Annotated in this window: 54 protein-coding genes (2 of these 54 running past the window's edge); 27 read left to right on the top strand and 27 right to left on the bottom strand. The window is 65.3% G+C overall.

Annotated features, from left to right (window positions below):
• From IF803_RS08695 to IF803_RS08675, 5 genes are all read left to right on the top strand, one after another.
• A protein-coding gene (locus IF803_RS08695) for a nuclear transport factor 2 family protein (protein WP_461191887.1) crosses the window boundary here: on the top strand, positions 1–250 show its 3' portion. The gene continues 152 nt to the left of window position 1, outside the view; only the last 250 of its 402 coding nucleotides appear in the window; its start codon lies beyond the left edge, outside the window; the stop codon is at positions 248–250.
• Between the two features lie 98 nt (positions 251–348).
• Positions 349–1,404 (top strand): alpha/beta fold hydrolase, encoded by a 1,056-nt coding sequence (locus IF803_RS08690; protein ID WP_461191886.1) that lies wholly within the window; start codon positions 349–351, stop codon positions 1,402–1,404.
• Between the two features lie 17 nt (positions 1,405–1,421).
• On the top strand, positions 1,422–1,769 hold the full coding sequence (locus IF803_RS08685; protein WP_304496871.1) for an MmcQ/YjbR family DNA-binding protein: 348 nt from the start codon (positions 1,422–1,424) through the stop codon (positions 1,767–1,769).
• A 154-nt stretch (positions 1,770–1,923) separates the two neighbouring features.
• A complete protein-coding gene (locus IF803_RS08680) occupies positions 1,924–2,277 on the top strand; it encodes a hypothetical protein (RefSeq protein WP_304496872.1) in 354 nt (117 codons plus the stop codon).
• 187 nt (positions 2,278–2,464) lie between these two features.
• Positions 2,465–2,887, top strand: a complete 423-nt coding sequence (locus IF803_RS08675; RefSeq protein ID WP_304496873.1) for a hypothetical protein — start codon at positions 2,465–2,467, stop codon at positions 2,885–2,887.
• 97 nt (positions 2,888–2,984) lie between these two features.
• Here IF803_RS08675 and bfr read toward each other — a convergent pair whose 3' ends face one another.
• Entirely contained in the window at positions 2,985–3,473 is a 489-nt protein-coding gene (gene bfr / locus IF803_RS08670; protein WP_026193251.1) for a bacterioferritin, read from the bottom strand.
• Positions 3,474–3,605: 132 nt separating this feature from the next.
• Entirely contained in the window at positions 3,606–3,878 is a 273-nt protein-coding gene (locus IF803_RS08665) for a (2Fe-2S)-binding protein (RefSeq protein ID WP_016843730.1), read from the bottom strand.
• A gap of 380 nt (positions 3,879–4,258) precedes the next feature.
• Between IF803_RS08665 and IF803_RS08660 the strand changes: the two genes are divergently transcribed.
• Positions 4,259–4,564, top strand: a complete 306-nt coding sequence (locus IF803_RS08660; RefSeq protein ID WP_016843729.1) for a hypothetical protein — start codon at positions 4,259–4,261, stop codon at positions 4,562–4,564.
• Positions 4,565–4,800: 236 nt separating this feature from the next.
• Positions 4,801–5,085 carry a hypothetical protein gene (locus IF803_RS08655; protein WP_016843728.1) on the top strand — a complete coding sequence of 95 codons (285 nt, stop codon included), beginning with the start codon at positions 4,801–4,803 and terminating at the stop codon, positions 5,083–5,085.
• Between the two features lie 94 nt (positions 5,086–5,179).
• Here IF803_RS08655 and IF803_RS08650 read toward each other — a convergent pair whose 3' ends face one another.
• Positions 5,180–6,412 (bottom strand): lytic murein transglycosylase, encoded by a 1,233-nt coding sequence (locus IF803_RS08650; RefSeq protein ID WP_411782362.1) that lies wholly within the window; start codon positions 6,410–6,412, stop codon positions 5,180–5,182.
• 83 nt (positions 6,413–6,495) lie between these two features.
• Between IF803_RS08650 and IF803_RS08645 the strand changes: the two genes are divergently transcribed.
• Complete coding sequence (locus IF803_RS08645) at positions 6,496–7,587, top strand: toll/interleukin-1 receptor domain-containing protein (protein WP_411782363.1); 1,092 nt, start codon at positions 6,496–6,498, stop codon at positions 7,585–7,587.
• A gap of 20 nt (positions 7,588–7,607) precedes the next feature.
• On the opposite strand, the gene IF803_RS08640 is transcribed toward IF803_RS08645, so the two are convergent.
• Entirely contained in the window at positions 7,608–8,192 is a 585-nt protein-coding gene (locus IF803_RS08640) for a TIGR00645 family protein (protein ID WP_028342988.1), read from the bottom strand.
• Between the two features lie 165 nt (positions 8,193–8,357).
• Positions 8,358–10,007, bottom strand: coding sequence for an energy-dependent translational throttle protein EttA (ettA, locus tag IF803_RS08635; RefSeq protein ID WP_194459149.1), 1,650 nt, complete (start codon positions 10,005–10,007; stop codon positions 8,358–8,360).
• 272 nt (positions 10,008–10,279) lie between these two features.
• On the opposite strand from ettA, the gene IF803_RS08630 reads away from it, so the two are divergent.
• Positions 10,280–10,525: a hypothetical protein gene (locus IF803_RS08630; protein ID WP_461191885.1), complete on the top strand. Its 246-nt coding sequence runs from the start codon at positions 10,280–10,282 to the stop codon at positions 10,523–10,525.
• A gap of 118 nt (positions 10,526–10,643) precedes the next feature.
• Positions 10,644–11,606: a D-2-hydroxyacid dehydrogenase family protein gene (locus IF803_RS08625; RefSeq protein ID WP_461191884.1), complete on the top strand. Its 963-nt coding sequence runs from the start codon at positions 10,644–10,646 to the stop codon at positions 11,604–11,606.
• Positions 11,607–11,624: 18 nt separating this feature from the next.
• Here the strand turns inward: IF803_RS08625 and IF803_RS08620 are convergent, their stop codons facing one another.
• Together IF803_RS08620 and IF803_RS08615 are read right to left on the bottom strand one after the other, a co-directional pair.
• Positions 11,625–12,368 (bottom strand): DUF4336 domain-containing protein, encoded by a 744-nt coding sequence (locus IF803_RS08620; protein WP_461191883.1) that lies wholly within the window; start codon positions 12,366–12,368, stop codon positions 11,625–11,627.
• Between the two features lie 93 nt (positions 12,369–12,461).
• Positions 12,462–13,706, bottom strand: coding sequence for a L,D-transpeptidase (locus tag IF803_RS08615; RefSeq protein WP_461191882.1), 1,245 nt, complete (start codon positions 13,704–13,706; stop codon positions 12,462–12,464).
• A 329-nt stretch (positions 13,707–14,035) separates the two neighbouring features.
• Here IF803_RS08615 and IF803_RS08610 point away from each other — a divergent pair, with 329 nt between their 5' ends.
• Positions 14,036–14,869 carry a hypothetical protein gene (locus IF803_RS08610; protein WP_461191881.1) on the top strand — a complete coding sequence of 278 codons (834 nt, stop codon included), beginning with the start codon at positions 14,036–14,038 and terminating at the stop codon, positions 14,867–14,869.
• Positions 14,870–14,887: 18 nt separating this feature from the next.
• Here the strand turns inward: IF803_RS08610 and sseA are convergent, their stop codons facing one another.
• From sseA to IF803_RS08595, 3 genes are all read right to left on the bottom strand, one after another.
• Positions 14,888–15,745 (bottom strand): 3-mercaptopyruvate sulfurtransferase, encoded by an 858-nt coding sequence (sseA, locus tag IF803_RS08605; protein ID WP_461191880.1) that lies wholly within the window; start codon positions 15,743–15,745, stop codon positions 14,888–14,890.
• 134 nt (positions 15,746–15,879) lie between these two features.
• The gene (locus IF803_RS08600) at positions 15,880–16,293 is read right to left on the bottom strand and encodes a rhodanese-like domain-containing protein (protein WP_016847778.1); all 414 of its coding nucleotides are present in this window, start codon (positions 16,291–16,293) and stop codon (positions 15,880–15,882) included.
• A 132-nt stretch (positions 16,294–16,425) separates the two neighbouring features.
• On the bottom strand, positions 16,426–17,601 hold the full coding sequence (locus IF803_RS08595; RefSeq protein ID WP_016847779.1) for a vWA domain-containing protein: 1,176 nt from the start codon (positions 17,599–17,601) through the stop codon (positions 16,426–16,428).
• A gap of 365 nt (positions 17,602–17,966) precedes the next feature.
• Here IF803_RS08595 and IF803_RS08590 point away from each other — a divergent pair, with 365 nt between their 5' ends.
• Positions 17,967–18,809 (top strand): AAA family ATPase, encoded by an 843-nt coding sequence (locus IF803_RS08590; RefSeq protein ID WP_028342982.1) that lies wholly within the window; start codon positions 17,967–17,969, stop codon positions 18,807–18,809.
• Positions 18,810–18,899: 90 nt separating this feature from the next.
• Positions 18,900–20,402 (top strand): flavin-containing monooxygenase, encoded by a 1,503-nt coding sequence (locus IF803_RS08585; protein ID WP_461191879.1) that lies wholly within the window; start codon positions 18,900–18,902, stop codon positions 20,400–20,402.
• Positions 20,403–20,611: 209 nt separating this feature from the next.
• On the opposite strand, the gene IF803_RS08580 is transcribed toward IF803_RS08585, so the two are convergent.
• The 6 genes from IF803_RS08580 to IF803_RS08555 form a co-directional block, all read right to left on the bottom strand.
• A complete protein-coding gene (locus tag IF803_RS08580) occupies positions 20,612–22,255 on the bottom strand; it encodes a GMC family oxidoreductase (protein ID WP_092087339.1) in 1,644 nt (547 codons plus the stop codon).
• A 28-nt stretch (positions 22,256–22,283) separates the two neighbouring features.
• Entirely contained in the window at positions 22,284–22,877 is a 594-nt protein-coding gene (locus tag IF803_RS08575) for a GNAT family N-acetyltransferase (protein WP_461191878.1), read from the bottom strand.
• A gap of 133 nt (positions 22,878–23,010) precedes the next feature.
• On the bottom strand, positions 23,011–23,937 hold the full coding sequence (locus tag IF803_RS08570) for an SMP-30/gluconolactonase/LRE family protein (protein WP_461191877.1): 927 nt from the start codon (positions 23,935–23,937) through the stop codon (positions 23,011–23,013).
• Between the two features lie 896 nt (positions 23,938–24,833).
• Complete coding sequence (locus IF803_RS08565; RefSeq protein WP_461191876.1) at positions 24,834–25,721, bottom strand: 4-(cytidine 5'-diphospho)-2-C-methyl-D-erythritol kinase; 888 nt, start codon at positions 25,719–25,721, stop codon at positions 24,834–24,836.
• A 209-nt stretch (positions 25,722–25,930) separates the two neighbouring features.
• A complete protein-coding gene (locus IF803_RS08560; protein WP_461191875.1) occupies positions 25,931–27,715 on the bottom strand; it encodes a tetratricopeptide repeat protein in 1,785 nt (594 codons plus the stop codon).
• A 538-nt stretch (positions 27,716–28,253) separates the two neighbouring features.
• Positions 28,254–29,912: an electron transfer flavoprotein-ubiquinone oxidoreductase gene (locus IF803_RS08555; protein ID WP_461191874.1), complete on the bottom strand. Its 1,659-nt coding sequence runs from the start codon at positions 29,910–29,912 to the stop codon at positions 28,254–28,256.
• Positions 29,913–30,106: 194 nt separating this feature from the next.
• Here IF803_RS08555 and IF803_RS08550 point away from each other — a divergent pair, with 194 nt between their 5' ends.
• Positions 30,107–30,919, top strand: a complete 813-nt coding sequence (locus tag IF803_RS08550; protein ID WP_304500375.1) for a uracil-DNA glycosylase — start codon at positions 30,107–30,109, stop codon at positions 30,917–30,919.
• Positions 30,920–31,011: 92 nt separating this feature from the next.
• Here the strand turns inward: IF803_RS08550 and IF803_RS08545 are convergent, their stop codons facing one another.
• The 4 genes from IF803_RS08545 to IF803_RS08530 form a co-directional block, all read right to left on the bottom strand.
• Positions 31,012–32,520, bottom strand: coding sequence for a glycosyltransferase family 39 protein (locus tag IF803_RS08545; RefSeq protein WP_461191873.1), 1,509 nt, complete (start codon positions 32,518–32,520; stop codon positions 31,012–31,014).
• A gap of 258 nt (positions 32,521–32,778) precedes the next feature.
• The gene (locus IF803_RS08540; RefSeq protein WP_461191872.1) at positions 32,779–33,555 is read right to left on the bottom strand and encodes a ribonuclease HII; all 777 of its coding nucleotides are present in this window, start codon (positions 33,553–33,555) and stop codon (positions 32,779–32,781) included.
• A gap of 95 nt (positions 33,556–33,650) precedes the next feature.
• On the bottom strand, positions 33,651–34,097 hold the full coding sequence (locus IF803_RS08535) for a VOC family protein (RefSeq protein WP_461191871.1): 447 nt from the start codon (positions 34,095–34,097) through the stop codon (positions 33,651–33,653).
• A gap of 122 nt (positions 34,098–34,219) precedes the next feature.
• Positions 34,220–35,386 (bottom strand): PA0069 family radical SAM protein, encoded by a 1,167-nt coding sequence (locus IF803_RS08530; RefSeq protein ID WP_461191870.1) that lies wholly within the window; start codon positions 35,384–35,386, stop codon positions 34,220–34,222.
• A 164-nt stretch (positions 35,387–35,550) separates the two neighbouring features.
• Between IF803_RS08530 and IF803_RS08525 the strand changes: the two genes are divergently transcribed.
• Both IF803_RS08525 and IF803_RS08520 read left to right on the top strand, forming a co-directional pair.
• A complete protein-coding gene (locus IF803_RS08525) occupies positions 35,551–36,120 on the top strand; it encodes a glycosyltransferase family protein (RefSeq protein WP_028342969.1) in 570 nt (189 codons plus the stop codon).
• 139 nt (positions 36,121–36,259) lie between these two features.
• Complete coding sequence (locus IF803_RS08520) at positions 36,260–37,201, top strand: bifunctional helix-turn-helix transcriptional regulator/GNAT family N-acetyltransferase (protein ID WP_411780227.1); 942 nt, start codon at positions 36,260–36,262, stop codon at positions 37,199–37,201.
• A gap of 188 nt (positions 37,202–37,389) precedes the next feature.
• Here IF803_RS08520 and moaB read toward each other — a convergent pair whose 3' ends face one another.
• The 3 genes from moaB to IF803_RS08505 form a co-directional block, all read right to left on the bottom strand.
• Positions 37,390–37,953, bottom strand: coding sequence for a molybdenum cofactor biosynthesis protein B (gene moaB / locus IF803_RS08515; protein WP_028342967.1), 564 nt, complete (start codon positions 37,951–37,953; stop codon positions 37,390–37,392).
• Between the two features lie 182 nt (positions 37,954–38,135).
• Entirely contained in the window at positions 38,136–39,074 is a 939-nt protein-coding gene (ypfJ, locus tag IF803_RS08510; protein WP_461191869.1) for a KPN_02809 family neutral zinc metallopeptidase, read from the bottom strand.
• Between the two features lie 96 nt (positions 39,075–39,170).
• Entirely contained in the window at positions 39,171–39,347 is a 177-nt protein-coding gene (locus IF803_RS08505) for a hypothetical protein (RefSeq protein ID WP_461191868.1), read from the bottom strand.
• 108 nt (positions 39,348–39,455) lie between these two features.
• Here IF803_RS08505 and IF803_RS08500 point away from each other — a divergent pair, with 108 nt between their 5' ends.
• From IF803_RS08500 to IF803_RS08490, 3 genes are all read left to right on the top strand, one after another.
• Positions 39,456–40,589: a site-specific DNA-methyltransferase gene (locus IF803_RS08500; RefSeq protein WP_411780225.1), complete on the top strand. Its 1,134-nt coding sequence runs from the start codon at positions 39,456–39,458 to the stop codon at positions 40,587–40,589.
• A 188-nt stretch (positions 40,590–40,777) separates the two neighbouring features.
• Positions 40,778–41,104: a hypothetical protein gene (locus tag IF803_RS08495; protein ID WP_461191867.1), complete on the top strand. Its 327-nt coding sequence runs from the start codon at positions 40,778–40,780 to the stop codon at positions 41,102–41,104.
• A 137-nt stretch (positions 41,105–41,241) separates the two neighbouring features.
• Positions 41,242–41,928 (top strand): glutathione S-transferase family protein, encoded by a 687-nt coding sequence (locus IF803_RS08490; protein WP_411780224.1) that lies wholly within the window; start codon positions 41,242–41,244, stop codon positions 41,926–41,928.
• 78 nt (positions 41,929–42,006) lie between these two features.
• Here the strand turns inward: IF803_RS08490 and IF803_RS08485 are convergent, their stop codons facing one another.
• A complete protein-coding gene (locus IF803_RS08485; protein ID WP_461191866.1) occupies positions 42,007–42,429 on the bottom strand; it encodes a nuclear transport factor 2 family protein in 423 nt (140 codons plus the stop codon).
• 150 nt (positions 42,430–42,579) lie between these two features.
• Here IF803_RS08485 and IF803_RS08480 point away from each other — a divergent pair, with 150 nt between their 5' ends.
• Positions 42,580–43,494 carry a LysR family transcriptional regulator gene (locus tag IF803_RS08480; RefSeq protein WP_461191865.1) on the top strand — a complete coding sequence of 305 codons (915 nt, stop codon included), beginning with the start codon at positions 42,580–42,582 and terminating at the stop codon, positions 43,492–43,494.
• A 165-nt stretch (positions 43,495–43,659) separates the two neighbouring features.
• Here IF803_RS08480 and IF803_RS08475 read toward each other — a convergent pair whose 3' ends face one another.
• Positions 43,660–44,277, bottom strand: a complete 618-nt coding sequence (locus tag IF803_RS08475; protein WP_461191864.1) for a glutathione S-transferase family protein — start codon at positions 44,275–44,277, stop codon at positions 43,660–43,662.
• A gap of 171 nt (positions 44,278–44,448) precedes the next feature.
• Between IF803_RS08475 and IF803_RS08470 the strand changes: the two genes are divergently transcribed.
• Positions 44,449–45,714, top strand: a complete 1,266-nt coding sequence (locus IF803_RS08470; RefSeq protein ID WP_461191863.1) for a flavin-dependent oxidoreductase — start codon at positions 44,449–44,451, stop codon at positions 45,712–45,714.
• Positions 45,715–46,016: 302 nt separating this feature from the next.
• Here the strand turns inward: IF803_RS08470 and IF803_RS08465 are convergent, their stop codons facing one another.
• Both IF803_RS08465 and mutY read right to left on the bottom strand, forming a co-directional pair.
• Complete coding sequence (locus IF803_RS08465; protein WP_461191862.1) at positions 46,017–46,436, bottom strand: PaaI family thioesterase; 420 nt, start codon at positions 46,434–46,436, stop codon at positions 46,017–46,019.
• A gap of 69 nt (positions 46,437–46,505) precedes the next feature.
• Positions 46,506–47,597 carry an A/G-specific adenine glycosylase gene (mutY, locus tag IF803_RS08460; protein ID WP_461191861.1) on the bottom strand — a complete coding sequence of 364 codons (1,092 nt, stop codon included), beginning with the start codon at positions 47,595–47,597 and terminating at the stop codon, positions 46,506–46,508.
• Between the two features lie 100 nt (positions 47,598–47,697).
• Here mutY and IF803_RS08455 point away from each other — a divergent pair, with 100 nt between their 5' ends.
• From IF803_RS08455 to IF803_RS08430, 6 genes are all read left to right on the top strand, one after another.
• Positions 47,698–48,177, top strand: coding sequence for a DUF721 domain-containing protein (locus IF803_RS08455; protein ID WP_461191860.1), 480 nt, complete (start codon positions 47,698–47,700; stop codon positions 48,175–48,177).
• A 123-nt stretch (positions 48,178–48,300) separates the two neighbouring features.
• Complete coding sequence (locus IF803_RS08450; RefSeq protein ID WP_461191859.1) at positions 48,301–48,957, top strand: DsbA family protein; 657 nt, start codon at positions 48,301–48,303, stop codon at positions 48,955–48,957.
• A gap of 335 nt (positions 48,958–49,292) precedes the next feature.
• Positions 49,293–52,757, top strand: a complete 3,465-nt coding sequence (smc, locus tag IF803_RS08445; RefSeq protein WP_461191858.1) for a chromosome segregation protein SMC — start codon at positions 49,293–49,295, stop codon at positions 52,755–52,757.
• 151 nt (positions 52,758–52,908) lie between these two features.
• On the top strand, positions 52,909–53,904 hold the full coding sequence (locus tag IF803_RS08440; RefSeq protein ID WP_461191857.1) for a small ribosomal subunit Rsm22 family protein: 996 nt from the start codon (positions 52,909–52,911) through the stop codon (positions 53,902–53,904).
• 215 nt (positions 53,905–54,119) lie between these two features.
• Entirely contained in the window at positions 54,120–54,680 is a 561-nt protein-coding gene (locus tag IF803_RS08435; protein WP_016839704.1) for a LemA family protein, read from the top strand.
• A gap of 34 nt (positions 54,681–54,714) precedes the next feature.
• Positions 54,715–55,447, top strand: the 5' portion of a protein-coding gene (locus IF803_RS08430) for a M48 family metallopeptidase (protein WP_461191856.1). 482 nt of this gene lie beyond the right edge of the window; the window shows 733 of its 1,215 coding nt (coding positions 1–733); the start codon lies at positions 54,715–54,717; the stop codon falls past the right edge of the window.

The following is a 55,447-nucleotide window of genomic DNA, read 5'->3' as shown; positions in this document are numbered from 1 at the left end:
GATCGTCCGCGGCCGCGACGCGCTACGCGAGTTCATCACGCGCGTGTTCCGTACCAACCCGCCGCAACGGCGGCGCTTCAAGCAGGGCTTCTTCAGCGACGACCGCGTCCTTACCTGGGAATATCCGCGGCAGTCTCCGGACGGCGACCAGATGGATCTCGTCGAGGTCATGGAGATCGAGCACGGCCTGATCCAGCGTCACCGCGTCTATTGGGGCTGGTACGCACTCAACGTGCTGAAGGCGAGTTAACGGACACTTCTGCGTCAGGCGCGTGGACGACGCTTTCCGTCATGCTAGGCTTGCACCGACGCGGCTGGACAAATGCGCCGCGCGTGGGGAGAAGCACCATGATCCGTTTGTGCGTGGCGCTTGCAGCCGCTCTCGTCTCGATGTCGGTACCGGCCATGGCTGCAGATTACCCCACACCGCAGGATGGCGAGTGGACCGCGAAGGACTTCAAGTTTCACAGCGGCGAGGTGATGCCGGAACTGCGGCTGCACTACACCACGGTCGGCGCACCGACCGGACAGCCGGTGCTGGTGCTGCACGGCTCCGGCGGCTCGGCCGCCAGCATGCTGACGCCGACCTTTGCCGGCCAGTTGTTCGGCCCCGGCCAGCCGCTCGACGCGGCGAAATACTACATCATCATCCCCGACGGCATCGGGCACGGCAAATCGTCGAAGCCGTCGGACGCGATGCGGACGAGCTTTCCGAAATACGACTACAACGACATGGTCGACGCGCAGTATAGGCTCGTCACCGAGGGGCTCGGCATCAAGCATCTGCGGCTCGTGATCGGCAACTCGATGGGCGGCATGCACACCTGGATCTGGGGCGTGCGCTATCCGCGGATGATGGACGTGCTGGTGCCGATGGCCTCGCAGCCGACCGCGATGGCGGCACGCAACTGGATGCTGCGGCGGACGATGCTGGAAACGATCCGCAACGATCCCGACTACAACGGCGGCAACTACACCAGCCAGCCGCGGATGATGAAATACGCCATCGCCGCCTATCGCTTCGCCAGCGCCGGTGGCACGCTCAATTACCAGGCGCTGGTGCCGACCGCAGCGCAGGCCGACAAGATGGTCGACGACCAGCTGGCGTTGCCGGTCACCGCGGATGCCAATGACTACATCTATCAATGGGAGGCCTCGCACGACTACGATCCCTCCGCCGGACTGGAGAAGATCGAGGCAACCCTGCTTGCCATCAATGCCGCCGACGACGAACGCAATCCGCCGGAGACCGGCGTCACCGAAGCTGCCGTGAAGCGGATCAAGAACGGCAAGATTGATCTGATCCCGGCAAGCAGCGAGACACGCGGCCATCTCACCACCGGCGATGCGAAGTTCTATGCCAGGCAATTGCAGGAAGTGTTGCAGACGGCGCCGACGATGTAGCCATCGAGGTCAGGGCGATGTCCGCTGATCGCTTCCGCCGCATTGCGCTCAGCCTGCCCGAGGTCGTTGAAGGCGCGCATCACGGCACAACCGATTTCCGCGTCGGCAAGCGCATCTTCGCGACACTCGGCTATCCCGACCAGGATTGGGGCATGGTGAAGCTGACACCCGAGCAGCAGGCCATGGTGGTCGAGGCCGAGCCGGAGATTTTCCGGCCGGTGCCGGGCGGCTGGGGCAAGAGCGGCAGCACCAATGTCCGCCTCGCGAAGGTCGATCAGGTCACGCTGCGCAGCGCGCTGAAAATGGCACGGGACAATATCGCGGTGAAACCGGCGAAGAAGGCGCGCGCGAAGCAACCATCCTGAGCGCATCGATCCCGCACTGCATCACGCCTGACTGCGCGGTTTCGCTGATTCTTTGAGCATGCATCCCGCGCGCGGTTCGTGCCTAATCGCGCAAACACCGGATTCGTGCGGCGCTACGCGCGGGTCACGTAGAAGTTTTCGCCGGAGGAAGGCAATGCGAAGGCTCGCGCATGTTGCGGTGCTTGCGTGGCTCGTCCTGATGGCGGGCGCTGCACTGGCGTTCGACAACGGCCAATACGACAACGTGCCACCCGATATCCGCGCCTGGTTCAAGAGCGTGATCGCGCCGAATGGCGTGCCGTGCTGCGACATCTCCGACGGCCATCGCACCAGCTACGACGTTCGTGGCGGCGCCTATTGGGTGCCGATCGAGGGCGAGTGGATGATGGTGCCGGAGCGCGCCGTGATCCGCGATCGCGGCAACCCGGTCGGCGAGGCCGTGGTGTGGTACGTGCACCACCGCGGCAGCATCATCATCAGCTGCTTCGTTCCGGCGGATGCTGTCTGAACGGCGCCCGCCGTCTTCGCGGAAGCTCCGCGCGCGAGATCGCGTCAATTTGAAACAGTTACTCTCTGTTAACCTTACTTTTTAACCAATAATTAAGAATGAGTTTGCGGGCGCCATGAGGCGCGGCCTAGCGTCTGCAGAAATGCTCCGTAACCGCGAGTTGGTGCGTGCCATGGCTCTTCGAAGAATGGCGTATCGAACATATGGGGCGCTGATGGCGTCCCTGATGGCTTCCCTTGGCGTTGCAGCGCTGCTGCTTGCTTCTCCGACCGAAACCTATGCGAGATCCGGATCCGCGGCGCGCGGCACGTTCTCCTCGCATCATCCAGCCTTCCGCCATCATGTGCGGGTGCCCGGCATCGTGTTGCCGGACGCGGGCGGATATTATGACGGTGCGGCGAGCACACCCTTCGCTGCCGAGGTCCCGGCGCCGGTCTCCAACGACGTCCGCTACACCTACACCCAGGACGTGCCGTGGGATTGGGCGCATCGCTATCCGCCGGCCGTGGTGCCGTCGGACCGTCCCTATGTGTCGAGCTGTCCCACCGAGAGCGTCACAGTGCCCGGACGCGGCGGCGACCGCACCGTCAACATCACGCGGTGCTACTGACGAATAGCTCTGTCCCGTTCGCAAAAACAAAAGAGGCCGCCCGCAAGGACGGCCTCTCGTATTTTGGCAGACGCTCGGCGCGCCGGCAGACAGCCGGTCAGGAATCCTCGCCCTTCAGATGACCGACGTGCTTCTGGGTGTAGAGCTCAAGGCCGATGCGCTTGATCAGGTCGAGCTGGGTCTCGAGGAAGTCGATGTGGTCTTCCTCATCCTTCATCAGCTGCTCGAACAGGTCACGGCTGACATAGTCCTTGACGCCATGGCAGTAGGTCGCCGCCTCCTGGTAGAGCGTGCGGGCGCCGATCTCGGCGGCGAGGTCACACTCGATGATCTCCTTGACGTCCTGGCCGATCTTCAGGGGATCGAGCACCTGCAGGTTCGGGAAGCCGTCGAGAAAGAGGATGCGATCGACGAACTTGTCGGCGTGCTCCATCTCCTCGATGGACTCCTTGCGCCAGACCTTGGCCATCTCCAGGAGGCCCCAATTGTTGAGCATCCGGTAGTGCAGCCAGTACTGATTGATGGCGGTCAGTTCGCTGCGCAGCCCCTTGTTCAGATAATCGATGACCTTCGGGTCGCCTTGCATGATCCACTCCACCTGTCGCGGCCAACCTTGGCCGACGCTGAATTTAGAATGTTTCTAAATCAGATTACCGGCAAGAGCAACCCTTCGTAGAAGCGGCGCCTGGATAACCGGATTCGGAGGGATTTGGTGAAATCAGCAGGCTGCGAGCGCGAATTCGGCCGGCTCGGCGTCCTCGTTGGCGGCGTGCGGATGGCCGCTGTGGGGGCAACCGGAGCAGCAGGCCTTGGCGCAGGGACCGAGCGCCTCGTCGATGATCGCCTTGATGGTGCGCGCGCAGCGGCCGCATTCGGCACTGCAGCCGAGGCAGCCGTACACCTGCTTGGCGTTTCGTGTCACGGACCCACCGCCATTGACGGCATTGCGGACATCGTGGTCGCTGAGGACGTTACAGGAACAGACAATCATCGGAGCAAGGCGGGGTCCAACGGTGATGCTTCCCAGTATGGATATTGTCGGCTCCCGCGCGATGCAAAAGGAAAAAGCGGTTTTTGTAGCAATTCCAAACTGATGCGGGATTCATATTGGAATGAGTCTAAATCGGTCGGAGTTCGAACCCGCGGGGTGGCTACGGGCCAATAAGCGATTCCTTCGCCGCCGACCGCCATGAGCACGCGCCTCGCTGGGCGCTATCGGGCTTGTGCGTTGCAAGATATTCCAAAAGCTGCAAGCATTTGGTCGCGAATACGGCAGCGTCGTTCATTGAACATTCAAGCTGAGTATGGAACCCTCCGGCGAGACGGATCGCCAATGCACGCTGTCCCTGCTGCCGTGAGAAAGGTCAGGCCATGAAGAAGACATTGCTGGCGCTTTGCGCCGTTGCCGCTGTGGCGGCTTCGACTGTGGCGGTGCCCGCCCCCGCCCAGGCACAACGCGGTGTCGCCGCCGGCGTCGCTGCGGGATTGATCGGTGGCGCCATCGTCGGTGGCGCGATCGCATCGCAGAACCGCTATTACGGTCCGGGATACGGCTACTATGCGCCCGGCCCGGCCTATGTCGCCGAACCCGGCTACGGCCCCGATTGCTTCTGGCAGCGCCAGCGGTTCTGGGACGGCTACACCTGGCGCGTTCGCAGCGTCCGCGTTTGCGATTGATCGCCGTTCATCTCGATTAAATCGAACCAGATGTCCCGGAAAACCGACTGTTTCTCCGGGACAACTGCTGTAGATGGCCAGAAAAAACCGCTTTTCTGCGCGATCAGCCTGCGGACGTTTACTTTCGGTTGACTGTTCTGCGCTGTTTAGCAAGACAGCAGTTCGAGATCAGCGTGCGAGTCACCTCAACCCGGCGCCGGACCACGACGCCACCACCTTCCAGGAGAGCCAAAGACATGAAGAAGACTTTAGCTGCCCTTGTCGCCGTTACCACGATTGCCGGTTCGCTGGCCGTTGCTCCGGCTGCCAAGGCTGGTGACGGCGGCGCCGTCGCGGCCGGCGTTGCCGGCGGCCTGATCGGCGGCGCCCTGCTGGGCGGCGCGATCGCAGGCGCTCGCCCCGCCCCGGTCTATGTCGCACCGGCGCCGGTTTACGTCGAAGAGGCCCCGTGCCGCATGGTTCGCGAGCGCTTCTGGGACGGCTACGGCTGGCGCTTCCGTCGCATCCAGGTTTGCGACTGATCGACCGACACGTTTTCAGCATCACACTCGAAAACCCGGCCTCGCGGCCGGGTTTTTGCTTTGCGCCACCAGGCGGTCTTGCGAGCCAGCCCGGTCAGCGCTGCCCGTTCATCGCGCGCAGCACCGCCTCGCTCGGCCAGCAATCGACCTTCAGCCCGGCCTGCTTCTGATAGGCGCCGAGCGCCGCGCGGGTCTGCATCCCGGCCTTGCCATCGAGCTTGTCCTTGTAGAGACCGATCTTCGTCAGCTGCTGCTGCATCGCCTCGACATCGGCGGAACGCAGCTGCTTCGATGCCGACCATGGCGTCGCGAATGGCTGCGGGCTCGTCATGCGGTCGGCGAGGTGGCCGACGAACAGCACGTAGAGATCGGAGAAATTGTATTCCTTGATCACGAAGTAATTCGGCGTGGTCAGGAAGGCGGGACCATAGCTGCCTTCCGGCTGCAGCAGCGACGCCGATTGCGCCAGCTCGGCGGTGCTGAGCTTCTGCCCGCGCACCGGCACGAAGCCCGCGCGCAGCCACTGGGTGATCGGCTTCGTCACTTCAGGCACGCCCATCGTGCAGTCGGCATTGGCCGGCGCCTGCACCTCATAGGCCCAGCGCACGCCGGGCTGCCAGCCCTTGTTGACCAACTGCTGCGCGGCGGAGGCGAGCGCGTCCGGCACCGAATGCCAGATATCGACGCGGCCGTCGCCGTCGAGATCGACGCCGTGCTTGTAATATTCCGACGGCAGGAACTGGGTGTAGCCGGTCGCACCGGCCCAGGAGGAGCGCATCTCCTTGCGCGTCACCGCGCCCTCGCCGAGGATCTTCAGCGCGAGGATGAATTCGGTGCGGTACTGATCCTTGCGACGGCCGACATAGGCCTGCGTCGCCACCACGCGCAGCGTGTCGTAGGGCAGCGAATAGCGGCCGTAATCGGTCTCGCGGCCCCAGATCGCCAGCACGACGGTGGCCGGGACGCCGAACCGCTTCTCGATCGCATCGAGCGACGGCCGATACTTCTGCATCAGCCGCTGCCCCTCCGCGGCGAGCCGCGCGATCGAGGCTTCCTTGATGTAATCGGCCGGCACCTGCACGAACTCGGCCTGCGCCGGCGCGCCGGTCTTGGGACGTCCGGGCAGGATCAGGTCGGGCAGCTTGTAGTCGGGCTCGAGCGAGCGCGTCTCGCGATCGAAGGTCTCGCGCGACACGCCGGCGGCCTTGGCCTCCGGCCACAGCGAGGCGATGAACTGGGTGAACGCAGCATCGGCGGCGAATGCCGGCCGCTGCAGCGGCGCACAAAGCAGCAGCGCGAATGCGACAATGGTGGCTGGCCATTTCATGATCGATCTCACCCTGCGGAAACGGTCATTGCAACGCGGATTCGGCAATTGTCAGAATTCAATTCTGGGTGGTAAGTTTTGCCATGCGCATATTTCTGTCATTTCCCTCCGAACTGGAATCGCAGGCTGACAGCATCGCCCAGTCCCTGCGCAATTGCGACCATGACGTTTTCTTTTCGCACGACGATCTTCCGCCGGGCGACAGCTTCGATGCGCGCGTCGAAAAAGCCATCGAAAGCAGCGATTTTATGGTGTTCCTGATCAGTCCGGAATCGGTGACCAGGGGACGCTACACGCTGAGCGAGCTCGCCTTTGCCCGGAACAAATGGCCGAACCCCAGCAATCGCGTGCTGCCGGTGATGATGGCGCCGACCCCGCTCGACCAGGTTCCGACCTATCTCAAGGCGGTCACGATCCTCGAACCTCAGGGCAGCGCGGCCGCCGAGACACGGGCCGCCGTCGATCGCATGCTGGAAGCCAAAAGCGAGCAGTCGCGCGACCGATCGATTTTGCCCTTCGCCGTGCTGTCGCTTGCGTCGGCCATCCTGTGCAGCCTGGTCGCGACCTATGCGCTCAACGTCCTGCAATATTCGTTCGTCGTCTCCGACGCCGGCGGGATCACGATCCTGCCCGGCGTGATATTCGGCGCGGCGATCGCGACCTGCAATGTGATGTTTGGCGCCAGGGACCGGTTTCAGCTGGCGCTGGTGGTCGCGATCACGACGGCGGCGTGGATCGCGGCCTACGATGCCAGCGCCGTGACGCTTCAGGCGCTCGGCCAGTATGCGAGAACCGTGCCTATCGAGGGCAATGCCGCGAACCCGGCCCAGATCACCGAGACGCTCGGCAACAATCCCTACATGGGATTTTTGATCGGCGGCATCGGCGGCGCTGTCGGCGGAGCCATCACCATTCTCGGCGTGCTCCTGACCAACCCCGCGTTCAGGCGGATCGACAGCGTCGTCGTGACCTGGATCGCGGCCATCGCAGCCGGAACGGTTTACGGCGCGATCGTCAGGCTGCCGACCTTGCTGGGCTGGCTGGTGCTGTTCGGCGTCTGGCAGACCGCGTTCGTCCTCGCGATGGCGCGTGGATTTCCGCGCGGCGCGGCGCAGATCCCCGAATGGCTCGGCAGATCCGCGCCGGCACTGTTCGGCTCACGCGCGGCGCGGTGACGCCGCGCCGCCGTTCATCCCTAATGCCCAACCTGCTGCTTGGCGCCCTCGATCGAATCGTTCGACAGCTTGTCGACGATCGCGATGCCGATCGCCGACAGGATGAAGACGCAGTGGATGATGGTCTGCCACATCACGCCGGTCTCGGTGTAATTGCCCTTGCCTGACGACAGCGCGCCGGCCTCGATGAAGGTGCGCAGCAAATGGATCGAGGAAATGCCGATGATCGCCATCGCCAGCTTGATCTTCAGCACGCTGGCATTGACGTGGCTGAGCCATTCCGGCTCGTCCGGGTGGCCCTTCAGATTGAGGCGCGAGACGAAGGTCTCGTAGCCGCCGACGATCACCATCACGAGCAGGTTCGAGATCATGACGACGTCGATCAGGCCGAGGACGGCCAGCATGATCTGCTGCTCGCTGAAATCGAAGGCATGGGCGAACAGGTGCCACAATTCCTTCAGGAACAGCACGACATAGACGCCCTGGGCGATGATCAGGCCGACATAGAGCGGCAATTGCAGCCAGCGCGATCCGAAGATCAGCATGGGAACGGGACGCAGCGACCGGCCCTTTGCGGGGGCGCGCGCCTCGGAAAGTGCGGACATGGTGGAGCGCTCGCAGAATTTGATTTGCGGGAGCGCTCTATCTACGCAATCCCGCGCGCTTGAAAAGCGACAACTGGCCGCAGATTGCGCCGCGATGCCGTCACGATCCTGCCAACGAGCAACGCTCGAACGCGGCGCGATGGCCGCGTTCGAGCGTCAAATCGATCAGCGCGTCAGCTTCTTGTACTTCACGCGGTGCGGAATGATGCTGTCCTGGCCGAGCCGGCGCATCTTGTCCTTTTCGTAATCCTGGAAGTTGCCCTCGAACCATTCGACATGGCTGTCGCCCTCGAAGGCCAGGATGTGAGTCGCGATGCGGTCGAGGAACCAGCGGTCATGGCTGATGATGACGGCGCAACCGGCGAAATCCTCCAGCGCCTCTTCCAGCGCGCGCAGCGTGTCGACGTCGAGGTCGTTGGTCGGTTCGTCGAGCAGCAGCACGTTGGCGCCCGACTTCAGCATCTTGGCGAGATGCACGCGGTTGCGCTCACCGCCCGACAGCGCACCGACCTTCTTCTGCTGGTCGGCGCCCTTAAAGTTGAACGCCGAGCAGTAGCCGCGCGAATTGACTTCCTTCTTGCCGAGCAGGATCAGCTCGTTGCCGCCGGAGATCTCCTCCCACACCGTCTTGTTGCCCTCAAGCGCGTCGCGCGACTGGTCGACATAGCCGAGATGCACGGTCTCGCCGACCGTGATGGTGCCCTTGTCCGGCGTCTCCTGCTCGGTGATCATCTTGAACAGCGTGGTCTTGCCGGCGCCGTTGGCACCGATCACGCCGACGATGCCGCCGGGCGGCAGCTTGAAGGTGAGATCGTCGATCAGCAGGCGATCGCCAAACCCCTTGCTGAGGCCTTCGAAGTCGACGACATTGGCGCCGAGCCGCTCGGCGACCGGAATGATGATCTGCGCGGTCTGGGTCTGCTTCTCGCTCGCCTTCTTGAGCAGCTCCTCATAGCGCTGGTAGCGGGCCTTCGACTTGGCCTGGCGCGCCTTCGGCGAGGACGCCACCCATTCCTGCTCGCGGGCCAGCGTCTTCTGATGCGCGGCGTCCTCGCGGCCTTCCTGCTCGAGCCGCTTCTGCTTTTGCACCAGCCAGGACGAGTAATTGCCCTCGTAGGGGATGCCGCGACCGCGGTCGAGCTCGAGGATCCAGCCCGTGACGTTGTCGAGGAAGTAGCGGTCGTGGGTGACGATCAGGATCGCGCCGGGATAGTTGCGCAGATGGCCTTCCAGCCACGACACCGACTCGGCGTCGAGATGGTTGGTCGGCTCGTCGAGCAGCAGCAATTCCGGCTGGTCGAGCAGCAGGCGGCACAGCGCCACGCGGCGGCGTTCACCGCCGGACAGTTTTGTGACATCGGCATCGTCGGGCGGGCAGCGTAGCGCGTCCATCGCCTGGTCGACCTTGCTGTCGAGATCCCACAGGCCCTGGGCCTCGATCTCGTCCTGCAGCTTGGTCATTTCGTCAGCCGTCTCGTCCGAGTAATTGACGGCCAGCTCATTGTAGCGGTCGAGGATCGCCTTCTGCTTGGCGACGCCGAGCATGACGTTCTCACGAACGTTGAGTGCCGGATCGAGGTGCGGCTCCTGCTCGAGATAGCCGACGCGGGCGCCCTCGGCGACCCAGGCCTCGCCGTTATACTCCTTGTCGAGGCCGGCCATGATCTTGAGCAGCGTCGACTTGCCCGAGCCGTTGACGCCGAGCACGCCGATCTTGGCGTCCGGGTAGAAGCTCAGATGGATGTTATCGAGCACCTTGCGGGTCGGGTACGCCTTGGTCAGACCCTGCATGAAATAGATGAACTGGCGAGCCATCCGCTGTCCCTGGAATTGATCCGATTTGTGGAAATTTTGCTGCCGCCGATGTAACGGCCGGCCCCCGAAAGCGCAACCGCGGGACCTCTGTTTTCCGTCCGTTCACCACGTTTCGCGGCTTCACCACGGGTGATTACGGGTTCGACGCCATGTGTGCGCCGAATCACGACAATTGAAACCATCTTTTAATAAATCAGGCCAAAACTCGTTCTCAACGTCGAAAAACGGCGATTTTCGCGGCAGAACCGCGGCCAAACAGTTGAGGCCACGTCATGGCTACCATCATTTCAGCACCCCTTCCGCGCCCGACGACAAAAGGCGAGGCGACGCTGTTCGCCGAATTCCGCGCCTTTTGGCGCGCCTTCGTCGCCAAGGCTTTCAATCCCTACCGACCGGAACTGCATTATATGCGCGGCCCGGGTCCGGCTTGCCGCGCCAAGCAGATGGCGCTGTCGCCGGCGGTCCGCGCGATGCTCGCCGACATCCGCTCCACGAAGAAGCCGTCTCCGCGCGCGTGACAATCGCCGCTTTTTGAAACCGCGGCCGCTTGCGCGCCTGCCGATTGCGCGCGACCATGACGGGTATCCCGACGGTTGATCTCCCGCCGTCGCCCTCACCCTGAATGGACCATCCCCGATGACGCGGCTCCGCTGTGCAATCCTCGACGACTATTTTGACATCGCGCTTTCGGTGGCCGACTGGCCAAAGGTCAAGGACCGGGTCGACGTCACCGTGTTCGACAAGCCGTTCGCGAGCGAGGCGGAAGCGGCGACGAAGCTGAAGGATTTCGAGGTCATCTGCGCGATGCGCGAACGCACCCCGTTCCCGAAGAGCCTGCTCGACGCGCTGCCCAGGCTGCAGCTCCTGATCACCTCAGGCATGCGCAACGCGGCGATCGACATGGAGGCCGCCAAGGACCGCAAGGTGGTGTTGTGCGGCACCCAATATAGCCGCGATCCCACCGCGCCCCTGACCATGGGCCTGATCCTGGAACTGACCCGCGGCATCGGCCGCGAGAACGCGCGCATGCACGCCGGCGAGGCGTGGCAGACCTTTGCCGGTACCGAGATCGAGGGCAAGACGCTCGGCATCATCGGTCTCGGCAAGCTCGGCAACAAGGTCGCCGGCATGGCCAAGGTGTTCGGCATGAACGTCATCGCCTGGAGCCCTAATCTGACGCCGGAAAAGTGCAATGAGGCCGGCGTCGGCTATGCCAGCAAGGACGAGCTGTTCGCGACATCAGACATCATCACCATCCATGTCGTGCTGAGCCCGCGCTCGCGCGGACTGGTCGGCGCCGCCGATCTCGCCCGCATGAAGCCGTCGGCCTATCTCGTCAACACCGCGCGCGGGCCGATCGTCGACGAGGACGCCCTGTTCGCGGCGCTGCGCGACAAGACGATCGCCGGCGCCGGCATCGACGTGTTCTCGGTCGAGCCGCTGCCGTCGGATCATCCGCTGCGCAAGCTCGACAATGTCGTGATCACACCGCATCTCGGCTATGCGACGCGCGAGAGCCTGCAGGCGCACTATCAGCAGATGGTCGAGTGCATCGACGCCTTCAGCAAGGGCAGCGAGCCGCCGCGGCCCCTGGCCTGACAGCAGCATTCACTGCGGCTAGCCGAGCCAGCGGAACGCGCGTTCGAGCTCGGCGCGGCCGTTCCGGTCGTACCAGCGCCCGTGGGCGAGAATGATCCGCTCCGGATTCCATTCGATCATGCGGGCGACGACGGCCTTCAGCGCCGCGCGGTCCCGCGAGAAGGTCAATCGCATGTCGCGCGGCGTGCCGCCGTCAGGATCGCGCACGCCGCCGAGCCAGGTCAGGAACCGCATCAACGGCGAGCGGACTCGTCTGGCCTCAAAATTCTCGATCAGGTCGGTCAGCAGCAATGTCCGCGACGGCAGATGGAAGTACACGACCTCCGTCATGTAGCTGCCTGCCACCGGCAGCGTCGCGATCCACTCATCCCAGGGATAGCCGGATGATCGTTCCAGTGGCTCGCCTACGAATGTCAGCCGACTGCCCGCCTGCTGCTTGATCCCGGGCGCAAGAAAGATGCGCGCATCTGGATAGGCAGCATGCCATTCCGGAATCCACCAATAGTGCAGACGATTCGGAGCGATGATCCAGCGCGGTACGCCCAGCTCAGCGATTGCGGCCTTGAGCTCGGCCAGCAATGGTGTCGGCGAGTGAATGAACAGCCGCCCACCCGGCAGACGAACGATCGTCGCGCGCGTTGGAAACGGCATTTTGAACCAGCGCGGGCCGAACCGGATGATCGGACCATCGATGATCCATACGTCATCGGCGACAGGCTTTGGTGTATTCAGCGGCGGATAGGTCTCGCAGAGGTCCTGCATCGCATTGCCTCAACGTCGAGATGCGCGGCTTGTTGCAACAAAAAAAGGCGCGCTGTTCGCACGCCTTTTTCAATGATGAACTTGCCGGTTGGCCTAGCGCACCGTCACCGGTGCGGGCAGCGGCTGCACCGTGGTCGGCTGCGTGCCGGGCAGCGGCGCCGCCGCCTGAGCCTGAGCCGACGCGGGAGCCATCGGGTTCGGGGGCGCGGCAGAAGCCGTCGCCGTTCCCGGCGGCGGACCACCGGGCAGCACAACCACGCGGGTGCCGACCTTGGCGCGTTCGAACAGGTCGGAGACGTCTTCGTTCAGCATGCCGATGCAGCCCGACGAGACGAACTTGCCGATGGTCGACGGCTGGTTGGTGCCGTGAATTCGGTACACGGTCGAGCCGAGATACATCGCGCGGGCGCCGAGCGGGTTGCCGGGTCCGCCGGCCATGAAGCGCGGCAGATAGGGCTGACGCTCGATCATCTCGGTCGGCGGATGCCAATCCGGCCACTCTGCCTTGCGGGTGATCTTCTGCACGCCGGTCCAGGTGAAGCCGTCGCGGCCGACACGGACGCCGTAACGGACCGCCCGGCCATTGCCCAGGATGTAATAGAGGTAGGTGTTCGACGTATCGACAACGATCGTGCCTGCCGGCTCCTTGGTCGCGAACGACACTTCCTGGCGACGCAGATTCGGCGGCAGTTGCGCCGGGGCGTCTTCGGGCTGCTCGTCCGGCGGCAGCGCCGCGATCTGTACCGGCTTGCCATTGGCATCGACCGGCGCCTGCTGCTGCGGCACGGCTCCGGTAACGCCCTCGGGCGGACGCATGCCGCCGCGGTCGTCGCCATAGGAAACGCCGGCGGCCGGAACGCCATTGTCGCGATTGGCTTGTTGCGCACCCGGACGGTCACCGTAGATCACCGGCGGCGGCCCCATCGGCCGGCCATAGCGGGGATCATCGGGCGACATCACCGGGCCAGTCGGCGCGCCACGGTCGGAATAAACCGGAGGAGCATTCATCGGACGGCCATAGCGCGGATCGTCCGGCGACATCACCGGACCGGGCGGCACACCGCGATCGGAATATGTGGGCGCATTCGCCGGACGGCCATAGCGCGGGTCGTTCGGCGACAGCACCGGACCGGGCGGCGGCAGTGCAGCCGAATCCTGCCCGTCATCGTCATTGAGAGCGTCGAAATCCGGCATACTGCCCTGGGGGTAGGGCTGGGGCGCCGTCGAATAGGCGGTGCCCTGAGGCGCCGGATAACCCTGCTGCGCATGCGCAAGCGAGGTTCCTGCCACGCCGAGAGCCGCGGCAGCGCAAATCGTCAGAATGCGGTTGATCATCATTGCTCTGTTATAGTCCCCAAGCCACACCGGACTGTTAACGGCCCAATGCAGGAAGATAGCGGCGCATTCAAGACAAATCCGCGAAACCCGGGCTATTCCGGGCCTTTTGTGATTTCGCGTCAACGCTGCGGCAAAGATGTCTCACGGGCCCGGAATGTTTGTCCACGTGGCCAAAGTCATCAATCACCCGCATTTTGTAACAAACAGTCCCGGGACGTTGCGATATCTTCGAATCGGGCTGATTCGCGCTCGCGACGCCGGCTTTCTTGTGTGGTCACCGCGTTCCCTCGACATCGAAGACCCTCCCGCAGAAGGGGGAACCCGCGCCCATGCTCCCCGGCCTTCGTTTTCTGTTCGCCGCGATCGTGCTGGCGACCTCGCTTCTGGTGTTCGGGTTGGGGGCAGCCGCGCTGTTTCGCGCGGCGCATGAAGAGTTCGCCAGCATTCCGGTCCGCCGGGCGCCGCCCGAGCCGCAATTCGCGCAGCAGCCCGAGACCCCGCCGGTGCTTGCCATGGTGCGGGTCGACCCGCCCGCCGCCGACACGGTGACGACCGATACTCCGGCAGCCCCGCCCGCGTCCGAGCCGGCCGCGTCCGAACCGCCTGCTCCCGCTGAGATCGCCCCTGCAGCCGAGCCGGAGAAGGTTGCCGCCGTGACGGCGGATGATCCGGTCCCGCCCGCTCCGCCGAAGCCGGAAGCCCAGGCCGCGACGACCCCGGCGCCGGCCCAATCCGCCGACACCGCGGCTCCGACCGCAGCTCCCTCGCCGGCATCGGAGCCCACGCCCGCTGCCGCCGAAGCTGCACCGGCAGCCACCGAGGCCAAGGTCGCCGCCATCGCCGATCCGCCCGCCCCCAGCGAGCCCGCGCTTCCTCCGCCGGCACCCGCGATGGCAGCGCCCGAGCCCGCCCCGCCGCCGTCACCCGAGGCGATGGCAGCCGCGACGAAGATCGCGACGCTGGGCGGACCTGAGGTTGTTGTCGAAGCCCCAGTGGCGCCGAAGGCCATCGAGGCGAAGAAGCCGGAGCGCAACGCGGTCAGCAAGCCGGCACATCGCAAGGAGCGGCGGCGGATTGTCCGCGCGCAGCCGGTTCGGCAGGTCGTTCAGCAGCAGCTCGATCCGTTCGGCCAGCCGACCCTGGTGCCGCTGACCCGACGCTAGCAAGCAAGGATTACTCTGTCAGGCCGGCCCTGTCGCGATCGGCGGGCCGCTCGCCTGCCCCCATTCCGACCACGAGCCGTCATAGAGCGCGGTGTCGGCGATGCCGAGCCGGTACAGCGCGAGCGTCAGCACGCCGGCCGAGACGCCGGAGCCGCAGCTCGTCACGATCGGCGCATCGAGCTTCACGCCGGCGCCCGTGAACGACTTGCGCAGGTCATCGAGCGGCTTCATCTCGCCGGTCGCGGCATCGAACAGCTGGTTGTAGGGCATGTTGCGGGCGCCTGGGATGTGGCCGGCGCGGATGCCCGGCCGCGGCTCCGGCGCGCGGCCCTCGAAGCGATCGGCGGCGCGCGCATCGATTACCTGCTCGGCACGGCTTTCGACATTGGCGATCATCTGCTCGATGCTGCGCACGCGCCTCGGATCGTAGCTCGCCTTGAAGGTCGCAGGCTTCGGCTTCACCTCGCCGCTCTCGACCGCCCTGCCCTCGGCGCGCCACTTCTTCAGGCCGCCGTTGAGAATGCGCACGTTGCGATGGCCATAGGACAGGAACATCCACCAGGCGCGCGGCGCCGCAACCCAGCCGCCGGAATCGTAGATCACGACGGTGTCGGCATTGCTGATGCCGAGCCCGCCGGCGTCGCGACCGAACTGCTCGGCGCTAGGAAACATGTGCGGCAGCGGATTGGAATGGTCGGACACCGCGTCGACGTCGAAGAACACCGCGCCGGGCAGGTGCGCGGCGAGATAATCATCCTTCGGCAGCGGCAGCACGCCCGGCAGCTTGAAGGTCGCGTCGAGCACCTTGACGTTGGCATCGCCGAGATGCGCAGCCAGCCATTCGGTCGAAACGAGCGGATCGTCGGTGGCGGTCATGATCATTCCTTCTTGTCATTCCCCAGTGCGCAATTGCGCACCTGAGGGCACGCGAAGCGTGAACCCGGAATCCAGAGGTTGTCGCGCGAGATTCCGGGTTCGCGCTACGCGCGCCCCGGAATGACGGAGAACCTTCAGCCCTTCTTCTTCGGCTCCCACGCCTCGATCGGCCCGCCGGCCTCGCGCCAGGCGGCAAAGCCGCCGCCCATATGCGCGACCGGCTTCAGGCCCATGTCCTTCGCGGTCTTGGCGGCGAGTGCCGAGCGCAGGCCGCCGGCGCAGTGGAAGATGAACTTCTTGTCTTCCTGGAAGATCGGCTTGGCATAGGGGCTGTTCGGATCGATCCAGAACTCGAGCATGCCGCGGGTGCAGGAGAACGCGCCCGGGATCTTGCCGTCGCGCTCGATCTCGCGGGGATCGCGGATGTCGACGATGACGACGTCGTTCTTGCCGATCAGCGTGATCGCATCGGCCGCGCTGATGGTCTCGATCTCGGCATTGGCCTCGTCGATCATCACCTTGATGCCGCGGTGGATGTTCTGGGGCATGGGGCTCTCCCTGGCTTTTCTTGATCGTCATTCCGGGGCGATGCGGCAGCATCGAATCCGGAATCTCGATCGAATTTCATCAGCTCGAGATTCCGGATCGGTCCAACGGACCGTCCGGAATGACGGGATTGGTTACCGCACCAGCTCCCGCATCGCGTTCTCCAGACCTTCGATCGTGATCGGATACATGCGCTCTGAGAACAGGCGGCGGATGATGGTGGTCGATTCCGAATAGTCCCAGTGCTTCTGCGCCACCGGATTGAGCCACACCGCGTGCGGATAGGTGCGGATGATGCGGTCGAGCCAGACCGAGCCGGCCTCTTCGTTGACATGCTCGACCGAGCCGCCGGGAACCATGATCTCGTAAGGCGACATCGAGGCGTCGCCCACGAACACCACCTTGTAGTCGTGCGGATACTTGTGCAGCACGTCCCAGGTCGGCGTGCGATCGGTGAAGCGCCGCTTGTTCTGCTTCCAGACGCCCTCATAGAGGCAGTTGTGGAAGTAGAAATATTCCATGTGCTTGAATTCGCTCTTGGCGGCGGAGAACAGTTCCTCGACCTGCTCGATATGCGAATCCATCGAGCCGCCGATATCGAAGAACACCAGCACCTTGACAGCGTTGCGCCGCTCGGGACGCATGTGCACGTCGAGATAGCCGTGGTTGGCGGTCTCCTTGATCGTGGTGTCGAGGTCGAGCTCATCCGGCGCGCCGGTGCGCGCGAACTTGCGCAGCCGCCGCAGCGCGACCTTGATGTTGCGGATGCCGAGCTCGACATTGCCGTCGAGGTCCTTGAACTCGCGCTTGTCCCACACCTTCACGGCGCGGTTGTTGCGGTTCTTCTCCTGCCCGATGCGGACACCCTCGGGATTGTAGCCATGGGCGCCGAACGGCGAGGTGCCGGCGGTGCCGATCCACTTGCTGCCGCCCTGGTGGCGGCCCTTCTGTTCCTCGAGCCGCTTCTTCAGCGTCTCCATGAGCTTGTCCCAGCCCATGGCCTCGATCTGCTTCTTCTCTTCCTCGGTGAGATATTTCTCGGCGAGCTTCTTCAGCCACTCCTCGGGGATCTCGGCCTTGCCCATGGCGTCGAGCAGGCTCTCGAGCCCCTTGAACACGGTGCCGAACACGCGGTCGAACTTGTCGAGATTGCGCTCGTCCTTCACCAGCGCGGCGCGCGACAAATAGTAGAAATTCTCGACCGTCTGCTCGGCGAGATCGGCGTCAAGCGCTTCCATCAAGGTCAAATATTCCCGTAGCGTCACGGGGACCTGGGCGTCGCGCAGCGATGTGAAAAACTGCAGGAACATACCCACCTAGATCGCCCGCTGGGCCGGTGGCGTCAAGGGCCCCCGGCCGTGCTTCATCCCGAGATCAGCCATCCATTTTCACCGGGTTACCTCCACCGCCGTCGGTCCGTGGCGGCGCCCGCGCCATCGCGGCAAGGTCGCGCCACGCCGGCGATCATTCCGCAGAACGGAAAGATGATGCATGACATTCCATGCGGAAGCCCACATCGGTACCGCTGCGCTGCGGAATCCGCGCTAGACCGCCCGGCTTTTTCAACTAGAATTGTACCGGACAAGATATCGGAGAGAACATGCGACCGCTGCGAGAGCGGTCGTTTCGTGTGGGGGCCCGGGCCGCCGACGAACGAAGCAAGGCAAACAGATAGATGAAATTCACGGGTACCAAGGACTACGTCGCCACCGATGACCTCAAGGTCGCCGTCAATGCCGCCATCGTGCTCGAGCGCCCGCTGCTGGTGAAGGGCGAGCCCGGCACCGGCAAGACCGTGCTGGCCGAGGAAGTCGCGAAGGCGATCGACGCGCCACTTTTGACCTGGCACATCAAGTCGACCACCAAGGCGCAGCAGGGCCTCTACGAATACGATGCAGTGTCGCGGCTGCGCGACAGCCAGCTCGGCGACGCCCGCGTGTCCGACATCAAGAACTACATCAAGCGCGGCAAGCTGTGGGAGGCCTTCACCAACGAGAAGCGCCCGGTGCTGCTGATCGACGAGATCGACAAGGCCGACATCGAATTCCCCAACGATCTGCTGCTCGAACTCGACCGCATGGAATTCCACGTCTACGAGACCGGGGAGACCATCAAGGCGAAGCTGCGCCCGATCGTGATGATCACGTCGAACAACGAGAAGGAACTGCCGGACGCCTTCCTGCGTCGCTGCTTCTTCCACTACATCAAGTTCCCCGACAGCGAGACGATGGGCAAGATCGTCGACGTGCACTTCCCCGGCATCAAGAAGCGCCTGGTGGAAGAGGCGCTGCGGATCTTCTTCGAGGTCCGCGAGGTGCCGGGCCTGAAGAAGAAGCCGTCGACCTCGGAGCTGCTCGACTGGCTCAAGCTGCTGCTCAACGAGGACATCACGCCGGAGATGCTCAGGGAGCGCGATCCGCGCAAGCTGATCCCGCCGCTGCATGGCGCGCTGCTCAAGAACGAGCAGGACGTGCATCTGTTCGAGCGGCTGGCTTTCCTCAGCCGCCGCGAAGTCTAGTTCCGATATCGGCAAACGCCGGGGCGATGGCTCCGGCGTTTTGCTTCTGCAGCTCAACAAGCAATCCAACAAACAAGAAGACCAGGGAAGATGAACGTCCAGACCCAGATCCGCGCCGCCGAGCCCGTCACGACAGAGCATTTCGACGTCCTGATCGCAGGCGCCGGCATCTCCGGTGTCGGTGCCGCCTATCACCTCACCACGCAATGCCCGGGCACCAGCTTCGTAGTGCTGGAGACGCAGAAGACCTTCGGCGGCACCTGGTCCACCCATCGCTATCCCGGCATCCGCTCCGACAGCGACCTGCACACCTTCGGCTATCGCTTCAAGCCGTGGACCAGCGCGCCGATCGCGACCGCGGCCGAGATCCTGAAGTACATGGGCGAGGTGATCGAGGAGAACGACCTCGCCCGTCACATCCGCTATCGCCACACCATCACCGCGGCGAAGTGGTCGAACGAGACCAATCTCTGGACCATCGATGCTGTCCGCATCGACACCGGCGAGCGGCTGCGCTTCACAACCAACTTCTTCTGGATGTGCCAGGGCTATTATCGCCACGACGCGGGCTATACGCCCGAATGGACCGACATGGCGAAGTTCAAGGGTACGGTCGTGCATCCGCAGACCTGGCCCGACGACCTCGACTACAAGGGCAAGCGCGTGGTCGTAATCGGCTCCGGCGCCACCGCGGCGACGCTGATCCCGGCGATGGCCAAGGACGCCAGCCATGTCACCATGCTGCAGCGCTCGCCGACCTATTTCCGCACCGGCCGCAACGCGATCGAGATCGCCGAGGAGCTGCGCAGGCTGCAGGTCGACGAGCACTGGATCCACGAGATCACCCGCCGCAAGATCCTGTTCGAGCAGGACGCCTTCACCAGGCGGACCTTCGCCGAGCCCGAGGGCGCCAAGAAGGACCTGCTGGCAGCGGTCGAAGCCGTCCTCGGCAAGGACTACGACATCGCCACCCATTTCACGCCGAGCTACCGGCCGTGGCGGCAGCGCATCGCCTTCGTGCCGGATGCCGACCTGTTCCACGCGATCAAGGGCGGCAAGGCGTCGGTCGTCACCGACGAGATCGACCGCTTCACCGAGACGGGCATCCTGCTCAAGTCCGGCAAAGAGCTCGAGGCCGACATCATCATCACCGCGACCGGCTTCCACCTCTCCGCCAATGGCGGCATCGACTTCGAGATCGACGGCAAGCCGCTCGACTTCGCCGATACCGTGACCTATCGCGGCATGATGTTCACCGGCGTACCGAACCTCGTCTGGGTGTTCGGCTATTTCCGCGCCAGCTGGACCTTGCGCGTCGATCTGGTCGGCGACTTCGTCTGCCGCCTGCTGCAGCACATGAAGGCGACCGGCGCGAACAAGGTGACGCCGGAGCTGCGCCCCGAAGACCACAACATGCCGCTGCTGCCGTGGATCGATCCGGAGAACTTCAATCCCGGCTACATGATGCGCGGCATGCACCTCTTGCCGAAGCGCGGCGACAAGCCTGAGTGGCAGCACAACCAGGACTACTGGGCCGAGAAGGACGAATTCCCGGCGATCGACCTCAAGGACAAGGCGTTCGTCTACGGCTGAGATCCCCTATGTTTCGCGTCATCCTGAGCCGCTAACGGCCACACACTCTCCGCTGTCGTCCCGGCGAAGGCCGGGACCCATACTCCGCGGCGGATGTTGTGGACGGGACTCGTCATTCCGCCAGCACGCAACAATGACCATCGGTGGTTATGGGTCCCGGCCTTCGCCGGGACGACGCTGAACGGTTATTGTCGTACGCATCAACTCCCTCACGCATATTCCGGCAGCTTCGCGGCGGCCTCCGGCGCCTTGCCGCGGATCATGTCGGAGGCCTTATCGGCGATCATCAAGGTCGAGGCGTTGAGATTGGCGGAGATCATCCGCGGCATGATCGAGGCGTCGATCACGCGCAGGCCCTCCATGCCATGGACCCGAAGCTGATCGTCGACGACAGCCCACGGCGCGTCCGCCGGTCCCATCCGGCAGGTACAGCCGGGATGGAAGGTCGTGGTGCCGCGCTGGGTCGCGGCCGCGAGCAGTTCGTCGTCGCTCGTGACCTTCGGGCCCGGAAAGTCCTCATAGGCGTAATACGGACTGAGCGGCTCGGAGGCGAGCAGCCGGCGCGCCAGCTTCATGCCGGCGACGACGACGCGGCGGTCGATCTCCTCGGCGAGGTAGTTGGTCTGGATGATCGGCGGCGCGAACGGATCGGCCGAACGGATCCGGACATAGCCGCGGCTCTCCGGCCGTTGCTGCCATGACGCGACCGTCATGCCGGGCTCGTCCTCGAGCTGGCCCTGCACGCCTTCCTTGTAGCTCGCCGGCGTGAAGGTGAGCTGCAAATCGGAGCTCTCGGTGGTCTCGCCGGAATGCCAGAAGCAGTAGACCATGGTCGGCGACAGCGACAGCAAGCCGCGCCGCGTCGTCGCCCATTTGATCGCCTCGCCCCACAGGCTGAAGCCGCGGCGAAGCTCGTTGATGGTCCTGATGTTCTTGACCCGCGCCACCGAGCGCGGCGCGTAGTGATCCTGCAGGCCCTCGCCGACGCCGGGGAGCGCGTGGCGCACCTCGATGCCGTGCGCCTGCAACAGCTCGGGCGCGCCGACGCCGGAGAGCTGCAACAGCTGCGGCGAGTTGTAGGCACCGCCGGAGAGAATGACCTCCTTAGTGGCGCGGATCTCCAGGGGATCGCCGTGCTTGCCGCCGCGGTTATAGCGCACGCCGACCGCGCGCTTGCCCTCGAAGATGATCCCCGTGACATGCGCATGCGTACGCACATCGACATTAGGCCGCCGCCGCGCCGGATGCAGGAACGCGGTCGCGGCGCTGACCCGGCGGCCGTTCAGGATGGTGCGCTGGCAGTACGACACGCCTTCCTGGATCTGGCCGTTGTAATCGGGATTGCGCGGAATGCCGAGGCTGACCGCGCCCGCCATGAACGCTTCGCAGAGCGGGTCCTGCCAGTCCATGGTGGTGACGGTGAGGTTGCCGTCGCGGCCGCGATAGGTGTCGTCGCCCTCGCCGATCCTTCTCTCCATGCGCCGGAAATAGGGCAGCACGTCGGGATAGCCCCAGCCGCGATTGCCGAGCTGCGCCCAGGTGTCGAAATCCTGGCGCTGGCCGCGGTTGTAGATATGGCCGTTGATCGAGGACGAGCCGCCGAGCGTCTTGCCGCGCGGTGCATAGATGCTGCGCCCGCCGGTGTAGGGACCCACCTCCTGCTGGTAGGCCCAGTTCACGCTCTTCATGTGGAAGGTCTTGATGAAGCCGGCCGGCAGATGGATGTAGGGATGCCAGTCGCTCGGCCCCGCCTCGAGCACGCACACCCTGGTGCCCGCGTCTTCACTCAACCGGTTGGTCAGCACGCTCCCGGCGGAGCCTGCGCCGATGATCACATAATCGAACGTTTCCATCGTCTCGCTTCTGGCGCCGACTATCGTGTCAGCGCGGCTTTTCGTTGAGTTGATAGGTCAGATGCGCCTTCACCGTCGGCCATTCGCTAGCGATGATGCTGTAAACCACGGTGTCGCGCAACGTGCCGTTGGGCGCGATCTGATGGCTGCGCAGGATGCCGTCCTGCTTCGCACCCAGACGCTCGATGCCGCGCCGGCTCTGGTGATTGAAGAAATGCGTGCGGAACTCGACCGCGATGCAATCGAGCTTCTCGAAGGCATGGCTGAGCAGCAGCAATTTGCACTGCGTGTTGACCGCGCTGCGCTGCACACGCTTGGCGTACCAGGTCGAGCCGATCTCGACGTGACGGTTCGGCGTGTCGACGTTCATGTAGGTCGTCATGCCCGAGATCCGCCCATCGGCGTCGAACACCGTGAACGGCAGCATCGATCCGGCCTTTTGCAGGCCGAGCCGGCGGTCGATCTCCTTGGCCATGTTCTCCGGCTGCGGGATCGCGGTGTACCAGAGCTTTGACAGCTCGCCGTCCTTCACCGCGTCGACCAGCCCGTCGCGATGATCGTGCGACAACGGCTCCAGCCGCGCATGCGCGCCGCGAAGGGTGACCGGTTCAAGCCAGGGCATTTTGTATCCTTTGTTTGTAGTCCGGCACCACCTTAGCCGTCATTGCGAGCGAAGCGAAGCAATCCATCGGTCCACATATGCGGATCGATGGATTGCTTCGTCGCTTCGCTCCTCGCAATGACGGCCGGCGCGATCATCTATTCAGAAAATTCAGCGGCAATCCCGGCCGCGGCCAGTCCATCGCGATCAGCTCGCCCTTGCCCGACAGCGTGATGTAGGCGGTCTTCAGCTCGGGGCCGCCGAAGGCGATGTTGGTGGTGACGCGGTCGCCGGTCGGCACCTGCTCGACCACGGTGCCGTCGGGCGCGATCACCGAGATGCAGCCCGAGACCAGCGTCGCGACGCAGACATTGCCGTTCGCTTCCACGGCGAGCGAGTCGAACATCTGGTAGCCGCCGAGGCCGGCGATCGGCTTGCCGCGCTCGCCGCGATAGATCACGTCGCGCGGCTTGACGGTGCCGGGCTCTGAAACTTCATACGCCCACAGCCGCGCGGTCGGCGTCTCCGCGATGTAGACGGTCTTCTCATCCGGCGACAAGCCGATGCCGTTGGCCGGCAGGATTCCGTGCACAGCCTCGATGATTTCGTTCATGCCGGGCTTCAGATAATAGAACGCGCCGACATCCATGTCGCGGGCGCGGCGCTTGCCGAGATCGGAGAACCACAGGCCACCTTGCCTGTCGAACACCAGGTCGTTCGGCCCGCGCAGCTCATGCTCGCCGCACTTCGTCACCACGGTCTCGACCTTGCCGGATTGCAGATCGACGCGCTGGATCGAGCCGCCGAGATAATCCTCGGGCTGCGGTCCCGGCATGATCATGTTGCGGGTCGGAATCCAGGAGAAGCCGCCATTGTTGCAGATGTACATCTTGCCGTCGGGTCCGAGCGCCGCGCCGTTCGGGCCGCCTGGCACCTTGGCGACGATCTCCTTGCGCCCGTCGGGATAAACCCGCGTCAGCCGCTGGCCGCGGATTTCGACCAGCACGACCGAACCGTCGGGCATGACGACCGGACCTTCGGGAAACTCCAGATCGGTGGCGAGAACTCGGATATTGGCCATGGCATCCTCCCGGCTCTTTGGCTGCAGGCGGATTCCGAACGGCCCCGCACGCGCAAACGATGTTGTTTCATCCTGTTATGGCAAACGGGGTTTGGCTTGCCAAGCAATGGCCCCGCAAGGCTGCCCGGCGTTGAGGTGGCGGCGCACGCCGCAAATGACACCGTCGTCCCTGCGAAAGCAGGGACCCATACGCCGCGGCGGATGTAGTTGAAGGGATTCGTCGTTCCAACATCGTCACCAACAACCAATTGTGGTTATGGGTCCCTGCTTTCGCAGGGACGACACGGAGTTGATGGCGCGAGCTGTGAGTCATGCTTTCGCGTTCTCGCGGCGTCTTAAGCCCGAGCTTTGCGCTTCGTTCCGCCCTCTCTTGGACGGAGGGCGCAGGGAAAGCCGGGTGCCGATCGCACCCATGGGCCCCGTGCAAAAAGTAGAAAGCACGGGGGTAGGACCACAGGTGTAACCGGAAACACTCCGGCTTCCCCTGCGCGATGGGCTACGGCTTATACGTGCTCTCCCCGGTGAGACTGGGCTTTTTTGTCACCGTCTTCACAAAACGCGTTTGCGCTTTGCGAAAAGACACCTGCCGCTAGGGCGTCAGGCCTGCACGACTTCGCCGTCCGCTTCACGCGCACTCGTCAGTTGCGCAATCGGCGTCCACCGCATCTCGACCCACGTTCGTGACGATCGCGAAGCGCCCCTCGATCGGGTGAGACGGACGAACCATATACTGAGTTGCGCTTCGGATAAAGCGAAATGTTTTCGTGCGCGAGGATTGACAGGTTTTTGCTGAGTTGCCCGTCGGGGCAGTTTGTCGCACCACGCTGTCGCGTTCTGTCGCCGTCACACCCTGGTGCGCGATTGCGTACCGAGGAGTGAAAGGGAGCGGCGCGAACTCAGCTCAGCGTGCCCGCATGCACCCACCAGGTGGGGTGACCGGTGCGGAGCTTTTCGCCGGCGGCCTCGGCATCGGCGTCGGTTCCGAACACGGCAAAGCAGGTCGCGCCGGAGCCCGACATGCGCACCAGACGAACGTCCTTGGTCTCGCGCAGCGCGGACAGCACGTCACTGATGACGGGCTCGATGCGCGCCGCGGGGCCTTCGAGATCGTTGGTGCCGCGGTCCAGCGCCGCGATCCAGTCGTCGATCGCGCGGCCGGCTTCCGGCCATGACGGCGCCTGCATCACGACATCGGTGGCGCCGATCAGAAGCTCGCCATTGCGCAGGCCGAGCGCATTGAAGACGTCCCTCGTCGCAACCGGCACGCGCGGATTGACCAGCACGCACGGCATTTTCGGCAGGTCGAGCGGCAGCAGGCCTTCGCCGACGCCGGTCATGTCGCAGGCGCGCGAGGCGACGCACACCGGCACGTCGGCGCCGGTCTGCAGCGCGACCTCCATGATCCTGCGATCGTCGAGCGAGAGCTCGTTGAGCCGCGCCAACAGCCGCAGCGCCGCCGCGGCATCTGCCGAGCCGCCGCCGATGCCGGCCGCAACGGGCAGCACCTTCTCCAGCGTGAAGTGGCCGACCTCGAGATCCGCGACACGCTCGCCGAGCAAGCGCGCGGCCTTGAGCACCAGATTGTCAGGGGTGTCGCCGCAGGCATCGGCCAGCGGCCCCGCCATCGTCAAAGACAACTCGGGTCCCGGCTCGAGCGTGAGACGGTCGGCGCAATCGGCAAACGCGACGACGCTCTCGAGGTCGTGAAACCCGTCGACGCGCCGCCCGACAACCTTCAGCGTCAGGTTGACCTTGGCACGCCCTTCTTCAATCAGCGCCGGCACGGCGATAAACCCCTAAAAAACAAACATCATGATGCGATTAGCGTAAATCGCCGTACGATCCTATCCCTTTGTTTGGATGGAAATTCCAGGGGGTATCCCGGCCCGAGCGCCGCATCCACCGCCGTCGTCCCTGCCTGGTGCGCAATTGCGCACTGGTTATGGGTCCCTGCTTTCGCAGGGACGACGCCGAATTTGCCGCACCGCTATCTCTAGCCGCCCTTGCCGTCGTCGTCCTTCTTCTTCTCGGCAGCGGCGGCGTTGGAGGTATCGTCCGGCAGGCCGTTGTCGATCTTGGCCTGGATCTTCGGCAGCTCTTCCGGCTCGGGCTTGAGGTCGCGGGCATGCGCCCACTGGAACTTGGCTTCCAGGGTGCGGCCGACGCGCCAGTAGGCGTCGCCGAGATGGTCGTTGATGGTCGGATCTTCCGGCTTCAGATCGATCGCGCGCTCGAGATTCTTCACCGCCTCCTCGTAATTGCCGATCCGGTAGTAGGCCCAGCCAAGCGAGTCCACGATGTAGCCGTCGTCAGGACGCTGATCGACGGCACGCTTGATCATCTTCATGCCTTCGTCGAGGTTGATGCCCTGGTCGATCCAGGAATAGCCGAGATAGTTCAGCACATGCGGCTGTTCGGGCTGCAGCTCGAGCGCCTTGCGCATGTCGGCCTCGGCCTTGTTCCACTGCTTGGAGCGCTCCTCGCAGATGCCCCGATAGTAATAGGTGACCCAGGCGTTCTTGTCGCCGCCGGCCGGCAGCGCGTCGATCGCCTGCGAATAGGTGGTGGCGCAGTCGGCGAACTTCTTGCGGCCGCGCTCGATATTGCCGAGCGCCAGGATCGCCTCGATGTCCTTCGGCTGATCCGAGGTGACTTCCTTGAGGATCTTGATCGCCTCGTCGCTGCGGTCGGCGGCATCGAGATTGGTCGCGAGCTGGATCTGCGCGTTGCGCTTCAGCGGCGAGGACGCCGGCATCCGCTCGTAGACCTTGATCGCCATCTGCGGCTTCTTCACCGATTCATAGAGATCGGCGAGCGAGAGCAGCGCCAGCGGATGGTTCGGCTGCAGATAGAGCGCGAGCTGCAGATAGACCAGCGCGAGGTCCTCGCCGCCGCGGCGGGTCAGCGTCGCGCCGATGCCGTACAGCGCCTCGGCCGCGCCGGCCTGCGGTGACTCGACCAGCGGCGGCAGCTTCTTGCCGGCCTTGGTCTCCTTGATGCCTTCCAGCACCAGCGGGTGACGCGGCAGCTTCTTGTCGAAGGCCTCGTACATCGCGGTCGCGGCGGCCGCGTCCTTGTTGCGCGAGGTCCAGCGCGCATATTCGTCGACCGTGCGCAGCATCGAATCGTCGAGCTTGTAGACGCGCTCGAAGCGGGCGCCGGCATCCTTCTCCTTGCCGGACAGCTCGTAGATCATGCCGGCATGCAGGTCCTTGAAGATCGGGTACCACTCGGGGCCGGTCAGCTTGTCGATCGAGGCGACCGCGGCCTTGCCGTCGCCGGCGCCATAGGCAGCCCAGGCCGACAGCAGCGTCGCGACGAGATCGGTGATCGGGCCGCGCACCGACTGGTTGATGTTGGACTGCGCGGCGGCATATTTCTTCAGCTTAAGATCGCGCACGCCGACGACCAGGCGCGCGACACGGTTGGCCTTGTCCTGGGTCAGGATGCGGTCGGCAAGCTTGACCGCCTCCTCGATGTCGCCGTCGGCGAGCGAGGAGATGAAGGCGCGGTCGAGCAGCTCGGAATTCTTCGGGTCGGTGCGCAGCGCCGAGCGGTAGAACGCCGCGGCCGAGGTCGCATCGCGCTCGACGCTGGCGTGGCGAGCGGCGAGATAGCTGCCGGCCGTGGTCAGCGACTTCAGGTCGCTCTTGGACGGGAATTGCGCGGTATTGTCGGTCGGATGGTCCGGCGTTTGCGCTGCAAGCTGCGCAGGCACGGCAAGCGCCGCGGCAGCGAGAACGGCAATCGTCAGGCGGTGGAATCGGGTGGACAGCATCACGGTCGCCTTGCTCCAGGGATTTACGCCAAGATGGATTTTATGGCCAAGATCTTGCGATCAGTCTCAAAATGCGAACCCAAGCGGCGGCATCACGGCGGGGGACAATGCCGCTTTTGGCGCTTATCCGCAAGGATCGCCCAAAGGCAATCCATGACGAATCAATTGGCAGATTAGGCCTTTAGGCCCGCCGATCCAGCCAGCCCCCGCAAGACGCTTCCACTATGGCGGTATCGTGACCGGGCCGGGCATATTCGCGCGCGAACGCAAAAAGCGCCCCGGGAGGCTCGCCACGCAGCCAGTTCCACCTCTCACCTTGTGGAAGAGGTCGGAATTCAAGCGAAAGCTTGAATTCCGGGTGAGGGATTCAAGATTCATCCGTCGATCGAAGTCCCTCGATGGACCGGTCCCCACCCGGATTGCATCTGTCGATGCAATCCGGCCTCTCCCACAACACGAGAGGCGCAGCGCAGGTTGCGGCAACTCGCGCGGCCGCCTCACGCAAATGTGGTCGGCCGCTTCGAGCCCACCCCTCACCTTACATCGCCTCGTAGTTCGGACCGCCGCCGCCCTCCGGCGGAACCCAGGTGATGTTGCCGTTGGGGTCCTTCACGTCGCAGGTTTTGCAGTGGACGCAGTTCTGGGCGTTGATCTGGAAGCGCGGACCCGTCGATTCCTCGACCCATTCATAAACGCCGGCCGGGCAATAGCGGTTGGAGGGACCGGCGAACACGTCGTGCTCCGAGGTCTTCTGCAGATTGAGGTCGGCGACCTTGAGATGGACCGGCTGGTCCTCCTCATGGTTGGTGTTGGACAGGAACACCGACGACAGCTTGTCGAACGAGATCTTGCCGTCCGGCTTCGGATAGGCAATCGGCTGGTGCTGCTTGGACGGATCGAGCGTCTTGCGGTCCGGCTTGGCGTGCGACTGGGTGCCGAACAGCGAGAAGCCGAGCGTGTTGCACCACATGTCGAAGCCGGAGAGCGCCATTCCGAGCAGGTTGCCGAACTTCGACAGCAACGGCTTGGCATTACGGACCTTGAACAGGTCCTTGCCGATCGCCGACGAGCGCCAGGCGTTCTCGTACTCGACGAGCTCGTCATTGGCGCGGCCGGCGCTGAGCGCGGCCGCGACATGCTCGGCGGCGAGCATGCCGGAGCCCATCGCATTGTGGACGCCCTTGATGCGCGGCACGTTGACGAAGCCCGCCGCGCAGCCGATCAGCGCGCCGCCCGGGAACGAGAGCCGCGGCACCGATTGGTAGCCGCCCTCGGTGATGGCGCGGGCGCCATAGGCGAGCCGCTTGCCGCCCTCGAACAGCTCGCGGACATCGGGATGGGTCTTGAAGCGCTGGAATTCGTCGAACGGCGACAGATACGGATCGTTGTAGTTCAGATGCACGACGAAGCCGACCGCGACGCGGTTGTCGTCGTAGTGATAGAGGAACGAGCCGCCGCCGGTCTTGTCGTTCAGCGGCCATCCGAGCGTGTGCTGAACCCGACCCTTCTTGTGCTTCGCCGGGTCGATCTGCCAGACCTCCTTGAGGCCGATGCCGAACTTCGGCGGCTCGGAGTTGGCATCGAGATTGAACTTCGCGATCAGCCGCTTGGACAGCGAGCCGCGTGCGCCTTCGGCGAACAGCGTATACTTGCCGAGCAGCTCCATGCCGCGGGTGTAGGAATCCTTGTGGCTGCCATCCCTGGCGATGCCCATGTCGCCGGTGGCGATGCCGCGCACCGCGCCCTTGTCGTCATAGAGCACCTCAGTGGCGGCGAAGCCCGGATAGATCTCGACGCCGAGCGCTTCCGCCTTCGGCGCCAGCCAGCGGCAGACATTGCCGAGCGAGCCGATGTAGTTGTGATGATTGTGCATCAGCGGCGGCATGATGAAGTTCGGCAGGCGGAACCAGCCTTGCGACGTCGTCCAGTAGAAGCGATCGTCCTTGACCTGTGTCTTCAGCGGACAATCGGCCTCGCCGCGCCAATCGGGCACGAGCTTGTCGAGGCCGGCCGGATCGATCACCGCACCCGACAGGATGTGCGCGCCGACCTCGGAGCCCTTCTCCACCACGACGATCGAGAGCTCCGGATTGAGCTGCTTCAGCCGGATCGCGGCCGACAGGCCCGACGGGCCGGCGCCGACGATGACGACGTCGAATTCCATAGACTCGCGCGGAGGAAGGTCTTCAGCACTCATGATCTTTGATCTCAGCCCATTGAGAACGCTTCTAAGCTTTTCAGGGGTCGTTGTTTCCGATTTTTAGCGGAAGGACAACCATGGAATTGCGCTTGGCGAGGTTTCGCGCGGCCGCGACGCCACAGGAGCATAATCTTTTCCAAAAACCAGCCTGCACTTTTCCCGTTCATGCTAAAATTACACCCATGATGGCCCTGCCGCCCGAGCCCACCCCTACACTGCAGCAATTGCTTGCCTTTTACCTCGAGGCCGGGGTCGATTGCGCGCTTGGCGATGCGCCGATCAACCGGCTCGAGGAGCCCGAGCCAGTTCCCGCCCCTGCCGCGCCGCGTCCATCAGTTGCGCTCAATCCGCTGCGTCCGCCGCCGATGCCGTCAGTTCCGCGCAGCGAAATCACCGTGGCGCCGGATGCCGCGATCGCCTCCGCGCGCGAGGCGGCGCGGACCGCGCCGACGCTTGAAGCCCTGCGCACGCTGATGGAGAATTTCGACGGCTGCGCGCTCAAGCACACCGCGACCAGGCTGGTGTTCGCCGACGGCAACCCGCAGGCGCGCGTGATGTTCGTCGGCGAGGCGCCCGGCCGCGACGAGGACATCGAGGGCCTGCCGTTCGTCGGCCGCTCCGGCAAGCTGCTCGACCGCATGATCGCCGCGATCGGGCTCGACCGCAGCAAGACCTATATCGCCAACGTGATCCCGTGGCGGCCGCCCGGCAACCGCACGCCGACGCCGCAGGAGACGCAAGTGTGCCTGCCCTTCATCCAGCGCCATATCGAACTCGTGAATCCCGACGTGCTGGTGACGCTCGGCAATCCCTCGACGCAGGCGCTGCTCGGCACGCGCGAGGGCATCATGCGCACGCGCGGCAAATGGATCGACTACGACACCGGCACCCGCACGATCCGCGCCGTCGCCACCTTCCATCCGGCCTATCTGCTGCGCTCGCCGTCGTACAAGCGGCTGTCGTGGCAGGATCTGCGCGCGATCGCAAAGGTGCTTGCTTCGTAGGATGGGTAGAGCGCAGCGAAACCCATCGCCGCTCCAGCCGCGGAGAGAATGGTGGGTTTCGCTTCGCTCTACCCACCCTACGAATTTGACGTCTACGACCCCTTCGGCCGCACGATCGCCCAGCCGATCCGCAGCACCGGCTGCCGTCCGTTGACCAGCCGGTCGAACGAACGCGGCACTTCCGGCACGAGGCCGGGGAAGCGCTGCGCGATGTCGGGCGGCGGCGTACCGGCGGTGTCCTGTGCGCGCCACACCACGACGCCGCCGGTCTCGTTGAATTTTGCGACCGACAGCCACGGCGTCCGCTGCGGCGTGGAGTCGAGCAAGAGATGCGGGCGGCGGCGGTTCATCGCAATCAGGCTGGCAAGTTCGGGATCGCCGGCCACCGCGCGCAGGCGCTGGTTGGTGCGGCGCTCATAGCTGTCATCGAAGAAGCGGCCCATCGCGGCTGCCGGCAGCGAGGTGGACGCTTCCGTGGTGCTGGTCCAGGGCAGGAACAGCGCCGCCGCCAGCGCGAGCGCCGCGGGCGCCGCGACCGCCAGGGCCCAGACCGAACGCAGCAGCCGCTGCCGCCTGAGCGGGATCATATCGCCGGTCGCGACGACGACGGCGAGCCCGGACATCAACAGCGCCACACCGGCGCCGCCGAACGCGCGATCGAGATTGAACAGCCCGGAGACGAAGCTGCTCGCGATCGCCGGCGCGAACGCGAAGAAATACACGAATTGCCGCGCCAGCGGACTGACCGGCGGACGGTAGATGATCGGGGCATCCTCGGTCTTGCCGGCGAACCAGCGCGAATTGAGGATCGCCAGCAGCGCGATCGCGGCGGTCGCCACGATCAGCCCGCCGAGCACCACGCCCCAGCGCAGCGCGCCCGCCTTGAGATCGGCGAGTGCAGGCAAGGCCGGCAGCGCCAGCACGTCGGCGCGGACCAGCCAGATCAGGTAGGGCAGCGCCAGCACGATGATGACCAGCAGCGCGTAGATCGGATCGACCGATTTGAGCATGCGCCGCCCGCGCTCGGTTGCGAGCGCAAAGCCTGTCACGAGCAGGATCATGCCGATCGCCGCCGGCGTCGTCAGCAGCAGGAGGCCGCAATCGATCGACCAGGCGAACCAGGCGCTGCGCCGGTTCTGCCCGATCAGTTGCCAGGAATGCAGCAGCAGCAGCGCCCAGAGCGGGCGCGCCAGGATCAGCGGGCCGAACTCGACGCTCGGCGAGGAGAACACCACCACCGTCATCGACAGCAGCACCGCCAGCACGCCCTGCGGGCCGCCGACGATGGCGCGCGCCAGGGCGTAGAAGGCGATGAAGGTGACGATTTCGCAGACCTGCGCCAGGAGATAGACGCCGAACACGTGATTGCCGACGGCGCGGAAGGCGATGTCGGCGAGCCAGAACGCGAGCGGCGGCCCCATGTCGGTGCCGACCTGATATTCGCGGCCGAAGGCGAGGATGGCGGCGAGGTTGCCGGGCGGGCTGCCGTAGAAGATGGCCGGCAGGAACAGCCAGATCGCGGCCTGCGCCAGCACCACGATCCAGACCACGAGGCGCGGCCGGGCGCGGATCAGTTCGACAACCAGGGAGGTAAACCGCATGAAACGCCTGAAATGCCCCAGCCACCCCTATCAAGCGGCGCCATCTGATCCCGAGGGTTTTTGATAAACGGCGGCGGCGGTGGAGGCAACCGGGGCCGGATGAGTCCACGGTGCAAAGTCAAATGCAGGTGTCATGCCCCGCGAAGGCGGGGCATCCAGTACGCCGCGACCGTTGGGCTTAAGCACAGCTGTCTCTGGAATACTGGATCGCCCGGTCAAAGCCGGGCGATGACAGTCGAGATTGTGGGTCCGGCGATCCTACGCCGCTTCGGATGCCGCCGCTTCACTTTCGGCGTCGATCGTGAACAGATCCGGCTCCGCCCGGACGGGGAAATGCTTCAGCCGCGCGGCGACGACGGGCGCGAAGAAGGTGCGGTGATGGCTGCTGGGGCCGAGCCGGTCGAGCGCCTCGAGGTGCTCGGGGACCGCATAGCCCTTGTGCTGCTCGAAGCCGTAGCCGGGACAATCCAGCGCCAGCGCGCACATCAGGCGATCGCGCGTCACCTTGGCGATGATCGAGGCCGCCGCGATCGAGGCCACGATGCCGTCGCCGCCGATCACGGCGTCGCAGTCGCAGGGCGTGGCGAGCTTGTCGCGGCCGTCGACGAAGACGTGCTTCGGCATTTCCGGCAGCGCATGCACGGCGCGCGCGAGCGCCCACAGCGAGGCGCGCAGGATGTTGTCGCGGTCGATCCGCGCCCGCGACGCCACCGCGACCGAGAACGCCGATGTGGCGCAGATCTCCTCGAACAGTTCCTCGCGGCGCTCGACGGTCAGCCGCTTCGAATCATCGAGGCCCTTGGGAATCCGATTTGGGTCCAGCACCACGGCGGCGGCGACCACCGGACCCGCCAGCGGCCCGCGCCCGGCCTCGTCGCAGCCGGCGACCGGCCAGACGCCGCGCTTGATCAGCGCGCGCTCGCGCCGAAAGCTCGGCCGCGTCACCACGATGACGCGCTTGTCCGGCCTGGCCGGCTCGGCCGGTTTCTTCTTCGACGCGGTCTTAACCGTGCTGTTGGACTTGTCCCGAATCATGCGGGGGATCGTGATCAAGCCCGGCCCGCGGCGCAACCGGGAACCTGGCGCCCTTCCCCGCTATTCAATTCGCCGCTCCAATCGGGATCGGCGCTCTAATCGGGAATTGACACCCGGCGGTCGTCGCGAACCTCAAAGCCCGGCGCGCGCACCACTTCCCAGGCGTGGCCGTCGGGATCGCCGAAATAGCCGCAATATCCGCCGTAGCTGGTGGGCTGCGCGGGCTTCAGCAGCCTGGCGCCTTTCGACAGCGCGAACGCCATCACGCGATCGACCTCGGCGTCGTCGTTGCAGTTCCAGGCGATCGCGACGCCGCGGAACGCTGACGGCCGTGGCTGATCCGGCAGCCCGGCATCGGCGGCGAGCAGATGCCACGGGAACAGGCCGAGCACGGTGCTGCCGGTCTCGAAGAAGGCAACCTCCTCGCCGGTCGCGCGCATCTTCCTGGTGAAGCCGAGCGATTCATAAAAGGCGATGCTGGCGCGCATGTCGCTGACGCCGAGCGTGAGGACGGTTAAGCGTGCGGTCGGGGTGTTACTCATTCTTGCACTCACTCATTGTTATGTTCGTAGCTCGGATGGAGCGAAGCGAAATCCGGGAAATCTTTGGCCAGGGGTCGACGAGCCCCGGATTTCGCTGCCCTCCATCCGGGCTACACCCTCACCTAGAATAGACTGAGTTGCTGTCCGCTGCGCTTCGGCTTGGCGAAGTGATCGGTGGTCAGCTTGGTCCGCCGCTTGTTGAGGCCGAGCTTTTCGCAGGCGATCTCGAAGCGGCGGCCGATCATCCAGGCCATCGGGCCGGTGCCCTTCATCCTGGTGCCCCATTGCGAGTCGTAGTCGCGGCCGCCGCGCATGTCGCGGATCAGCGTGAAGACGTGACGGTAGCGGTCGGGATAATTCGCCATCAGCCATTCGCGGAACAGATCGCGCACCTCGAGCGGCAGGCGCAGCAGCACGTAGCTCGCCTCCCTGGCGCCGGCATGCGCGGCGGCATCGAGGATGCGCTCGATCTCGGAGTCGTTCAGCGCCGGGATCACGGGGGCGACCATCACCGTAGTCGGGATGCCGGCGTCGGCGAGCCGCTTGATCGCCTCGAGCCGCTTCGGCGGGGTCGACGCCCGCGGCTCCATGGTGCGGGCGAGCTTCGGGTCGAGCGTCGTCACCGAGAGCGCGACCTTGGCGAGATTGCGCTTGGCCAACCGCGCCAGGATGTCGATGTCGCGCACGACCAGCGCCGACTTGGTGACGATGCCGACCGGATGGCCGGCGCGCTCCAGCACCTCGAGGATGCCGCGCATGATCTTCCGGTCGCGTTCGATCGGCTGATAGGGATCGGTGTTGGTGCCGATCGCGATCATTCGCGCCTCGTAGTCCGGCGCCGCCAGTTCCTTCTTGAGCAGCGCGGGTGCGTCCGGCTTGGCGAACAGCTTCGATTCGAAGTCCAGCCCCGGCGACAGGCCGAGATAGGCGTGGGTCGGCCGCGCGAAGCAATAGACGCAGCCATGCTCGCAGCCGCGATAGGGATTGATCGATCGGTCGAAGCCGATGTCGGGCGAGTCGTTGCGGGTGATCACCTTGCGCGAGGTGTCGAGCGCCACGCTGGTCGTGAACGGCGGCAAATCTTCGAGGCTCTGCCAGCCGTCGTCGAAGGCGACGCGGGCCTCGGCCTCGTAGCGGCCGCTGGCGTTGGACTGCGCACCGCGGCCGCGCCGCCGCTCGCGCTCGATCGCGACCGCAAGCTCGGGAAAAGGGGAAGATGCACCCGCCGGGTTATCGGAGGGCGCCGTTACCGGCGGGTGCTTGAGGGCATGAGAGGATGCTCGGCTCATGTTCTGAAGTTAACACAGCACGAGAACAAATCAAGAACATGAACGGAGAAATTCCACAGAACCTTGCTACAAAATTCTGCAGGCGAACAGGCTGCTTTGAATATGACAAGGTGATAACACGGCCGGAGTTTCTCCATCGTTTGAGCCATCGAAGCCTCAAAATCATGCTGAGCGTGATCATTCCAACCGACGGCGTCGAGCGCACCGCGGTCGCAACCCTGGCGGCGCTGGTGCCGGGCGCGGCCGCGGGTGTCATCCGCGAAGTGCTGCTGGTCGACCGCAGCAACAGCGATGTGATGGAGCGCGTCGCCGACGTCGCCGGCTGCCGCTTCCTGCGCTTCGAGGGCACGCGCGCCGCGGCGCTTGCGGCAGGCGCGCGGCAGGCGCGGTCGCCCTGGCTGATGTTCCTGCATCCGGGCGCGGTGCTCGATGCCGGCTGGATCGAGGAATCCACCCAGTTCATCCAGATGGTGGCGGCCAGCGGCAAGGACCGCGCCGGCATCTTCCGCTACGCCCGCGCGCCCTACACCGACCCCGGCCTGCGCGACGGCCTCAAATTCGTCGCCCGGATGATCACCGGGCCTTCGGCCGAACAAGGCCTTTTGATCGCGCGCGAACATTACGAGCGGATCGGCGGCTACCGGCCCGATGCCCGCCGCTCCGAGGCGCGCCTGCTGCGCCGGCTCGGCCGCTCCTCCCGCACCATGCTGCGCAGCCGGATCATGGTGGCTTGAAGCGTTTTCAAGCGAAGTGGGCACCGGTTCGCGTAAAGAAAACGCGTCAAAACAAGCCTGAAGCTTAGGTTCTGTCTTCAGAACTGAAGCTTGAACAAAGCCCTTGCGGATTATTTGATTCCGTCAAATAATATATTTGATGAAATCAAATTCCCATGACGCCACCCTCGAGAGCCAGGTCGCCGCGATCCGCGGCTTCAGCCGGTTCTATACCCGCAAGCTCGGCATCATCGAGCCGAAGCTGCTGCACTCGCCATTCACGCTGCAGGAAGCGCGGATCATCTACGAGCTCGCGCATCGCGAAAATTGCACCGCAACCGACCTGGTGCTCGATCTCGATCTCGATGCCGGTTTCGTCAGCCGCACGCTGGCGGCGCTGCAAAAGCGCCAGATCGTGACCCGCAAGCCGTCGAAGGCCGACAAGCGTGTCAACGAGGTGGCCCTCACCGCCAAGGGCCGCACCGCAGCCGCCGATCTCGACAGCCGCTCGCGCAGCGAGGTCGGGGCGCTATTGAAGCAGATGGACAGCGACCGTCGCGCCGCGGTGGTGCGCGCCATGAGCACGATCGAGCTATCGCTGGAGCCGCCGGCCGGGAAACCGGTCGGCTTCCTGCTGCGCAGCCATCGCGTCGGCGACATGGGCTGGGTCGTCTCGCGGCAGGGACAAGCCTACGCGGAGGAATATGGCTGGGACATCAGCTACGAGGCGTTGGTGGCCGAGATCTGCGCGCAGTTTCTGCGATCGTTCGATCCCGCCCGCGAGCATTGCTGGATCGCGGAGGTCGACGGCGAGCCGGTCGGCTCGATCTTCCTGGTCGACGGCGGCGACGGGGTCGCCAAGCTGCGCCTGCTGCTGGTGGAGGAGAAGGCGCGCGGGCTCGGCGTCGGCCGCGCCCTGGTCGAGCAATGCATCCGCGCCGCGCGCGAGAAGGGCTACAAAAAGATGACGCTGTGGACCCAGAGCATCCTGGTCGCCGCGCGCGGCATCTACGCCCGCGCCGGTTTTCAGCGGGTGAAAGAAGAGAAGCATCACAGCTTTGGGGTCGACCTGGTCGGCGAGACCTGGGAGCTGGAGTTGTAAAGCCGCAGCGCCGAGAAGTCTGGACTGCGTAGCCCGGATGGAGCGCAGCGCAATCCAGGGCCGCGGAAGAGACTGCCCCGGATTTCGCTCCGCTCCATCCGGGCTACGGCAGCTCACCCTTGAGATTCCGGGCTCATCACTGCGCGATGCCCTCAGATGCGCAATTGCGCATCGGGGAATGACGGCTGCTACGCGCTCGCGCCCTTCGCCTTCGGGCGGCGCAGATGTTCATCCAGCCGCGGCATGATCTCGACGAAATTGCAAGGGCGCGTGCGGTAGTCGAGCTGTGCGGCCAAAATGCCGTCCCAGCCGTCGCGGCAGGCGCCGGGCGAACCGGGCAAGCAGAAGATGAAGGTCGCGCCCGCAACGCCGGCGGTGGCGCGGCTCTGGATCGTCGACGCTCCGATCTTGGCGTGGCTCAGCATGTGGAAGGCGATCGAAAAGCCGTCCATCCGCTTCTCGAACAACGGCTCGACCGCCTCCGGCGTGACGTCGCGGCCGGTGAAGCCGGTGCCGCCGGTGGTGATGACGGCATCGACGGCGGGATCGGCGATCCAGCGCCGGATCACGGCCCTGATCGCCTCGACATCGTCGGTGACGATCTCCCGCGCCGCGAGCTTGTGGCCGGCTGCGGTGAGACGGTCGGCGAGCGTGGTGCCCGACTTGTCATCCGCCAGCGAACGGGTGTCGGAAATCGTCAGCACCGCGATGTTGAGCGGGATGAATGATTTGGATTCGTCGAGTGAGGACATTTACACCTCTTTCCCATCCCGCTGACGTCATCCTGAGGTGCTCGCCTTGCGGTGCACTTGCACCGCTGGGCGAGCCTCGAAGGATGGGCCACGGGCTCCGTCATCCTTGGCTCGCCAAGAGGCGAACATATCCCTAGTGAGCGCATTCACGCTCATCCTTGGGTGACGCTACCGACACACGGCTACAAGCTACCGCCGAACGTGTTGCAGGCTTGCACTGTGCCCTGCTGGTAGCCTCTCATGAACCACTCCTTGCGCTGCGCGGCGGAGCCGTGGGTGAAGGAATCAGGCACCACCCTGCCCGTGGCCTGCCGTTGCAGCGTGTCGTCGCCGATCGCGTTCGCCGTTGTCAGCGCGGCGTCGATGTCGCCGGCCTCGAGGAAGCCCGGCCGCTTCTTCTCCTCGCGATTGACCCAGACGCCGGAGAGGCAATCGGCCTGCAGCTCGACCTTGACCTGCAGCGCGTTGGCCTCGGCCTTGCTGCCGGCCTGCTGCTGCAGCCGGTTCACGCGCGGAATGATGCCGAGCAGGTTCTGGATGTGATGGCCGGCTTCATGCGCGATGATATAGGCCGCGGTGAACTTGCAGGCGTTGCCCGAGCAGCCGCGGAAGCGCGTCTCGACCTCGCGGAAGAAGCCGGTATCGAGGAAGATGGTCTTGTCCGGCGGGCAGTAGAACGGTCCCATCGCCGACTGCGCCATGCCGCAGCGGCCGCCATTGGTGGCGTTGCGGAACAGCACGATCTTCGGACCTGTGTAGGTCTGGCCGCTGGCCTTGAAGATCTCGCTCCAGCGATCGTCGATCTCGCCCAGGATGCCGGCGATCATGCTGCCCATCTCGTCGGTCGGCGCGCCGCGCTTGGCCTGCCCGCCCGACGACTGCCGGTCGGTCTGGTAGGTCGGCGCCTGGCCGCCGCCGGTGAGAATCTCGGCGCCGCCGATCAGAATGCGCGGGTCGATGCCGAAGGCATAGCCGAGCAGGCCGAGCACGATGATGGTGCCGATGCCGAGCCCGCCACCGCCCATCGGAATGCCGAAGCCGCCACCGCCACCTCCGCCCATCCCGCCTTCATCGCGACGGTCTTCGACGTCGTCGCTGCGGCGGAAATCATCATAGCGCATGGCGGTTTCCCTTCATTCCAGTCGGCGACCCAACGCGGGACACTCCAACTTAAAATTTCCATTCTGTTAATCAATATCCTGCCCGGCAATAATTGCCTAGTCCGGAAGGCGCGCACCCTTGCGGTGCAAACGGCTGCGAATGAGGGCGAATCTACCGCGCGAATCGTGCCGGTTTGATGATCCGCAAATTTTTTCGCCGAACGCGCTGATGTTGCAGCACAACGCCGACAGCACCGCGCCATGCCGCGCAAAAGATGCTGCAATCTTTAGCATGAAGATTTCCAATTAAGTCGATTTTTACTTTGCCGGGTCAATGTGGCGCCAGTCGGTTGTTTAGTCCCGCGTCGCCGACAGCGTCGCCTGAGTCAGAGTTCTTGAGTCATGGTAGTGTCGCGTCGCGGGGCGTCTGCAAGGGCGCCCCGCACTAAATTTGAGAGTGCCCCATCGAGCCACATCGTCATTGGCGATTGCGTGGCCGAATTGTCGAAGCTTCAGGCCGGCTCGGTCGACCTGGTCTTCGCGGATCCTCCCTACAATCTGCAGCTCAAGGGCGACCTCAAGCGCCCCGATGAGTCGCATGTCGATGCCGTCAACGACGACTGGGACAAGTTCTCGTCGTTCGCTGCGTATGACGATTTCACCCGCGCCTGGCTGCTGGCCTGCCGCCGCGTGATGAAGCCGTCGGCAACGCTGTGGGTGATCGGCTCCTATCACAATATCTTCCGCGTCGGCGCCATCATGCAGGACCTCGGCTTCTGGCTCCTGAACGACATCGTGTGGCGCAAATCCAATCCGATGCCGAACTTCCGCGGCCGCCGCTTCACCAATGCGCACGAGACCATGATCTGGGCCGCGCGCGACGAGAAGGCCAAGGGCTACACCTTCAACTATGAAGCGCTGAAGGCCTCCAATGAGGACGTGCAGGCTCGCTCCGACTGGCTGATCCCGCTGTGCACCGGCGAGGAGCGCCTCAAGGACGGCGACGGCAAGAAAGTGCATCCGACGCAGAAGCCCGAGCAGCTGCTCGCCCGCGTGCTGCTGTCGTCCTCGAAGCCCGGCGATCTCGTGATCGATCCGTTCAACGGCACCGGTACCACCGGCGCCGTCGCCAAGCGCCTCGGCCGCAGCTATATCGGCTTCGAGCGCGACAAGACCTATGCCGCCGCCGCCGAGGCACGCATCGCCGCGATCGAGCCGCTGCCGGACGCAACGCTGGCGCCATTCATGACCGCGCGCGAGGCGCCCCGCGTTGCGTTCTCCGAACTGATCGAGCGCGGCATGATCGTGCCAGGCGCCAGGCTGGTCGACGCCAAGAAGCGCCACGGCGCCCTGGTGCGCGCCGACGGCGCCATCATGCTCGGCGACAAGGTCGGCTCGATCCACCGCATCGGCGCGGTCGCGCAGGGCTCGGGCGCCTGCAACGGCTGGACCTTCTGGCACGTCGAGACCAAGACCGGCCTGCGGCTGATCGACGAGCTGCGCGCCGAGATCCGCTCCGAGATGGCGGCGGGCTGAGGCAAGCCGACCAATCTTCCTCGTCATTCCGGGCTCGCCGCTTCGCGGCGCCCTCAGATGCGCAATTGCGCATCGGGGAATGACACGTCGGGAAAGATGAGGCCGTCTTGAACGCGGGCCGCCTTGTTGCGCTGCGACGTTGGGACTAGATTTGGCCCCGTCACTTGCCCGTTTCGATTGGTCGCCCGATGCGCAGACAATCCGAGACCTTGCTGCTGGTGCCGCTGCTGCCGATCTTCCTGCTCGGCATGTTTCCGATGCTGCTGATCGGCCTGCTCGGGTTCTTCGGCCTGATCATCTTCGGCATCCTGCTCGTCTGCGTCGGGCTGACGCTCGCGCTCGAGGCGCATGGCGAGTTCAATGAAGAGATCATCGTCCATGGCTACGCGCGGGGATCAGAACGCGCGACGCAGGTCTCCCATTTGCGTGCTGCGACCCGCTCCGCCGCCGCGCTGGACGTCGCGGGCATCGCGCTGGTCGTCGCGGGTATCCTGGGCTTCTTCTGGGCCGGCTGACCAGCGCGCCACGCGACCCTGATTCACAAACTCGTCGCTTGCGCAGCGCAGCGAAATTTGCGCAAGAGGAGCCGGTCTGCGGCCTTCCCCCGCCGCGTCCCGATCTCGCCGGTTACAAGAACCAAGGGAGTCCCTTCATGATCAAATTCTATTTCAACGGTGCGCCGAACCCGAATAAGGTCGCGCTGTTCCTGGAAGAGTCCGGCCTGCCGTTCGAGGCGATCCCGGTCGACACCCGCAAGGGCGAGCAGTTCGCGCCGGAATTCCTGAAGGTCAACCCGAACGGCAAGGTGCCGGCGATCGACGATGACGGCGTGCTGGTGTTCGATTCGAACGCGATCCTGCTCTACCTCGCCGAGGAGCACGGCAAGTTCCTGCCCGCCAATACGCCGGCCAACCGCGCCGCGACGCTGTCCTGGCTGATGTTCATCGCGACCGGCCTCGGCCCCTATTCCGGCCAGGCCGTGCACTTCAAGCACTTCGCGCCGAAGGATCTCGACTACGCCAACAACCGCTACCAGTACGAGGCGCACCGCCATTACAAGATCCTCGACAATCACCTGGCGAAACAGCGCTACATGGTCGGCGACAGCTACACGATCGTCGACATGGCGTTCTGGGGCTGGGCGCGGATGGCGCCGTTTGTCCTCGGCGAGGAAGGCTACGCCAAATATCCGAATGTCAAGCGGCTGGTCGACGAGATCTCCGCGCGGCCGGCGGCGGCACGCGCGATCGCGCTGAAGGACAAGCACACCTTCAAGGCCGAGATGGACGACGCGGCCCGCGACATCATGTTCGGCCACCTCAAGTCCAAGGTGGCGTAAGCCGATCCACACGACGGCAAGACGACGGCGCCCGGACGGGCGCCGTCTTCGTTTGTGCCGCCCGTTAGCGGGGCACCGCTACGCGGGAAACGCGCCGAGCGCCTTCTCGGTCAGGACCGAGTCGCAATATTCCCGCACCTCCTTGATCCGGCCGCCGTCGAAGCGGAACACCAGGCAATAGTCGTTGTCGTAGCGCTGGCCTTGCTTGGTGAGGTTGTCGCCCTTGGCCTCGACCACGACGATGTCGCCGTCGGAGAGGATGCGATGGGCGACGGTGCGGCCGCGCTCGGCCAGCTTCGAGCGGACATGGCCGTGCAGATCGTTGATGATCGATTGCTTGCCGGTGAAGGTGCGCGACCAGGAATATTGCCCGGTCACGGTCCAGATCGCGTCGTCGGCAAGCGTTGCCATGAACAGCGAGTTCTCGCGCACCGCAGGATCGGGACTGCCCGCGATCACGAACATCTCCTGCACCAGTTTCTTGTTGTCGGTTGCGCTCATGGCGCGTCTCCTTGCGATTGATAGAGCCTGATTTCAGGCGCTTCCTCGCGCGATGCGGTCTTCGGCTCGCGTGAAAACGCCTTGGCCCCAATCCTGCGGCCTGGCTACGCATTCTTCCAATCGATAGGTGGTATGATATATATTCACCCAATGAATTTGAATTCGCTTGACCTCAATCTGCTGGTCGCGCTCGACGCCCTGCTGCGCGAAGCCAATGTCAGCCGCGCCGCGATGCGGCTCAATCTGTCGCAGCCGGCGACCAGCCACGCGCTGCAGCGGCTGCGCGACCTGATCGGCGATCCGCTTTTGGTGCGCAACGGCGCGCGGATGGAGCTGACGCCGCGGGCGCAGGCGCTGCGCTCGCCGCTGGCCCATGCGCTCGACCAGGTGCGCGCGCTGTTCGTCTCCGACGATTTCGACGCCGCGCGCAGCGAGCGGCACTTTCGCCTGATGATGCCCGACCTCGCGGTCGAGCTCCTGATGCCGCCGTTGATGGAGAAGGTGACGCTGATCGCGCCGAACGTCACTATCGACGTGGTGCCGTGGCGGGGACCTGCGATCTTCACGCCCGAATTCGCCCGCACCATCGATCTCGTGATCTCGATCGGCGACTCCTTCAAGGGCTTTCACCGCCAGCGGCTCTACACCGACAGCGATGCGCTCGCGGTGCGGCGCGGCCACCCCGCCGGCACGAAGCTGAAGAAGCGCGAGGCGTTCCTCGCCGCGCGCCATGTCGCCGTGATCATCCGCGGCCAGAACGAGGACCTGATCGACACCTGGCTGCGCGCCAAGGGCATCGAGCGGCGGATCGCGCTGGTGGTGCCGGGCTATATCGAGGCGCTGCACGTCACCGCGCGCACCGACCTCGTCGCCTTCGTGCCGCGCCGGCTGATCTCGGCGCTGTCGAAGCAATTGTCGCTGATGACGGTGACGCCGCCGCTCGATCCAGGGATCGACGAGCAGCACATGTTCTATCCGACACGGGCGCAGATGGATCCCGGTTCGATCTGGCTGCGCAAGCTGATGCTGGAGACCGGACGCGAGCTGGAGAGAAGGAAGGCGTAGCGGCGCGCTCTCCACACGTCGTCCCGGCGAAAGCCGGGACCCATAACCACAGGGTTGCATTGTGAGAGTGAGCTGCGGCCCCAACGTCGCATAACAACGATCGTTGGTGGTTATGGGTCCCGGGTCGCGCTGCGCTTGCCCGGGACGACACCGAATTTTTGGGCCTTACGCCTTCTGCTCGGCCAGCACCTTCTGCACCGCCGGGCGGCTCTCCATTGCCGCGCGATGCGCCTTCACCTTGGGCAGCGTTGCGATGTCGACCCCGTCGCCGTCGAGCCACAAGGTCAGCGTGTAGAGATAGGCATCGCCGACGGTGTAGTTCTCGCCCATCACCCACGGGCCCTTCAGCATGTCGCGCTCGATCAGGTTGAAGCAGGCGCCCATGGTCTTCGGGATCATCGCCTTCATGTCGGCGAACGACGTCTCCTGCGTCGCCCAGCGCGCACCGCGCATCTTGTGGGCGTGGCAGATATGCACCGTCGAGCACAGATAGGAGTTGAAGGCCTGCAGCCTGGCGAATTCGAAGGCGTCGTCGGGCGCGAGCTTCGCCTGCGGAAAGCTCTGCGCGATGTAGGCCAGCATCGCCGGCGTCTCGGTCAGCACGCCGCGATCGGTCACCAGCGTCGGCACGCGGCCCTTCGGATTGATCTTCAGGTATTCCGGGCTGTTCTGCTGGTTGGTCTTGAAGTCGATCTTCTCGGTCGTGTAGGGCGCGCCGGCCTCGGCCAGCGCGATGTGGGACGCCAGCGCGCAGGTGCCGGGGGCAAAATAGAGCTTGAGCATGTTGCAGTCCTCTCCGAGCGTTGTCGGTTCGTTGCGAACCCGGCTCTGGTTCTTGTTCTGAGGGCGCGGAGGTTAACGGCCGCGCCATCGGCCGTCCACCCCGCGCGTGCCGCGGACCTTGCCCACGGCGGTGCCGTCGTGCGATGACCATGCCAATTGAGGGGATTTTTCATGACTGTGCTCATTGCAGGTGGCGGAATTGGCGGGCTGACGCTGGCGCTCAGCCTGCACCAGATCGGCGTGCCGGCCCGCGTCTTCGAGAGCGTGCCCGAGCTGAGGCCGCTCGGCGTCGGCATCAACGTGCTGCCGCATGCGGTGCGCGAACTGATCGAGCTCGGCCTGCACGATGTGCTCGACGCTTCTGCGGTGCGCACCCGCGAGCTCGCTTATTTCTCCAAGCACGGCAAGCCGATCTGGAGCGAGCCGCGCGGGCTCGAGGCCGGCTACAAATGGCCGCAGTTCTCGATCCATCGCGGCCGGCTGCAACAGCTGCTGCTCGACGCCGCGACCGAACGGCTGGGAGCTCAGAACATCCTCACCAGCCATCACCTCACCGGCTGGGCCGAGACCGCCGACGGCGTCCGCGCCGATTTCATCGACCGCGCCACCGGCAAGCCCGCCGGCAGCTATGATGGCGCGGTGCTGATCGCCGCCGACGGTATCCATTCGGCGGTGCGCGAGAAGCTTTATCCGCAGGAGGGGCCGCCAATCTGGAACGGCCGCATCCTGTGGCGCGGCATCACCCGCGGCGATGCCTTCCTGACCGGCCGCACCATGATCATGGCCGGCCACGAGATCCTGAAATTCGTCTGCTACCCGATCTCGAAGGAAGCAGGCCCCGACGGCAAGTTCGACATCAACTGGGTCGCCGAGCGGCACATGCCGCCGACCTATCAATGGCGGCGCGAGGACTATAACCGGACGGCAGAACTCGACGAGTTCCTGCCGTGGTTCGAGAGCTGGAATTTCGACTGGCTCGATGTACCCGGCCTGATCCGGAACTGCCCGCATGCCTACGAATATCCGCTGGTCGATCGCGATCCGATCCCGCAATGGACGTTCGGCCGCGTCACGCTGATGGGCGACGCCGCGCATCCGATGTATCCGATCGGCTCCAACGGCGCCTCGCAGGCGATCTTGGATGCGCGCGTGCTGACGCGCGAGATTTTGGCGCATGGCGCGACGCAGGCGGCGCTCGCGGCCTTTGAGGCCGAACGGCGGCCCGCGACCACGGACCTCGTGATGCTGAACCGCCGCAACGGCCCGGAGCAGGTGATGCAGCTGGTCGAGGAGCGCGCGCCTGATGGCTTCAAGGTCGTCACCGACGTGCTGTCGCAGCAGGAGCTGGAAGACATCGCCGCCAACTACAAGCGCGTCGCCGGTTTCCAGGTCGAGGGACTGAACGCCAAGCCGCCGATCGTACAGCGGACAGGCTGAGTTGTAGCGCGGCGCATGATCTATCACCGTCACCCTGAGGAGCCGCGAAGCGGCGTCTCGAAGGGTGCACGGCCCGGCCGGTGGCCGTGCATGCTTCGAGGCTCGCTACGCGAGCACCTCAGCATGACGGATTTGCCAAAGCGAGCGCGGCATGGACTAAGCGAGGATCTATTCCCGTCATGCTGAGGAGCGCGGAACGCGCGTCTCGAAGCATGGACGGCCTGGATAGTGGCCGTCGCCCCTTCGAGGCTCGCTCCGCTCGTACCTCAGGGGTGACGGATTGGGCTGGTGCGCAAGCGGCGCTACCGCAACGCCCGCGCAGCTTCCACCAGGCGGATGCTGCTGCTCGCGGTCGCGAGCAGCGTGCCGTCCGCGGCGGTCAGCTTCCCCTCGACAAAGGCGATGGTCTTGCCGAGTTGCGTCACCGTCGCCTCGCCGGTGATCGGCCCGGGTTTTGCCGGCGCCAGGAAATTCACGCTCATCGTGATGGTCGTGGTGAAGAGCCGGCCCTCGGTCATCACGAACACCGCCGGCCCCATCATGTCGTCGAGCATCGCCGAGAGCATGCCGCCCTGGATGAAGCCGGCCGGATTGCAAAACTCCTGCTTGCCGTCGAAGGCCATTTTGATCCAACCCTCCTGCGGACGTGCGTCGACCACGCGCCACCCCAGTAGTTTTGCGACGGGCGGCATCGGAATGCGGTCGAGTGCGGTTGCGATCATGGCGGCCTCCGGTTTCCGGAAGTGATAGCGAAGCCCTGCTGCCAACATGGTGTCAGCAGGCTGTCATCGTCAGAGATCGAGCCCATGCGCGACGACCTTGCGCATCACGTTCGGAAACGCCTCGCCGTCCAGCGTCGCCACCGGCACCCAGCGCATGCCATCCGGCGCGCGGCTTCGCGGCGGAACGCGGGCGGTATAGACGACGAGTTCGAGCGGGAAGTGCGTAAACACGTGGCTGACGACGCCCGCCTTGCGGTGCCAGCGCGTGACGCCCTTCAGTTCCGGCGCCTGTGCCAGTGCCGCCGCGTCCTCCTGCCCGGCAAGCCATTGCGATCCCGGCACCTCGGTCATGCCGCCGAGCAGGCCTTTTTCCGCGCGCGAGCGCACCAGGAGCTCGCCGCCCCGCGTCACCACGAAGGCCGCGCCGCGGCGCAAGGTGCCGCTCTTCTTCGGTGCCTTGCGCGGGAACGTTTCCTGGTCGCCGCGCGTGCGCGCCGCGCAGTCGTCATTCAGCGGACACAATGCGCAGGCCGGCTTCTTCGGCGTGCAGATCGTGGCGCCCAAATCCATCAGCGCCTGGGCACTGTCGCCGGCGCGGGACGGGCCGAGCAATGTCGCCGCCATCTCCTTGATCAGCGGCTTGGCCTGCGGCAGCGCCTCCTCGATGGCGTAGAGCCGGCTGACCACGCGCTCGATGTTGCCGTCGACCGGCATGGTGCGGCGGTCGAAGGCGATGGCGGCGATCGCGGCCGCGGTGTACGGCCCGATGCCGGGCAGCGCGCGCAGGCCGTCCTCGGTGTCCGGAAACACACCGCTGTGGTCGCCCATCACCGCGACCGCGCAGGCGTGCAAATTGCGCGCCCGCGAATAATAGCCTAGCCCGGCCCACATCCTTAAGACGTCGTCGAGCGAGGCACGGCCAAGCGCGGTCACGTCGGGCCAGCGCGACACGAATTTCTCGAAATAAGGCCCGACCGCCCTGACCGTGGTCTGCTGCAGCATGATCTCCGACAACCACACACGGTACGGATCGGCACGCTCCCCCGCGGCCGCGCGCCACAGCAGCGTCCGGCGATGCCGGTCATACCAGGCGAGCAGCCGCGCCGGGCGGTCGGCGGCGTCTTCGGTCGGCTTGGCTTTGGCGGCTGCACGAGAACTCATGGACGTATCTTAAGGCAATCCCGCCGCGTCATGCCCGGGCTTGACCCGGGCATCCACGTCTTTCTTTGTCCAGGACCGACGGCTGTCCTATAACCCCCTGATGTCCAAACCCGGTCCGATCAGCGCAAAACCCCTGTCGATCCTGCTCAGTGACGTCTTCACCGACGCCTATGCCAAGCAGGGCTTTGCCGCGCGCGAACTGGTGACGCGCTGGACCGAGATCGCGGGCGAGCGGGTTGCTGCCTATTGCGAGCCGCTGAAGATGCAGTGGCCGCGGCCGGTGGAGGGACAGCCGCAGGAGCCGGCGACGCTGGTGCTGCGGGTCGAAGGCCCGATGGCGCTGGAGATCCAGCACTCCTCCGACGTCATCCTGGAACGGGTGAACCGCTTCTTCGGCTGGCACGCGGTCGGCCGCCTGACCATCCGGCAGGCGCCGCTCTCGCGCCGCAGCCGGCCGGTCCGGCCGCGCCCGCCGGACGCCAAAACCGTGGCACGGGAAGCGGCCAACCTTGCGGCCGTCGAGGACGACGACCTGCGCGCGGCGCTGGCCCGTTTGGGTGCCTCGATCAAGCGAAATTGACGCTTTTCGGCAGGCCGGCCGCGAGACCGCGGCATTGCCACAATGGCCGTTTCAAGCTAGCGAAGGCTTCTTTTCGGGACCCCCCTTCATTGTGGCGTGAATGCGCCAATCCGGGAGCTGACCTTGATCATCACGCGCCGCGCTTTCACCACCGCTCTCTCGCTGACCGGGCTCGCCGCCCTCGCCGGCCCGTCGCCGCTGCGCCTGATCACGGACGCGTTCGCGCAGACTGCCGCCGAGGTCGCCAAGCCTCAGTCGCTGCCGGACATGGGGCTCGGCCCGCAAGACGCCAAGGTGACGATCGTCGAATACGCCTCGATGACCTGCCCGCACTGCGCCAATTTCAACGAGACCGTGTTCCCGAAGATCAAGTCGACCTACATCGACCCCGGCAAGGTCCGCTACGTGTTCCGCGAATTCCCGCTCGACATCAAGGCCGCCGCCGGCTCGATGCTGGCGCGCTGCATCGCCAAGGACGACGCGCCGAAGTATTTTGCCGTGATCGACCTGCTGTTCCGCCAGCAGAACGACTGGGTGGTGAAGAACACCACCGAGACGCTGACCCGGATCGGCAAGCAGGCCGGCCTCACCCAGCAGCAGGTCGAGGACTGCCTGAAGGATCAGAAGCTGCTCGACAAGATCGCCGCCGATCAGAAATACGCCAACGAGGTGCTGAAGGTGAACTCGACGCCAACCTTCTTCATCAATGGCGAGATGCTGAAGGGCGAGACCTCGTTCGAGGAGTTCAGCAAGCACATCGATCCGCTGCTGAAGAGCTGATTGCGCGTCGTTGAGCCTGACGTCGTCGTGCCCCGCTTTTGAGTCGGGGCACGATAATTGTGGATGATTTGCGATCACGGCATGCGGCCGTCGCATTATTTCGTTGTTGAAAACCTGATTCGCGTGATGCGAATCTCCGAGGACATGCAGAGGCCACAAAACCCCTGCAAATCCCTTGGGAAAAGCTTGGTCAAGCGGTTGCCCTGACGCACGGGCATCGCCATTGTCGCCGCTCATGAGAGCTGCACGCAGCAACTCACCCACACACCGACATTGCCTTCCATGGTATTGTCACGGCAGGGAGATTCGCGCCCGGCCAAACGAGATTTGTGTACATGAAGCTCACGCGCCTCCGCCTGCACGGTTTCAAGTCGTTCGTTGAACCCACCGATTTCATGATCGAGCCGGGCCTGACCGGCGTCGTCGGACCGAACGGCTGCGGCAAATCCAATCTCGTCGAAGCGCTGCGCTGGGCGATGGGCGAGACCTCGCACAAGTCGCTGCGCGCCGCCGACATGGACGCGGTGATCTTCGCCGGTTCCGGCAACCGTCCGGCGCGCAACCACGCCGAAGTCGTGATGACGATCGACAATTCCGATCGCTCGGCGCCGGCCGCGGTGAACGACAGCCAGCACTTGGAAATCTCCCGCCGCATCGAGCGCGAGGCCGGCTCGGTCTACCGCATCAACGGCCGCGACGTGCGCGCCCGCGACGTGCAGATCCTGTTCGCCGACGCCGCCACCGGCGCGCGTTCGCCGGCGCTGGTCCACCAGGGCAAGATCGGCGAGATCATCCAGGCCAAGCCCGAGCAGCGCCGCCGCGTGCTGGAAGACGCCGCCGGCGTGGCCGGCCTGCATGCGCGCCGTCACGAGGCGGAACTGCGGCTGAAGGCGGCCGAAACCAACCTCACCCGCGTCGAGGACGTGATCGGCCAGCTCACCGGCCAGATGGAAGGCCTGAAGAAGCAGGCGCGCCAGGCGATCCGCTACCGCGAAGTCGCGGCCAAGGTGCGCAAGTCCGAGGCTATGCTGTTCCATCTGCGCTGGATCGAGGCCAATGCCGACGTCAACGACGCCGCGCAGACCCATGATATCTCCGTGCGCGAGATGGCCGAGCGCACCCGCGAGCAGGCCGAATCCGCCCGCATCCAGGCGATCCGCGCCGCCGAATTGCCGGCACTGCGCGATGCCGAGGCGCGCGCCGCCGCCGGCCTGCAGCGCCTGACCAACACGCGCGAGATGCTCGACCGCGAGGAGCAGCGCGCCAAGGAGCGCGTGGGCGAGCTCGATCGCCGCCTTACCCAGTTCGCCCAGGACATCGCGCGCGAGCAGCAGCAGACCTCGGATGCCGACATCGCGCTGCAGCGGCTCGACACCGAAGACGCCGAGCTCAAGGAAGAGATCAAGTCGCGCGTCGAGAAGCGCTCCGGCGTCGACGAGCGCGTCGCCGAGGCCGAGGAGATCCTGGCCGCGACCGAGCGTCAGTTCTCCGAGCTGACCACGCAGCTCGCCGATCTCACCGCCAAGCGCAATCAGCTCGAAGCCGGCGTGCGTACGCATCGCGAGCGGCTGGCCCGGCTCGATCAGGAGATCGCCAACGTCCAGGCCGAGGAAACCAAGCTCGCGCAGGAGACCGGCAATCTCGGCGACATCGACGCGCTGGCCGCCGCCATGGAGATGGCGCAGCAGACGCTTGCCGAGTCCGAGGCCGCCGTGCAGACCAGCGAGGCGCATCACGCCGCCGCGCGGCAGACGCTGGAAGCCTCCCGCAATCCGCTCACCGAAGCCGAGAAACGCGTGCAGCGGCTGGAGACCGAAGCCCGCACCATCTCCAAGCTCGTCACCAGCGAGACCAAGAATCTGTGGCCGCCGATCATCGACGGCATCACCGTCGCCAAGGGCTATGAGAAGGCGATCGGCGCGGTGCTCGGCGACGACCTCGATGCGCCGGTGGATTCCTCCGCGCCGATGCGCTGGACCAATATCGGCGTGGCCGGCGAAGATCCGGCGCTGCCCGATGGCGTCGAGCGGCTGGCCGACCATGTCCAGGCGCCGCCGGAACTGGCACGCCGCCTGGCCCAGATCGGCGTCGTCGCCAAGGAACGCGGCGCCGCGCTGGTGTCGCAGCTGAAGACCGGCCAGCGGCTGGTGTCGCTCGAAGGCGACGTCTGGCGCTGGGACGGCTTTGTCGCCGACGCGCATGCCCCGACCGGTGCCGCCCGCCGTCTCGCCGAGCGCGCCCGTCTGGTCGACATCGAGCACGAGCTGGAACAGGCCCGCATCGACGCTGCCGCCAAGCGCCAGGCGCTGGAGACGGCCGAAGAAGAATTGCGCTCGGCGTCCGCCGCCGAGGGCGCCTCGCGCGAAGCCGTGCGCGCCGCCCGCCGCGAGGCCGACGCCGCGCGCGAACGCCATGCCGCCACCGAGCGCGAGATCAACCGCCACGCCGCGCGCAAATCGGCGCTGACCGAGGCGCACAGCCGCGTCGCCGCCGACCGCGCCGAGGCCGAAGCCGCGCATGAGAGCGCGGCTGCCGCGCTCGCCGAATTGCCGCCGGGTGTCGAGACCGAGGCCCAGCTCGCCGCGGTTCGCGCCGAGATCGACAATCAGCGCCGTGCCGCGGCGCAAGTCCGCGCCGAGGCGCAGGCGCTCGCCCGCGAGGCCGAGCTCGCCGACCGCCGCGTGCAGGCGATCGTTGCCGAGCGCAATGAGTGGCAGAACCGCAAGACCAGCGCCGCTTCGCAGGTCGAGACCGTCGAGGCGCGCATCGCCGAAGTGTCGGCCGAGCGCGAGGAACTCGCCAATGCGCCGGAAGTGTTCGCCGAGAAGCGCAGCGCGCTGATCACGGAGATCGAGCACGCCGAGGGCGATCGCCGCATCGCCGCCGACGCGCTGGCGACCGCGGAAGCCGCGATGGCGGAAACCGATCGCCTCGCCAAGGCCTCGCTCGAAGCGCTGTCCTCGTCCCGCGAAGCCACCGCGCGCGCCGAGGAGCGCATGGAAGGCACCCGCCGCCGCCTCGCCGACATCGAGCGCGAGATCCACGACATGCTCGAGGTCGAGCCCAGCGCGGTCGTCGGCATGGCCGAGATCGAGCCCGGCCAGGAGCTGCCGCCGGTCGCGCAGGTCGAGGAAGAGCTCGAAAAGCTGCGCCGCGACCGCGAGCGGCTTGGCGCCGTCAATTTGCGCGCCGAGGAAGAGCTCAAGGAAGTCGAGACCCAGCACACCGCGCTGACCACCGAACGCGACGACCTCGTCGAGGCGATCAAGCGGCTGCGGCAGGGCATCCAGAGCCTCAACCGCGAGGCGCGCGAACGCCTGCTGACCTCGTTCGAGACCGTCAACAACCACTTCAAGCGGCTGTTCACCGAGCTGTTCGGCGGTGGCGAAGCCGCACTTCATCTGATCGAGAGTGACGATCCGCTCGAAGCCGGCCTCGAGATCATCGCCAAGCCGCCCGGCAAGAAGCCGCAGACGCTCTCGCTGCTCTCGGGCGGTGAGCAGGCGCTGACGGCGCTCGCGCTGATCTTCGCGGTGTTCCTGACCAACCCGTCGCCGATCTGCGTGCTGGACGAGGTCGACGCGCCGCTCGACGACCACAACGTCGAACGGTTCTGCACCCTGCTGAACGAGATGACCGGCTCGACCGAGACGCGCTTCATCATCATCACGCACAATCCGATCACCATGGCGCGGATGAACCGGCTGTTCGGCGTCACCATGGCCGAGCGCGGCGTGTCGCAGCTGGTGTCGGTCGACCTGCAGGGCGCGGTCGACATCCTCGACCAGAACGTGGCGTAGGCGTAGCACCTGCGCGTCGACGTCATTTCGTGATACCTGCGCCTACGCATCGTCATTGCGAGGAGCGATAGCGACGAAGCAATCCATACCTCAGCACGCGGCGCTATGGATTGCTTCGCTCCGCTCGCAATGACGTGGGATAGTCCGTCACATGACTTCGCCCGATCTCCCCGCCGAACTGCGCGCGGCCCTCAACGCCCGCCTCGAAGGCCTGTCGCGCAGCGACGCCGCCGGCCGCGCGGCGGTGATCTCGCAGACCTATCGCGAAGGCGGCGGCTCCTCGACGATCAGGACCGAGACCGATGCGCTGGCCTATGCGCTGGCGCGGATGCCGGCGACCTATGCTGCGGTCGTGGCATGTCTCAATGCGCTGACGGAGATCAGGCCGGACTTCGCGCCGGCGCGCCTGCTCGATGTCGGCGCCGGTCCGGGCACCGCGACCTGGGCCGCCGCGGAGGCGTTCACGTCGCTGCGGGACTTCAGCCTGCTCGACGCCAACAGCGCGCTGCGGTCATTGGCCGAGGAGCTGTTTCACGGCAGCATTCGCCTGCACGACACCAGCTACGAACTCGGCCAGGCGCGTGCGCTGCTCGACAAGGCCGAAGCTGCCGACCTCGTCGTCGCCAGCTACATGATCGGCGAACTCGGCGACGCGGAGCGCGGGGCGCTGGCCGATGCGCTGTGGTCGAAAACCAGCGACACGCTGCTGGTCGTCGAGCCAGGTACGCCCGCCGGCTATGCGCGGATCATCGCATTGCGCGCACGCCTGATCGCCGCCGGGGCGCATGTCGTTGCCCCCTGCCCGCATGACGGCGGCTGTCCGCTGGTCGCGCCCGACTGGTGCCACTTCTCGCAGCGCTTGCAGCGCTCGCGCGCGCACAAGCAGGTCAAGGGCGCCGACGTTCCGTTTGAGGACGAGCGCTTCGCCTATGTCGCGCTGAGCCGCGCGCGCGTTGAGAACAGGCCATCGCGCGTGCTGGCGCAGCCGGACGTCGGCAAGGTCGAGGTTGCGGCCAAGCTGTGCACGCCCGAGGGCGTATCGGTTGTGAGGATCCCGCGTCGCTCCAGGGCCGAATACGCAAGCGCCCGGCGCTGGCGCTGGGGCGATGCGGTATCTCGTCGTCCCGGCGAAAGCCGGGACCTATAACCACCGAGGTTTGTTGTGAGTGAAGCCGTCGCCGCTTGTGCCCCTTCCGCGGGCCGCGGCGTACGGCTCCCGGCCTTCGCCGGGACGACGGAATATGTTGAACCGATGTCGGCCAACCTTCGACTAACGCTTGCCCACCTTTCCGCGGCGGGCTGCCCTGCGCCCCGATCTTGGGCTACGGTGCCGCCGTCTCGTCCATCAGGAGCTGCCCCGTCATGTCGACCAGCTGGATCGTTATCGGCGTCATCGTGCTTCTCGTGCTGTTTGCGTTCGGCGCCTACAACCGCCTCGTGGCGCTCAGCCAGCGGGTCGGACAGGCCTTTGCCGACATCGACGTGCAGCTCAAGCAGCGCCACGACCTGATCCCGAATCTGGTCGAGACGGTGAAGGGCTATGCGGCGCATGAGCGCGGCACGCTCGACGACGTCATCAAGGCGCGCAATTCGGCAATGTCGGCGCAGGGTCCGGCCCAGGTGTCGGCGGCGGAGAACCAGCTCTCCGGCGCGCTCGGCCGGCTGATCGCGCTGTCGGAGGCCTATCCGGACCTCAAGGCCAACGCCAATTTCCAGCAGCTCGCCTCCGAGCTTTCCGATCTCGAGAACAAGATCGCCGCCAGCCGCCGCTTCTTCAACAACGCGGTCCAGGAATACAACACCGGCATCCAGCAGATGCCGGCCGCGCTGTTCGCCGGCATGTTCGGCTTCACCCGCAAGGATTTCTTCGACCTCGGCGCCAGCCGCACGGAGGTCGAGGCGGCGCCCAGCGTGAAGTTCTGAGGCGCACCGCGCGCCGGCGAGAGGCTGCTCCGTCATGGCCGCCTATGGTCTCTACACGCATATCGCATCGAACAAGTTTCGTTCGATGCTTCTGCTTGCCGGCCTGTTCCTGCTGATCTACGTGCTGGTCTATGCCGGCGCGCTGGTCGCGGAGGTGATGATCGATAGCGGCCGCACCGTCGACTATTACCTGACGCGGGCCTTGCGCGACCTGGTCTCGGCCTTGCCGTGGGCGACGATCGCGGCGGTGGCCTGGATCGTGATCGCCTATTTCTTCCACCAGAAGATGATCGACGCCGTCACCGGCGGCGAGAGCGTGACGCGGCAGCAAGAGCCGCGGCTCTACAACCTGCTGGAAAATCTCTGCATCTCGCGCGGCATCCCGATGCCGAAGCTGAAGGTGATGGACAGCCCGGCGCTGAATGCGTTCGCGACCGGATTGAACCGGAGCCAGTACGCCATCACGGTCACCACCGGCCTGTTGAACGCGCTGAACGATAAGGAGATCGAGGCCGTGCTCGGCCACGAGCTCACCCATATCAAGAACGGCGACGTGCAGCTGATGGTGATCGCCGTGATCATCGCCGGCGTGGTCGGCTTCTTCGGCGAGCTGTTCTTCCGCCTGTTCACGAACCTGTCGTGGAATTCGAGCGGCGGCGGTGGCGGCTGGTCGTCATCCTCACGATCGTCGTCATCCTCGTCGGACCGCGACAGCAAGGGCTCGGGCGGCGGCGCGATCATCGTGATCATCATCGCGGTCGCGTTGA

The organism is Bradyrhizobium sp. UFLA06-06 (assembly GCF_054820065.1).
The sequence above is the reverse complement of the archived record's forward strand: the minus strand, read 5'-3'. Positions and strand labels throughout refer to the sequence as shown.

Bases quoted from the DNA above. Each gene is read 5' to 3' on its own strand.
- IF803_RS08690 (WP_461191886.1), top strand. From the start codon at position 349: ATGATCCGTTTGTGCGTGGCGCTTGCAGCCGCTCTCGTCTCGATGTCG.
- IF803_RS08685 (WP_304496871.1), top strand. From the start codon at position 1,422: ATGTCCGCTGATCGCTTCCGCCGCATTGCGCTCAGCCTGCCCGAGGTC.
- IF803_RS08680 (WP_304496872.1), top strand. From the start codon at position 1,924: ATGCGAAGGCTCGCGCATGTTGCGGTGCTTGCGTGGCTCGTCCTGATG.
- IF803_RS08675 (WP_304496873.1), top strand. From the start codon at position 2,465: ATGGCGTATCGAACATATGGGGCGCTGATGGCGTCCCTGATGGCTTCC.
- bfr (WP_026193251.1), bottom strand. From the start codon at position 3,473: ATGCAAGGCGACCCGAAGGTCATCGATTATCTGAACAAGGGGCTGCGC.
- IF803_RS08665 (WP_016843730.1), bottom strand. From the start codon at position 3,878: ATGATTGTCTGTTCCTGTAACGTCCTCAGCGACCACGATGTCCGCAAT.
- IF803_RS08660 (WP_016843729.1), top strand. From the start codon at position 4,259: ATGAAGAAGACATTGCTGGCGCTTTGCGCCGTTGCCGCTGTGGCGGCT.
- IF803_RS08655 (WP_016843728.1), top strand. From the start codon at position 4,801: ATGAAGAAGACTTTAGCTGCCCTTGTCGCCGTTACCACGATTGCCGGT.
- IF803_RS08650 (WP_411782362.1), bottom strand. From the start codon at position 6,412: ATGAAATGGCCAGCCACCATTGTCGCATTCGCGCTGCTGCTTTGTGCG.
- IF803_RS08645 (WP_411782363.1), top strand. From the start codon at position 6,496: ATGCGCATATTTCTGTCATTTCCCTCCGAACTGGAATCGCAGGCTGAC.
- IF803_RS08640 (WP_028342988.1), bottom strand. From the start codon at position 8,192: ATGTCCGCACTTTCCGAGGCGCGCGCCCCCGCAAAGGGCCGGTCGCTG.
- ettA (WP_194459149.1), bottom strand. From the start codon at position 10,007: ATGGCTCGCCAGTTCATCTATTTCATGCAGGGTCTGACCAAGGCGTAC.
- IF803_RS08630 (WP_461191885.1), top strand. From the start codon at position 10,280: ATGGCTACCATCATTTCAGCACCCCTTCCGCGCCCGACGACAAAAGGC.
- IF803_RS08625 (WP_461191884.1), top strand. From the start codon at position 10,644: ATGACGCGGCTCCGCTGTGCAATCCTCGACGACTATTTTGACATCGCG.
- IF803_RS08620 (WP_461191883.1), bottom strand. From the start codon at position 12,368: ATGCAGGACCTCTGCGAGACCTATCCGCCGCTGAATACACCAAAGCCT.
- IF803_RS08615 (WP_461191882.1), bottom strand. From the start codon at position 13,706: ATGATGATCAACCGCATTCTGACGATTTGCGCTGCCGCGGCTCTCGGC.
- IF803_RS08610 (WP_461191881.1), top strand. From the start codon at position 14,036: ATGCTCCCCGGCCTTCGTTTTCTGTTCGCCGCGATCGTGCTGGCGACC.
- sseA (WP_461191880.1), bottom strand. From the start codon at position 15,745: ATGACCGCCACCGACGATCCGCTCGTTTCGACCGAATGGCTGGCTGCG.
- IF803_RS08600 (WP_016847778.1), bottom strand. From the start codon at position 16,293: ATGCCCCAGAACATCCACCGCGGCATCAAGGTGATGATCGACGAGGCC.
- IF803_RS08595 (WP_016847779.1), bottom strand. From the start codon at position 17,601: ATGTTCCTGCAGTTTTTCACATCGCTGCGCGACGCCCAGGTCCCCGTG.
- IF803_RS08590 (WP_028342982.1), top strand. From the start codon at position 17,967: ATGAAATTCACGGGTACCAAGGACTACGTCGCCACCGATGACCTCAAG.
- IF803_RS08585 (WP_461191879.1), top strand. From the start codon at position 18,900: ATGAACGTCCAGACCCAGATCCGCGCCGCCGAGCCCGTCACGACAGAG.
- IF803_RS08580 (WP_092087339.1), bottom strand. From the start codon at position 22,255: ATGGAAACGTTCGATTATGTGATCATCGGCGCAGGCTCCGCCGGGAGC.
- IF803_RS08575 (WP_461191878.1), bottom strand. From the start codon at position 22,877: ATGCCCTGGCTTGAACCGGTCACCCTTCGCGGCGCGCATGCGCGGCTG.
- IF803_RS08570 (WP_461191877.1), bottom strand. From the start codon at position 23,937: ATGGCCAATATCCGAGTTCTCGCCACCGATCTGGAGTTTCCCGAAGGT.
- IF803_RS08560 (WP_461191875.1), bottom strand. From the start codon at position 27,715: ATGCTGTCCACCCGATTCCACCGCCTGACGATTGCCGTTCTCGCTGCC.
- IF803_RS08555 (WP_461191874.1), bottom strand. From the start codon at position 29,912: ATGAGTGCTGAAGACCTTCCTCCGCGCGAGTCTATGGAATTCGACGTC.
- IF803_RS08545 (WP_461191873.1), bottom strand. From the start codon at position 32,520: ATGCGGTTTACCTCCCTGGTTGTCGAACTGATCCGCGCCCGGCCGCGC.
- IF803_RS08540 (WP_461191872.1), bottom strand. From the start codon at position 33,555: ATGATTCGGGACAAGTCCAACAGCACGGTTAAGACCGCGTCGAAGAAG.
- IF803_RS08535 (WP_461191871.1), bottom strand. From the start codon at position 34,097: ATGAGTAACACCCCGACCGCACGCTTAACCGTCCTCACGCTCGGCGTC.
- IF803_RS08530 (WP_461191870.1), bottom strand. From the start codon at position 35,386: ATGAGCCGAGCATCCTCTCATGCCCTCAAGCACCCGCCGGTAACGGCG.
- IF803_RS08525 (WP_028342969.1), top strand. From the start codon at position 35,551: ATGCTGAGCGTGATCATTCCAACCGACGGCGTCGAGCGCACCGCGGTC.
- IF803_RS08520 (WP_411780227.1), top strand. From the start codon at position 36,260: ATGAAATCAAATTCCCATGACGCCACCCTCGAGAGCCAGGTCGCCGCG.
- moaB (WP_028342967.1), bottom strand. From the start codon at position 37,953: ATGTCCTCACTCGACGAATCCAAATCATTCATCCCGCTCAACATCGCG.
- ypfJ (WP_461191869.1), bottom strand. From the start codon at position 39,074: ATGCGCTATGATGATTTCCGCCGCAGCGACGACGTCGAAGACCGTCGC.
- IF803_RS08505 (WP_461191868.1), bottom strand. From the start codon at position 39,347: ATGCTAAAGATTGCAGCATCTTTTGCGCGGCATGGCGCGGTGCTGTCG.
- IF803_RS08500 (WP_411780225.1), top strand. From the start codon at position 39,456: ATGGTAGTGTCGCGTCGCGGGGCGTCTGCAAGGGCGCCCCGCACTAAA.
- IF803_RS08495 (WP_461191867.1), top strand. From the start codon at position 40,778: ATGCGCAGACAATCCGAGACCTTGCTGCTGGTGCCGCTGCTGCCGATC.
- IF803_RS08490 (WP_411780224.1), top strand. From the start codon at position 41,242: ATGATCAAATTCTATTTCAACGGTGCGCCGAACCCGAATAAGGTCGCG.
- IF803_RS08485 (WP_461191866.1), bottom strand. From the start codon at position 42,429: ATGAGCGCAACCGACAACAAGAAACTGGTGCAGGAGATGTTCGTGATC.
- IF803_RS08480 (WP_461191865.1), top strand. From the start codon at position 42,580: ATGAATTTGAATTCGCTTGACCTCAATCTGCTGGTCGCGCTCGACGCC.
- IF803_RS08475 (WP_461191864.1), bottom strand. From the start codon at position 44,277: ATGCTCAAGCTCTATTTTGCCCCCGGCACCTGCGCGCTGGCGTCCCAC.
- IF803_RS08470 (WP_461191863.1), top strand. From the start codon at position 44,449: ATGACTGTGCTCATTGCAGGTGGCGGAATTGGCGGGCTGACGCTGGCG.
- IF803_RS08465 (WP_461191862.1), bottom strand. From the start codon at position 46,436: ATGATCGCAACCGCACTCGACCGCATTCCGATGCCGCCCGTCGCAAAA.
- mutY (WP_461191861.1), bottom strand. From the start codon at position 47,597: ATGAGTTCTCGTGCAGCCGCCAAAGCCAAGCCGACCGAAGACGCCGCC.
- IF803_RS08455 (WP_461191860.1), top strand. From the start codon at position 47,698: ATGTCCAAACCCGGTCCGATCAGCGCAAAACCCCTGTCGATCCTGCTC.
- smc (WP_461191858.1), top strand. From the start codon at position 49,293: ATGAAGCTCACGCGCCTCCGCCTGCACGGTTTCAAGTCGTTCGTTGAA.
- IF803_RS08440 (WP_461191857.1), top strand. From the start codon at position 52,909: ATGACTTCGCCCGATCTCCCCGCCGAACTGCGCGCGGCCCTCAACGCC.
- IF803_RS08435 (WP_016839704.1), top strand. From the start codon at position 54,120: ATGTCGACCAGCTGGATCGTTATCGGCGTCATCGTGCTTCTCGTGCTG.